This is a genomic window from Candidatus Delongbacteria bacterium, from assembly GCA_020634015.1.
Lineage (GTDB): Bacteria > CAIWAD01 > CAIWAD01 > CAIWAD01 > CAIWAD01 > JACKCN01.
The window spans coordinates 115,344-173,014 of sequence record JACKCN010000002.1; the positions used below are offsets into that span (position 1 = coordinate 115,344).

Genomic DNA, 57,671 nt, shown 5'->3' on the forward strand with positions numbered 1-57,671 from the left:
CTGGCGTTCGTGTTCTGGGTTGGCCAGCACTGGCGTCAGCGCTGGCTGAGCCTGAGCAGTGCCGCCATTCTGCTGATGCTGCTGGGCTATCTGTCCTACGTGCTGATTCTGGTGCGCAGCGGGCTGAATCCGCCTCTGGACGAGAACGATCCCCAGACCATCCAGGGCCTCATCGCCTACCTCAGCCGCGAGCAGTATGGCAGCCAGAGCATCACCGACCAGCTGCTCAACCGTGCGGCACCGTTCTGGAGCTACCAGATCCAGCACATGTACAACCGATATCTGGGCTGGAACTTCCTGGGCCAGGCCGCCGATGGCAGCGTGAACATCTTCCGTTACCTGGCGCTGCCGGCGCTGCTGGCGATCTGGGGCATGGCCACTCACTGGATGCGGGACCGCCACCGTGCGATCACGATTTCGGCCCTGTTCTTCCTGACCGGTTACGCAATCGTGATCTACCTGAATCAGACCGATCCCCAGCCGCGCGAGCGGGACTACTCCTACGTGGGCAGTTTCTTCGCGATCGCCCTCTGGGTGGGCATCGGAGCCGCCGATGTACTGGAACGCCTGCGCGAATGGCTGCGCAAGCCCGGCGCGGGTCTGGCTGCCGGTGTTCTGATGCTGCTGGTGGTCCCGGGACTGATGACCGCACGCGGGTATCACGAACACGACCGCACGGGCAACTACGTGGCCTGGGACTATGCCTGGAACGCACTGAACATGCTGGAACCCGACGCGATCCTGTTCACCAACGGGGACAATGACACCTTCCCGCTCTGGTATCTCCAGGAAGTGGAAGGCATCCGCCGCGATGTGCGCGTGGTGAACCTGAGCCTGCTCAACACGGGCTGGTATATCCGCCAGTTGCGAGACATCGAACCGAAGGTGCCGCTGTCACCGGAATTCACCGACGAATTCATCACCTCGCGCATCGACGGCGGAGGACGCGAAGCCATCTTCTGGCGTTACTGGGGGCCGTCGGTCTGGGTGGACAACACGGGCAAGCCGCTGCCCCGGGAACTGTGGTACAGGGTGCCGATGAGCCTGGAGAACGGCGAGCGCTTCAGCGTGCGCCTGGAACCCAGCATCCGACTGGAAGTGGGCGACGGGTTCGATGGCCCCAATTTCATCCGTGTCCAGGACCGGATGATCCTCGAGATCCTGCGCGCGGCCAACTGGAAGCGCCCGGTGTACATGGCGATCACGGTGCCCAGCTACAACTTCGCCGGCACCTACCCGTTGTACCGCATGGACGGGCTGGCATTCAAGATGCTGGGGGAAGTCGGCCCGCACGACTCCGACCCCGCGATCCTCGAAGCCACCCTGGCCAAGTTCGAGACACACTTCCGTGGCCTGAACGATCCGGATGTGTTCTTCGATTCCCAGATCGAGCGCCTGGTGCAGAACTATCGCAGTACCTACCTCGAGCTGGCCCGGGCCTACGAAGGCACCAACGATGTGGAACGCATCCTGGCGACCGTGGATCGCATGGAGAAATTCATGCCGCCCTCGGTGATTCCCGTGGCCGTGGGCGAACACCGACGCACGATCGAGATGTACAAGAGTCTGCGACGAATCGATCCGGTTCCAACCGAGCAACCCTGACCGGCTCCTGCGCTTCAGCCTGCACCAATCAGCCCCCGCCCACCGGCGGGGGCTTTCTCTTGCCTTGCCGGATAACGGCGATTGGATTGATACCGGAAGTTCACGGGGGCGGCCAAGGGCCGGAGACTCGGGGGCGAGCCGGGTGCCGGGATTGCAGAAAATCCGGCATTGCCGCACAAATGGGTTGGCGCATTCAGTGCAATTCGAAGGTGGCCTGATTGAATTCGAACTGGAACAAAGTTTGCCATGGGTTTCAGGTACTGCCATCGAATCCTGCGACAGTTCGTCTTGTGTCGCAAGAATAACATGGATTGCATTGTGCGACCGGGACCACGGCCTTGAGGGTGCCGGTCGCGGATCACCACCCGATTCCTCGTGGGGAATCCAGAGCGGGAGGACGAACGATGAACCAGTTGAAAACCTTCGGATCCGGCCTGATGCTGCTGAGCCTGCTGCTTTCCCTGAGCACCCCGGCCACCGCGCGGAGCGTGCAGTCACCCTTGTACAAGTGGCAGACGGGGCAGACACGGGCGCGCATGGATGCGGGCGTGGTCCCCGTGACACGCCAGCAGGCTCCAGCCGCGATCGTGGTGCACAAGAGCAATGGGGATTCGCGCATCATCGATGCACCCACGGATCCCAACTACTACCCCGTGTGCTCCATCGAGTTCACCAATCCGACGATCCATCCGTTCTGCGGATTCAGCCAGACCAATCCATTCTTCATCCCGACCTGCCAGGTGACCGACCCGACGTGGTTGCCCCAGTGCGGCGTACCCACCGATCCACAGTTCTTCCAGGACTGCCAGACCAATCCGGCTTTCGATCCTTTCTGCGAGGATCTGACCAACCCCAACATCCATCCGATGTGTGCCACCAATCCGCAGTACGACCCACTCTGCGTGCCAACGGATCCAACGCACGACCCACTGTGCGTTCCCACCGATCCCAGCTGGGACTCCAGCTGCATTCCTGCCGACGCGCTGGACGTGCCGGGGACCTTCGAACTGGGTCAGAACTATCCCAATCCCTTCAATCCGGTCACCCGCATCGACTTCACGCTGAGCGAGACCAGCATGGTGACACTTGCCGTGTTCGATCTGTCCGGTGCCCATGTCAGCACCCTGGTGCATGGCATGACCGGCAGCGGGCAGCATTCCGTCGAACTGGATGCCAGCCGACTGGCCAGTGGGGTGTACGTCTACACACTCCAGGCCAACGACCGCACCCTGAGTCGCAAGATGGTGCTGCTCAAGTAAGGCCAATCCCCCTTGCGTTCGTTCGAACACCCCCGTCCGGGTTTCCCGGCGGGGGTGTTCGCGCTCTCCCGGGATTGGGCGTGGCGGTCGAGGTAGCGGTCGAGGTAGCGGTCGAGGTGGCGGTCGAGGTGGCGGACGAGGTAGTGGACGAGGTAGTGGACGAGGTAGTGGACGAGGTAGTGGACGAGGTGGCGGACTAGGTGGCGGTCGAGGTAGCGGTCGACGTGGCGGTCGAGGTAGTGGTAGAGGTAGCGGTCGAGGTAGTGGACAAGGTGGCGGTCGAGGTGGCGGTTGATGGAACCGTCCCCTTGGTCAGCGTGGACTGGACCACCATGACCGTCAGCATGACCCTCGAAACGACCGACTCCTCACATCCCCACCGACCACTCCCTGAACAGTCGATTCTTCAGGTCCTGCTTCTGGCTTTTCAGCAGGAAACTGTGATCCGCGGCCGCCAGCTGCAGATCCAGCAGGGCGTTGGCGTCCAGCGACCATTCACGGGCCGCGTCGGCCAGTTCCGTCTTCAGGGAGGTGCCAAAGAAACCGGGGTCATCGCTGTTGAGGGTCAGGGCCAGGCCTGCCTGTCTGAACAGGGGAAAGGGATGCGATTCCTGCGGTGCGAGTGAGCCCGTGTGCCGGTTGCTGCCGGGGCAGAGATCCAGGCAGACACGCTTCTCGCGCAACAGGTCCAGCAGCGCAGGATCACTGGCGGCGCGGGTGCCGTGTCCAATGCGGCTCACTCCCAGCACGTCCACGGCGGCACGCACGCTGGCGGCATCGGCCCATTCGCCCGCGTGGGCGGTCAGGCCATAACCCGCTGCGCCCGCAAGCGCGAACAGTTCCGCGAACTGTGCCGCCGGCGCGACCGTCTCGGCTCCACCAATTCCAATGGCTTTCACGCGGCTCCAGCGTCGGGGATGCAGGTGCGCGTGCCAGAAGCGCAGCGCGTGATCGGGACCCAGGTTGCGCACGAAGTCGCAGATCAGGTTCACGTGCACGCCCCGCCGCTGAAGAACTTCTTCGATGGCCTGGTCGATCAGGTCCAGGCGGAAGCCGCGACCCAGTACGTAGGAGTCCGGCGAGTAGAAGACCTCGGCATAGAGCAGCTGCTGCCGTTCCATGTAGTCACACAGCGACTCGGCGAACACGGCAAAGTCGGTTTCATGGCGCACCAGGCGAGTCATGCGCAGCCAGCCCTGCAGGAAGCCATCCATGTCACGGCCGGAGAAGACCTGGTCTTCCGACTCGGGCCAGCGGTGTTCGGGCACGCCGTTGCGGCGCAGCAGTTCCTGCAGACCCCGGCGATCCAGGCATCCTTCCAGGTGCAGGTGCAGTTCCACTCCGGGCAGAGCGTGAAGGTCCGGCAGTGGCGGCACACTCATTCCGAGCTGCCGTCGCCTTCCACGGGCGCTACGTCCGCCGTGGGTACGGTGTAGCCAGCATTGGTGATCGCGGCCGCCAGCAGGTCCCGTTCGTCGGCGGGGGCATCGGCCACCACCACGGTCGCCGTTTCCTGATCCAGACTGACCACCACCGACTGCACGGCGGGCACCTTCTTCAGGGCCATGCTGACCGTCTGGACACAGCCATCGCAGGTCATGCCGTTCACGGCAAGCACGAGCGTGTCCAGCCTGGCCGCCTGGACCACTGCCGCACCCATGTCTGCTTTCTCGGAACTCTTGCCGCAGCTGGTCAGCAGGCATGCGGCCAGCAACAGCAGTGCGGAATGGGTCATCATCCTCTTCATGCGTCCGTCTCCTCCCCGTGGAAATCGTACCTTGGCCGGCGTCCGTCAGCACATTCCGCCGCTCATCGGCCAGCTGACAGGCCATTCGGCCAGCCTTCGGCGGGCCTGAATGTACGAAGGACCGTTCCTGACTTCCGCATCCGCATGCAACCCTCCGGCTCGACGGCTCGCTCGATCGTCCTGCCCAACGGGAATGGGTCCCGTCCCAGAGTCACTCTTCCTGCCGGATGCGGACAGGAATTCATCCCGGAAGGACTTCCATGCTCGACTCATCCATGCATCGCATGTCCACAGGATTCCTGCATCTCGCCTTGCTGATCCTGCTGGCATCGGGAACACGCGGAATCGCGCGGGCCGACACGGGCTTCCGGACACCGTCGCCGGAACTGGTCGCGATTGCCGACATGCCCCGCAGCAGCCAGGTCCGCATCTCGCCCGACGGGACGCATTTCCTGCTGCTCGAGCGTTCCTCGGCCGAAGCGCTGGCCGAACTGGACCGGCCCGAACGGCCGCTGGCCGGTCTGCGTCTGGATCCGGGACGCAGTGGCCCCAGCCGTTTCACGGCCTATGTGGGATTCCGTCTGGTGGAGCTGGCCACCGGCGACACATTGCACTGCGATACCCTGCCCGAAGGCCTGATTCTCGGCTACAGCGCCTGGGCACCCGACGGGTCCCGTGTGGCGCTGGGCGTCGTCGGCAGCGAGGGCTGGCGGCTCTGGATCCTTGAATGTGACACGGGAAAGTTGGTGTCCCTGCAGGAACCGCGCCTGAATGCCTGCTTCGGTACTCCCTTCCACTGGATGCCCGACAGCCGCGGTCTGGCGATGCGCACCGTGATCCCCGGCAGCGACTCCGTGCCGCCGCCACTTCCATTGGCGCCGCGTGTCGAGGAGAACACGGGCCAGAAAGCCCCCGCCCGCACCTGGCAGGACCTGCTGGAAACGGCCGAGGACGACGCGCTGTTCTCACGACTCTGCCGCTCGCGCGTGGCTCTGCTGGAATGGGATGACACGGGCCGCAGCTCGCTGCGCGAACTGCGCGAGCTGGAAGGAGTCTTCACCGACCTGACACCTTCTCCCGATGGACGGATGCTGCTCGTCGAGGAACTGCGTGAACCCTGGAGTCGTCTGCTGCCCTGGTATCGCTTCCCGACCCGGATTTCGGTGCATGATCTGCAGGGAAAGCTGCTGTACACGGTCGTCGATCGCCCGCTGGCCGACCGGATTCCCATCACGCGCGGCTCCTGCGTCACGGGTCCACGCGATGTGAGCTGGCGCGCCGACAGCGATGCCAGTCTGGTCTGGTTCGAAACACTGGATGGCGGTGATCCGGGCCAGGCGGCGACACCCCGTGATCAGGCATTCATGCAGGCGGCTCCGTTCAAGGACTCGCCCGTGCTGTTGCACACCAGCGAGCTGAGACTGAGTTCCATTCAGTGGGCTCACGACGACCTGGCCCTGGTCTGGAGCTGGTGGTGGCCCACGCGCACCCTGCGTTGCGAGCGCATCGCCCCGGCCAAGCCTGACACACGCGCGGCCCTGGTGAGCGAACGCAACTGGCAGGACCGCTATTCCGATCCGGGTCGTCCGATCTCGCGCATCGATTCCAGAGGTCAGAGCGTGCTGCAGCTGGATGCCAGCGGGGATTCGCTGTACTACACGGGCAGCGGAGCATCGGCCGAGGGCGAGCATCCCTTCCTGGATGCTGTGGCCATCGCGGACGGCGGCAGCCGTCGCCTGTTCCAGAGCGCACCCGGTGGGTACGATTCCGTCGTGGACTATGAACCGGACACGGGGCGTCTGCTGCTCAGTCGCGAGGACCGACGCACTCCGTCCAATCTGTGGACCCGCGACCTGATCACCGGTGCCGAACACCAGTTGACCAGGGCCCCGAACCCACACCCCTGGCTGAACGAGGCCAGCAGTGAGGTGATCCATTACACGCGCGCCGATGGTGTGGCCCTGCACGGCACACTCTGGCTGCCTCCGGGCTGGACCCCCGATCAAGGCCCCTTGCCGACCCTGCTCTGGGCCTACCCTGGCGAGTTCCGCAGCGCCGACGCCGCCGGTCAGGTCAGCGGTTCCGGTGACCGTTTCGAACGCCTGAGCTGGGCTTCCGCCGTGATCTGGCTGCTCAAGGGCTACGCCGTGCTGGACGACCCGGCCATGCCGATCATCGGCGAAGATGACGAGAGCCCCAACGATACTTTCGTGAGCCAGCTGGTGGCCGATGCCCAGGCTGCGGTGGACGCACTCGTTGCACGCGGTGTCTGCGACCCGGCCCGCGTGGCCGTGGGTGGGCACAGTTACGGTGCCTTCATGACGGCCAACCTGCTGGCGCACAGCCGGATCTTCGCGGCGGGGCTTGCGCGCAGCGGAGCCTACAACCGCACCCTGACCCCCTTCGGCTTCCAGTCGGAAGACCGCAATTTCTGGGAGGCGCCCGAGGTCTACATGGCGATGTCGCCGTTGGCACACGCCGACACCATCCTCGACCCCCTGCTGCTGGTGCACGGCGAACGGGACAGCAATCCGGGCACCCATCTGCTGCAGAGCGAGCGCATGTTCGAAGCGATCAAGGGGCTGGGTGGCACGGCGCGCCTCTGCGTGCTGCCCTGGGAAAGCCACAGCTACCGGGCGCGCGAAAACATTCTGCACCTGCTCTGGGAAACGGAGACCTGGCTGGATCGCCATGTGACCCGGGCCCCGGAGCCGGTGGAGGACACGTCCGGAAAGTGACGGTCCGTGTGCACGAGGCTCGAATGATCACAAGGAGGAGGACCCATGGCCGGCACGATCTTTTCGCGCATCATCGCGGGCGAGATTCCCGCGGACATCGTCTATCAGGATGAGCGGGTGACCGCCTTCCGTGACATCCAGCCCCAGGCGCCGACCCATATCCTGGTGATTCCCAACCGCGAGATCGCCACCGCCGATGATGTGAGCGACGCGGACGAGGCCCTGCTGGGACACCTCTTCGTGGTGGCCAGCCGCATTGCCCGGGAACAGGGCATTGCCAAGGACGGGTATCGTCTGATCGTCAATTGCCGCGACCACGGCGGGCAGGAAGTGTTTCACCTGCACATGCACCTGCTGGGCGGACGTCCGCTGGGCCCCATGCTGGCCCGCTGACCGGATACGCACCCAATCTGAAACGGATCGGATACATCATGCAGATCACACCGTACGGAGCCGCCCGGGAAGTCACCGGCTCGATGCACCTGCTGACGACGGACAAGGACCGAGTGCTGCTGGATTGCGGCCTGCATCAGGGCCGTCGCCAGGAAGCCACCGAAAAGAACCGGGTGATGCCCCTGGATCCCGCGCTGGTCACCAGCGTGGTGCTCTCCCACGCCCACATCGATCACAGCGGGCGTCTGCCCCTGCTGGGCGTCCAGGGATTCAGCGGCCGCATTCTCTGCACCCGGGCCACCGCGGGAGCCTGCGAGTACCTGCTGCCGGATGCCGGACACATCCAGGAATCGGATGCCGAATACCTCAACTACAAATCCGTGCGCAACGCACTGGCCGAACGGGCGCGCTCCCCACGCGCCAAAGCGCTGAGCAGCCGCCGGATGAAGGAAATCAAGGGCAGTCTGAAACTGGGGCCGCACAAGATCAACAAGGAAGCCCTTGGCACCTATGGCCGCGAACTGAACGTGCCACGCGTCGAGCCGCTCTATACCCAGCAGGACGCCGAGCGCATCCTGCGCCAGTTCGAAGGCATCCCCTACGGCCAGGAGACCGAAGTGGGCAAGGGCATCTTCTGCCGCTTCGAGGAGGCCGGTCACATTCTGGGGTCCGCCCAGTGCCTGCTGCGCATCCAGGAGGGAGGCCGTACCCGGCGCGTGATCTATTCGGGTGACATGGGCCGCTTCGGCATGCCCATTCTGCGTGACCCCTTCCTGCAGTTCAGCCCCGAAGAGCGCGAGCCGGATCTGCTGCTGATGGAATCCACCTACGGCGACCGCGAACACGGCCCGCGCGCCGAACTGAAACCCCTGCTGCGCTCGATGGTGGAAGCGGTCACCCGCAGCCGCGGCACGCTGTTGATTCCGGCCTTCGCCTTCGGACGCACCCAGCTGCTGCTCTATTTCCTGCATGAGCTGTACAAGGAAGGCGCGGTCAAGCGCTTGCCGGTCACCGTGGACAGCCCGCTGGCCACTCGCCTGACACGGGTATTCGGCGAGCATCCCGAAGTGTACGACAAGGACGCCCGTCTGGACTTCCTCTCCCGGGGTCTGAACCCCTTTGACTTTCCCGAACTGCGCTTCGTCGAGTCGGTGGAGGAATCCATGGAGCTCAGCCAGCGCAAGGGAGCCCAGATCGTGATCGCGGCCAGCGGCATGTGCGAAGCGGGGCGCATTCTGCATCACCTGCGCTATCGCATCCACGACTCGCGCACTCTGTTGCTGCTGGTGGGCTACATGGCCGAGCACACCCTGGGCCGCCGCCTGGAGGATCTGGCCGACCACCACAACGGCGAGGGCCGGGGCCTGGTGAAGATTCTGGGCAAGGAATATCCTGTCAGGGCCCGCATCGAGAAGATCGATGGCTTCAGCGCCCACGGAGATCGCAATGATCTGCTGCGCTATCTCAAGGAAGGTGGTCTGCGACCGAAGCGGATCGCGCTCGTGCATGGCGAGGAGGCCCAGTCACAGGCCTTCGCCGACACGCTGCGAGGGCTTGGACACACGGTGGTGGTACCCCGTCGTGGCGAAAGTCTGAATCTGGATTGACCGCGACCCGGTGACTCGTCGGCCCGTCGCGGGCCCTTCGCCGGACGCCGTACACGAAGCTGGAGAATCGATGCATCCTGAATCCCGGCAGGCCCTGGCGGCCCGCATACATGGTCTGTCGCACATTCGCGGCGATTTTCTGCTGCGCAGCGGTGTGCGTTCCACGGAGTACTTCGACAAGTACCTCTTCGAGTCCGATCCGGCCTGCCTGAGCCAGATCGCTGCGGAAATGGCCGACTTGCTTCCCCCGCCTCCCCCATCCGGGGAACGGCTGCTGGCCGGGCTGGAGCTGGGCGGAGTCCCGCTGGCCACCCTGCTGGGCCAGCGCAGCGGGCTGCCCGTGCTCTTCGTGCGCAAGCAGGCCAAGGAGTACGGTACCTGCAAGCTGGCCGAAGGGCCGCCCTTCGCCGGTCGCGAGCTGGTGCTGGTGGAGGATGTAATCACCTCCGGCGGAGCCGTGCTGGATGCCACCCGTGCCCTGCGCGAGGCGGGGGCCGTGGTCAACACCGTGCTGGCCGTGATCGATCGCGACTCCGGCGGGCGGGCCAATCTGGCCGCCGCGGGGCTGGATCTGCGAGTGCTGTACACCATTCACGAACTGAAGCAGGCGGCAGCCGCCGCCACAGAGTCACCGGAGTCCTGAATGAAATTCGAGACACTGCTGCTGGAACGCAGCGATGCCATCGCCCGGGTCACGATCAATCGCCCCGAGAAACTGAACGCTTTGTCACACCAGGTCTTTGCCGATCTGGATGCCTGCTTTCATGAGCTGGCTGCCGACGACGACCTGCGCGCCGTGATCCTCACCGGTGCCGGCGACAAGGCCTTCGTGGCCGGAGCCGACATTGCCGAACTGGCCGAGCAGGACCCGCCCGGCGGTCACCGCACCTCGCGCTACGGCCAGGCGGTCATGAACCGCATCGAGGCGATGTCCGTGCCCGTGATCGCCGCGGTCCATGGTTTCGCCCTGGGAGGCGGCTGCGAACTGGCCCTGAGTTGCCATGTGCGACTGGCTCACGCCAATGCGCGATTCGGTCAGCCAGAAGTGAATCTGGGCCTGATCCCGGGCTACGGAGGAACCCAGCGCCTGACCCGCCTGATCGGAATGGGCCGGGCCACCGAACTCTGCATCAGCGCTCGGATGGTGGATGCCCAGGAAGCCCTCGCCATCGGTCTGGTCAGCCGGGTGCACGAATGCTGGCAGCGCAACGAAGCGGGCGAACCGCTCAGCGATGCCAAAGGCCGCCCGCTGCCCGATCTGACGGCATTCCTCGATCAAGTGGAGAACTGGGCCCGCGGCCTGCTGGACAAGGCTCCGCTGGCGATCGCCGGATGCATCGAAGCAGTCCGCCGGGGAGCCAGCCTGCCATTGGGTGCAGCGCTGGAGCTGGAACAGGATCTTTTCTCCGCGTGTTTCAGTACGGCCGACATGCGCGAAGGCACGGCAGCATTTCTGGAAAAGCGCAAAGCTGCCTTTCGCGGGCGATGAGGCGGGAAGGCAATTGGAACTTGACAAGCCAACTGCCCGGTCGTAAACTTGCGGCTTCGCGATTTCGGAATTCCTGCCGATAAGGCATCCGGAAGCCGCTCAACTCGGAGACCCTATCGACGCTGGTTAGAGATTGTTGTTTCAGGCACCTCACCCGCCGCTTCACGCAGGCGGGATGAACTGGAAACCCTGCCCGGAAAGCCATTTACGGTCTTCGGGCACTGATTCCAGCAAACCCTCGAGACGATAATTTCCAACGGAGCGTTCGAACATGCCGGACGCGGATCCGGCATTTTTTTTGCGGTTTTCCGGGGCCATTCCAACGCGCGAGCGGACCCTGCGGAAGCGCACAACAGCAGACCGAAGAAGGAGGATTCCTTGATGAATCGCACTACCCTGGCCATCGCGGCCGGAATCACTGCCGTGGCCCTGGCCTGGCCCGCTGGAGTGGCGGTGGCGCAGGTGTCCGAAGCGGCCGTGCTTTGGCTGCTGATCAGCCCGGGCTCGCGTCCCTCCGGCATGGGTGAAAGTTTCGTGGCCCTGGCCGATGACGCCACCGCCACCTGGTGGAATCCCGGCGGACTGGCCTTCCAGCGTGGCCGCGACATTCGCCTGATGCACGCCAACTGGCTGCCTGCCTTCAACCTGAACGACATCTACTTCGATTTCGTTGCGGGCTCGTTCTACATGCCCAACCTGGGTGGCACGGTGGGCGTGAACGTGATCTACATGAACGAAGGCGACCAGACCTGGACCAACGAAGCCGGCGACCAGCTGGGCGTCATCACCAGCCGTGAATACGCACTGGGCGTGAACTATGGCACCACGATCAACCCCGACCTGGGTGTGGGCATGGGCCTCAAGTTCATCGTGAGCGATCTGGCCGATGGTGTGGACGTGGGCAACCAGAAGGCCGGCGTGGGCTACAGCTTCGCGCTGGATCTGGGCACCCTGTACAAGACCCGGCTGCCCTTCACCGAGCGCCCGCTGAACCTGGGTGCCAGCCTGTCCAACTTCGGCCCCGAAATCTCCTACGCCGACGAAGCCCAGGCCGATCCGCTGCCCACCAACCTGAAGCTGGGCATGGCGCTCAACGTCTGGAACGACCCCCACAACGAAGTCAACTTCGTCTTCGACGTGAACAAGCAGCTGGTGCGCAAGAGCCTGGCCAGCGTGGATGTGAACGGCGTGCGTGACACCAACCTGGGCAACCCGGACGATCCCTTCGATCCACTGAACCCCACCGGATTCACCCGTCTGAGTCTGGAAGAGCGTCAGGACGAACGTGCGGACTCCCCGGATATCTATACCTATGAGACCGATCCTGCCTACAAGGCCCTCTTCACCTCCTGGTTCGACGAGGGCATGAAGCAGGAGTTCCGCAACTACGTATACAACATCGGTTGCGAGTACTGGTACCGTGCCGAAGCTTCCAACCTGGGCCAGGCGGCCTTCGGAGTGCGCGCCGGTTACCTGAACGACATCGCCGGCTCGATCAAGTCCTACACTCTGGGCTCCTCGATCCAGGTGAATCTGGTCGAATTCGACTTCAGCTACGAGCTGAGCGTGGACCCCGAGGTCTACTCAACCCCTCGTGACAAGACCATGCGCTTCTCGCTGGGCTTCAACTTCTGACAGGATGCCCGATGCGCATTCCCGCCGGCGCCTTGCGCGCCAGTCTGCCGGGAGCCTGTCTGACAGCCGGAATCTGCCTTGCCCTGGGGCCCTTCTGGGCCCCGGGTGCTGTCTGCAGTGCCGAGACTCGTCAGGTTCTGGCCATTCGGGTGGACTTCCAGCCCGATACCCTGGAAACCACCACCGGCGACGGCCGCTTCGGCAGCGCCTTCCAGTTCGACTCCAGCTGGGCCATTGACCGGCTGCCTCACGACGCGGCCTATTTCCTTGACCATCTGTCCTTTCTGGATTTCTACTGGAACAAGGCTTCCGACGGGCAGTTGCGCGTCCAGGGTGAGGTGTGGCCCCAGCACCCCGATTCGGCCTACCATCTGCCCAAACAGATGTGGCAGTACAACTGGAACATGAGCCGCGAGAAGACTGACGAGCAGCTGATCCAGCTCTTCCGCGATGCCTGGGCGGTCGCCGACGACGATCCGGCACTCGACTTCAGTCGCTTCGACAGTTTCATCGTGTTCCACGCGGGTGTAGGACAGGATTTCGGCGACGACCAGACTCCCCACGACATTCCTTCGGCCTGGGTCTCGCCCCGGGATCTGGGCCAACCCATCGCCTGCAGCGACGGGGTCGCCGGTGCGCTGACCCTGATCGACAATGGGCTGCTGCTGCCCGAGAGCGAGAATCACGAGAACTTCCAGCAGGGGCTGGCGGGCACCATGGTGCTCCAGTTCGCCCACGTGCTGGGGCTGCCCAACCTCTACAACAGCCAGGATGGCAGCAGCGTGATCGGCAAGTGGGGTCTCATGGACCAGGGCAGCGCCAACTTCCGGGGCCTGGTGCCCGCGCTGCCCTCGGCCTTCTCGCGCACCCTGATGGGCTGGGAGCAGCCCGTGGTGCTGGCACACGACACCACCGGCGTGCTGATCACGCCCGCCGGACTGGATGGAGCCCATCCCCGCGTCTACAAGGTTCCCCTCAGCGAGACTGAGCACTTGCTGCTGGAGTACCGCCTGCGCGATGCCGATGGCGACAGTCTGGTGCTGGGCCAGGACCGCGCCGGCAATGTGGTGCGCATGGATGAGCGCTACGAACTGAGTTTTCCCGGCGACAGCGCGGGCGTGATCGTGAGCGTGAACGATCTGGACTACGACCTGCCCGGCAGCGGTCTGCTGATCTGGCATGTGGACGAGCGGCGCACCACGGCCGACTACGTCAGCGGCAACCGCGTGAACGACGATCCGGACCCGCTGAACGGTTACGGTTTTCCCGGTGTCGACCTGGAAGAGGGCGACGGCATCCAGGACATCGGTCAGCCCTACGGCCTGCTGGATTCGCGCCGCGGAGTGGAACTGGGCAGCTCGCGTGATTCATGGTACTCCAACAACCGCGACTGGCGGCGGGTCAACCCGGATCTGGGCGAGGTTGAGTACAGCTGGCAGAGCGAACCCTCCAGTCAGACCAACGATGGCCGGATCAGCGGGGTGCGCATCCACGGATTCAGCGCACGCGACGGCAGCGAGAATTCCGACTCGCTGCAGTTCAGTCTGAGCTTCGATTACCGGCCGGCCATCCACGGGCTCGCGCTGTGTCCGCCCTCGGATTCGTCCAGCGTGACCCTGTTGGATCTGGACGGTCTGGCGAGCGTGTTCTGCGCGCTCCAGCCGGACGGCATGCTCTACTCCCGCCTGCTGGATGGAGCGTTGACCCAGTACAGCACCGCCAACGGATACGAAAGCCTGTTGCCCGCCTCGGGCAGTGGGCCGTTTCGCGGAATCTGGCTCGGGCCACCCACAAGTGGCGACTGGCCCGCTCTCTGGGCACTGCGCGGCGATGTGTTCCACAGGTACGAGGTGGAAGTCAGCAGTCTGCCCGAGGCCCGCTATGTCCAGGTGGATTTCCACGATCCCTTCACCCAGGTGGATCGAGTACTGCTCGTCTCCCGCAGCCAGCCGCTGATCTGGTATCAGAGTGGACGCCAGCTCTACATGGGCAACACGGAAACAGGCGATCGCACCCTGATCTTCAATGATCTCGACCCCGACGCTCCCGTGGTACGAAGCGACGATGCCAGCACGGAGCTCCATTGGATAAGCGGAGGTCTGTTTCAGGACTGGAATGCTCCCGCGGGTGCGGGACTCTGGGGTCTGGGCCAGGCCGGACGCATTCTGTATCACGACCGCGCCGGGTTCCGGATCGTTCAGGACCGGGAGAGCCAACTGCTTGTGGAGCAGCCCAATCAAGGGGTCTGGCCGTTGCAGGCGGGGCAGGATGAAACTCTGGAAGTGCTGCTGCTGGATCTTGACGGCCGACTGCGCACCTACAACGCCAATGGCGCCGAGATCGCACGCAGCCCGGTGCTGGAATCGGCAGGTGCTCGCGTGCTGCCCGCAAGCTGGCTGAATACGGGCCTTGCCGCGGCGGTCACCCTGTTCGGCGATGGCAGGCTGCAGCGCCTGAATCCCGATGGAGCAGCCGATCCCGACTGGCCGCGCGTGATGGCGCCCCTCGTGGGGGATCTTTGCGCCAGCCCGCGTCTGGGGTTGTATCTGGGAGTGCGCGCCGATGGCCGCATCGAGGCCTGGGAAGGTGCTCCCGACAACCTGCTGCTCAGCAGCACGGGGGGCCCACGGGTCGTCGAGAGTCTGGGACAGCCCGAAAGCACGCCGTCGGTCGCCCAGGTCGAGAATCCGGTATACATCTGGCCCAGTCCTGCCGGCACCCGGGCCAACCTGCGCGTGGATTCTCCCGGTGCCGCCGATCTGGTGATGCGCGTCTACGATCTGGCCGGCGACCTGCGCCAGACCGTGACCGCCCGGATCGGTCAGGCGGGATACACCGACATCCTCTGGGATACCCGTGGCCTGGCCAATGGTCCCTACCTCTGTGCCGTGGAACTGACACCCGACCAGGGCAACGCGGTGCACACACTGCTGAAATGCGCGGTGCTGCGATGAAGGGACATGCCGTGATTCTGGCCTTGCTGCTCAGCCTGCTGACCCTGGGTGCCCAGGCCCAGCCCGTTCCCTACAACCATCCGGAACTGGAATGGCGCACCATCGAGATGGAACACGTGGACGTGCACTTCCATCAGGGCGAGGAAGAGCTGGCGCTGGTGGTCTGCGACGTGATGGAAGACATCTGGGGCCCCGTGACCGAGCTCTACGACTATGTGCCCGATACCAAGGTGCACATCGTCTTTCACGACACGGACGACTACTCCAATGGTGGGGCGTACTACTACAACAACAAGATCATGATCTGGGCCACCAGCCTGGACTTCGATCTGCGCGGCGAGCACAACTGGCTGCGCAACGTGCTGACCCACGAATTCACCCACATCATCCAGCTGGGGGCATCGCGCAAGTTCTCGCGCCGGATGCCGGCCGCCTACGTGCAGGTGATGGATTACGAGGAAGAAAAGCGCGAGGACGTGCTCTACGGCTTTCCCAATGTGGTGGCCAGTTATCCCTTCCCGGGCACTCTGGTGCCGCTCTGGTTCGCCGAAGGCACGGCCCAGAACATGGTGCAGGGCCTGAACTACGACTGGTGGGACAGCAACCGTGACATGGTGCTGCGCGACAGGGTCAGCCACAACACACTGTACGCCTGGCACGAGATGGAAGCCTTCGACAAGAACACGGTGGGCGGCGAAAGCGTCTACAACATGGGCTTCAACTTCGTGCACTGGCTGCGCGAGCGCTTTGGGTCCGAATCACTGAAGGCAATCTCGAACGCCATGGCCAAACCCACGCGAGTCTCGATGGACCGGGCGATGGAGGAGGCTCTGGGTGTGCCGGGCAAGCAGCTCTATCAGGAGTGGCGGGACGGACTGGTCAGCCACTATGACAGTCTGCTGACCGTGATCCGGGCCAACGAAGTCAACGGTCGCCGGATCTCCGACTCCGAAGCGGTCGAGCAGGGCAAGGACCACGGCCCCGACGGCAGCTGGGAACTGATCGGCGCTCCCACTGGATTCACGGGCGCCGGACATTCACATGGTCCGGCCGGCGGCGCTCCCTTCTGCTGCAATTTCCTCAACCCGGACGTGGACACGCCCGCCGACCATCTGGGCCCCACCAACAATCTCTACCCGCGGGTCGCGCCGGACGGCAAGTACGTGTATTACCTGTCCAATGGCGATGCGGAGTACCTGGGCATCACGGCCCTCTGGCGCTACGACCGCCAGACCGGTGAGCGCAAGAAGCTCCTGGGCGGCGTGCGGGGCGGATTCACCATCGATCCGGAAGGGCGTTTCGCGGTGGTCTGCAAGCGCGGCAAGCCCGACGCCGAAGGCAGCCACTTCAACGACCTGTTCATCTATTGGTTCGAGGAAGAGCTGGAACGCCCGCTGACCGAGCACCAGCGTCTGAGCCAGCCTGACCTTTCCCCCGATGGCAGGACCCTGGTGGCCGTGCGCAATTCGGGCGGACACACCACCCTGATGACCCTGGCCCTGGACAGCAGCCTCACCGACGGGGCGGCGTACAAGAAGCTGCGCAAGGGCAAGCGCAAGCGCCTGCCGACTCTGGTGCCCACAGCCCTGGGCGAACTCCCTTACGGCACACAGGTCTACCAGCCCCGCTTCGCACCCGATGGCCAGACGATCTGGGTGGCCCGTTCGCGCTATGCCAACCGCGATCTCTGGACAGTGGACCTTGCCAGTGGCCAATGGACCGAGCGGCTGGCCACGGTCTTTGACGAACGCTATCCCAGTCCATCGCCCGACGGGCGCTGGTTGTACTACAGCCAGGATCGCACGGGCATCTTCAATGTCTACCGCATGGACCTGCAGGACGGGCACACCGAACTGCTGACCAACACCATCGGCTGCGGCTTCATGCCGGTGGCCAGTGGCGACACGCTGTATTTCGCCTCCTACCAGGACCGAGGTTTCCGCCTGCAGGAACTGGCCGGATTCAAGGCCCTGCCCGAGGAGACAGCGCGCTACTTCGATGATTACGCCAGCATCATCCCCCGGGTGAACATCGACGACGATCAGCCCACACTGCGGGAGTCGCGCAAGCAACCGCTGATCTTCGAGAAGAGCTTCATCGTGCCGCGCCTGATGATCGACGGGGGAGAACTCAAGCCCGGCGTGTTCCTGCTGAACACGGACCTGATGGAGCGGATCCAGCTCACCGCGGGTGTGGCAGCTGCCAGGATCAACAACCTGGATCTGTTCGCCTCGGTGGAGAAGAGCTGGCAGCGCAACTGGCTGTTCCTGCAGCTCTACGTGATCAATCGTGACGAGTCACGGCGCTTCGACGACCCCAGCGTGATCATCGGTGAAAACGAGAATGGCGGCCCGATCTTCGACCAGAGTTCCGTGGATTATCGTTTCAATCTGCTGGAGCTGGACACGGGCATCCGGCGCCGCCTGAATGATGTGACCACCGTGGAACTGGCCGGCGTGCTGTCGCGCTACAACACGCATCTGGACCTGGGCAATGCGTCCACCTTCACCTACGATTACTTCGTGGGACGCTCGCTGCGCGCCAGCGTCGATCTGGAAGTGGATGCCGGCCGCACGGTGGATCAGTACATCAACCCGCGCAACAAGACCTGGCTGAAGCTGGATGCCAGCTACAATGGGCACAAGTTCATCCGCGATTTCGAAATCACGCCCGCGGGGCAGCTGGACGAAGTCTACGACCTGTATCACTTCGTGGAGCTGGGGGCCGACTTCGGCCGCCTCTGGACCCTGCCCTGGACACGCAGGATCGCCTGGGGCATCGAAGGCGAAGCCGGCTGGCTGAGCGACAACGGCGTGGATGATTTCTTCTACACCTATGCCGGCGGCCTGGCGGGCATGCGCGGCTATTCGTACTACAGCATGGGCGGCACCCGCCGCCTGGCCGCCCGCGGAGTGCTGGGCTTTCCCATCGTGGAACGCGCAGGTCTGCGGGTGGGGCACCTGTATCTCAAGCGGCTCTACGGCAGACTCTTCGCCGGAGCCGGTGATGCCTGGACCGGGTCGCTGGACCAGGTGGAACTGAAACGGGAAGTGGGCCTGGAACTGCGGCTGGCAATGGACAGCTGGAACGTGTTCCCCACGGCGCTCACCATGACCTCGGCCTATGGACTGGACGAGTTCCCCGTGCCCCAGCTGGACCCGGGAGCCGAGCCGAAACTCTACGGCAAGGAATGGCGCTGGTACCTGACCCTGCTCTTCGGCTTCGACGCGTTCTGAGCCAGTACCCGACAACCGTGAATCACGAGGAACGAGCCATGCGCAAGACCACGCTGATCATGATGCTGCCCACCCTGCTTGCCGGCAGTGTGTGCGCCGCAACCTTGCCCGGCTTGTCCGGTACTCCCCTGGAACGCCTGGATGCACTGGCCCCGCGGGACGCCGTGCGCCCACTGGCCTGGCGCTTCTCGGACCCCGAAGCGTCCACGGCCCCCACGGCTTTGCTGGAAGCGGCTCTGGTGCCGGGCCTCAATCAGGCTCGGCGCGGAGAATGGGTCAAAGCCGGCATCTTTCTGGGAGTGGAAGTGCTGGGCCTGGCGATGCAGAGTTCCCTGAACAAGGAAGGCGACCGTCTGGACCGGGAGTTCAGGACCTACGCCGACAGCCACTGGGACATGTCACGCTACCTGAACGAACGCAGCGCGCGGGGCGAATTCGCCCATGAAGAATTCTGGTACGATGGTGCCAGCCAGACCTGGGTGGAAGGACACGGCAGTCATGTCCTGCCCGTGGCCTTCAGCAGTGGTGGCAACTTCGCCACTCACAATTGGTGGCAAGACCCCGCGATCCAGTGGGAGCTGATTCCCACCCAGCAGTTCTACGAGATGATCGGCAAGTACGCCCAGTTCCAGCGCGGCTGGGATGATTACGGTGCCGACCGGGGCTGGACCGTGACCTATTTTTCACCCAACAGCGACACCTACCAGGACATGCGCACCGCCAGCAACGACAAGCTCAAGGCCGCCGACGCCTGGGTGGGGCTGGTGGTGGCCAACCATGCCGTGTCACTGCTGGAAACCGTGATGGTGCGCGGAGCGGCCAAGCGCCGCCTGGACTTTTCGGTGCGTCCGCTGATCGTGCACGATTCACCGGTGAACACCCTGCAGCTCGGCTGGAGGTTGTGATGCGTGCCAGGATCCTCGGCCCGATCATTCTGCTGCTGCTGGCCTGTGCCGTCACCGGACTGAGTCGCTCCTTCGACCGGACTCCCCCGGCCGAGCGCACACAGGATGTGCTGAAAGCGGACTCGACTCGGCACACGGGCGCCCTGGGTGCCTTTGCCCGTTCGGTGGTCGTGCCGGGCTGGGGCCAGAGCTGGCTCAAGCAACCGGAGAAGGGGCGCTTCCAGTTCTATCTGGATCTGGGCCTGGCCACGCTCACCGTCGGATTGGTGCACTTCGCCGGGGCCAAGGAAGATGAATACATGAGCTACGCCCAGCAGGTCGCGGGTGCCGATCGCAAGGGGCGCAACAGCGATTACTGGGTGAACGTGAGCAAGTACGACAGCCGGGCCGCCTACAACGAGGCCATGCTGCGCGCCAATCGCCCCGACCGACGCTATCTGGATCCCGCCGACGACTGGAACTGGCCGGGCCGCGACCAGCGAGGGCAGTTCCGCAACACACGCGCCCTTTCGGAGGATGCCTACTCCCAGGCTCTGGCCGCCGGTGGAGCGATCCTGCTGAATCACCTGATCTCCGGCGTGCATGCGCTCAAACTGGCTGGAGACCCCGCACATTCGCGGCTGAGTGCCTTCCAGCAGAACGGGCGCCTTGGGCTGGCGCTGGCCCTGGACTAGGCATGGACCTGCTGATCACGGGCGCCGGTGGCCTGCTTGGAGGACGGCTGGCGCAGCACCTGGCCGAGCGGCACCGTGTGACCCTGCTGACCCACCTCTCCGATCCTGGACTCGAGCTGGAATCCCGACCCTGTGATCTGCGCGCTGGTGGCGACCGGCTGGAAGTCCTGCTGGACGAGCTGGCCCCGGAAGTCGTGATCCACTGTGCCGCCGAGTCCCGTCCGGCCGTGTTCGCCGAGGATCCGCGCAGCGCACGTCTGCTGAATGTGGACGCGCCCGTGCGCATTGCCGCCTGGTGCCGCCGACGGGATCGCCGATTGATTCATTTCAGCAGTGACACGGTGTATCCGGGCGAAGGTCCGGCACGCCACGAAGGGGGACCCACGGGCCCCGAGAACGCCTACGGTCACTCCAAGCTGGAATCGGAACGCGGCGTGCTGAAGCATCTGCCTCACGCCACCGTGATGCGCATGAGCCTGCTCTACGGAAAGCCCCTGGCCCGGGGCAACAGTTTTTCCGGCTGGTTGCTCGAGCGGGCCGCCGCGGGAGGACCGGTGCCCGTGTTTCGCGACAATCTGCGCCGGATGCTGGCCGTGTCCCAGGTCTGCGACGTGGTCGAGGCCCTGCTGGAGAACCCGCATCAGGGCATCATGAATCTGGGAGGCGGCGAGCTGCTCAGCCGCGAGCAATTCGCGCGCCGACTGTTCCAGCATCTGGGCCTGGATCAAGGGCTGCTGGACGTCAGGTCCCAGCGGGAGGTCCATCTGGCCGTGCCCCTGCCCCGTGATCTGGAGATGAACCTGGAATGCTTGCAGGCCTGGTGGGGCCACCCCCTGCCGAGCGTGAGCGATGGACTGATCCGGGAGTATCCGCTGTCCTGAAACCTGCCCTTGCGGACCGACCATCGCGGGCCCGCCTTGTGAGGTAGTGCTTGGTTCCTCATTTTGGGCCGTTCCCGGAGGCCCGCCTCGTTCCGGGTGCACGTCCATGCATCGCACCGCTTTCCGGAGGATCCGATCCTGCTTGCCACCCTGCACTGGAACCTGTCTCCCGAACTGTTCCGCCTTGGCCCGCTTGCCGTACGCTGGTACGGTCTGCTGTTCATGGGGGCTTTCATGCTGGGCTTCTGGCTGATGAACCGGGTCTATCTGCGCGAACAGCGCAAGCAGGAGGATCTGGATCGGCTGCTGATCGTGACCATGGCCGGCACGGTCATCGGCGCCCGGCTGGGGCATTGCCTGTTCTACGATCCGGCCTGGTACCTCGCCAATCCTCTGCAGATCCTCAAGGTCTGGCAGGGTGGGCTGGCCAGCCATGGGGCAGCAGTGGGCATCGTGCTCAGCACCTGGATCTTCTCGCGTTCCCGCCCCGATCAGACTCTGCTCTGGCTGCTCGATCGGCTGGTGGTCGTGATCGCGCTGGCCGGCATGTTGATCCGGATGGGCAACTTCTTCAACTCCGAGATCGTCGGGATACCCACCACGGTGCCCTGGGCCGTGGTGTTCGAACGGGTGGACGCGCTGCCCCGCCATCCGGTCCAGCTGTATGAATCCATCTGTTATGGCCTGATTTTCGTGCTGTTGTACGGGCTGCTAGAGCGGCACTGGAAGCGCATGGTTCCAGGCCAGCTGCTGGGCCTGTTCCTGGTGCTGGTCTTCGGAGTCCGCTTCGTGCTGGAGTTCTTCAAGACCAGTCAGACCGATTTCTCAATGCCCGGCCCTTTGTCCATGGGGCAGTGGCTGTCGATTCCGGCCGTGGCCATCGGGCTGTGGCTGATCCAGCGGGCGCGCCGTGCTGCGGGCGTCATTCAACCCAATTCCTGAAAGACAGATCATGAACATCTCCCGTCTTCTGCAGGCCTCTTTCGGCCTGGCCTTCCTGCTTGGCACCGCCGGACAGTCCCTCGCGGACACCAAGCCCATTTCGCTCTTCCTGTTCTCCCCCGTACAGACCTCGAAGCCCGCGGATTCGATCACCGGGCTTCGCCTGGGCCTGATCTATGGCGACAATGCCTCGGTCACCGGTTTCGACTGGGGTCTGGTCAATCACCTGAGCGGCGACCTGACCGGTCTGCAGAACTCGGCCTGGGGCCATATCGAAGGCAACCTGACCGGCATCCAGTGGAATTTCCTGGCCAGCATCGCCAAGGGCAATGTGACCGGCATCCAGGGGGCGATCTACAATCAGGCCGGCAACATCGAGGGAATCCAGATGGGCTGGGTCAACCGGGCCAACAAGGTCAAGGGGCTCCAGCTGGGCGTGCTGAACATGACCCAGTCGATGAACGGCCTGCAGATCGGTCTGGTCAACGTGATCAAGCAGGATGGTGCCTTCCCGGTATTTCCCATCGTCAACTGGTCCTTCTGACCGGAATCGACGTGAGCTCACACCCCGCTCCCGAGTTTCCCGAAGAGTCGGCACCCGCGCGTCTGCTGGTGGCGGCTCGCGCCTGCCTCGTGGAGCGCGGGCATGCGGCCTGCTCGGTCAAGCTGATCGCCACCCAGGCGGGAGTGAACCATGGGCTGGTCCACCATTACTTCGGCTCCAAGGAAGGGCTGTTCGCGGCCATGCTGGACCAGCTGGACCAGGAAATGGACCAGCAGTCGGTGGACGCGGACACTCCCCTGGACCTGCAGGAGTTCCTGCTGGACATCGTCTTCGTCCGGGCTCCACTTCTGAACGAGATCCATGGCCTGGCCCGGCAGCATCCCCAGATCCGCGAGCGCTTCGCGCGTTTTCTCGAGCGTCGTCGCAATCAGATCGGGGAGCTGCTGGGCCTGGAAGACCCCCAGCGACTGCGCCTCTTCACCGCCATGGTGCAGGGACTGGCCATGCAAAGCCAGGTCGAGCGCAACCTTCCTCTCTATTCCCTCGTAGAAAGCATGGTCCGGCTCTTCGGCCGACAGGGGGGGGCGACTCCCGGACCGGTGCCACCCAGCGTGCCGACACCGGAAACACCCCGATCCTGAGCCTGCGGAAGCTGTCCAAAGGGGCAGCTTGCCGGACAAATCATTAGGTTGGGCCGGTCCGGAATCTCCGGCATCGCCCGATCCTGCCCATGGTTCGACAACCACCAAATCCGGAAGGCATCCAATGACCCTCCCAGCCAGAAGATCTTCCAGCGGGCTGTGCATGCTGCTGCTGGCGCTTGCCTGCCTGGTGTCCCGCCCCGCGCAGGCCGAGGATCCGGCGACCCTGATCAAGTTCGCCACGGTGGCGCCCCGCAATTCCACCTGGATGAACATCATGGAAGAGCTGGATACCGAAGTCCGCAGCGCCACCGCCAATCGGGTGGGATTCAAATTCTACCCGGGCGGAGTCCAGGGCGACGAGCTGGACGTGATCCGCAAGATCAAGATCAACCAGATCCAGGCCGCTGGTTTCACGGGGGTCGGGCTGGGCGCCATTCAACCGGCCGCCCGGATCCTTGACCTGCCCTTCCTGTTCACCACGGCCGAACAGGTCGATGCGGTGCGCGAAGGCATGTTCGACCGTTTCGCCTCGCTGTTCCGCGAGAAGAATTTCGAACTGCTGGGTTGGGCCGAAGTGGGCTTCGTGCACTTCTTCAGCCAGCAGCCGATCCGCACTCTGGATGATCTGCGTCAGCAGAAGATGTGGCTCTGGGAAGGTGATCCGCTTGCCAGCGCCTACTTCAAGGAACTGGGTCTCAAACCCGTGCCCCTGGCCCTGCCCGATGTGCTGACCAGTTTCCAGACCGGATTGATCAATGCGGCCTATGCCTCGCCCTATGGCGCCAGTGTGCTGCAGTGGCAGAGCCGTGTGAATCACGTGAGCGATCTGGCCATGGCCAACGCCAGTGGTGCCGTCCTGGTGAGCGACAAGGCCTGGAACAAGCTCAGCGCCGCCGATCAGGCCACCGTGCGCCAGATCGCCCGCAAGCACCTGCGCCGCCTGACCCTGGAAAGTCGCCGCGAGAACCAGGAAGCCATGGATGCCTTCCTCAAGGCGGGCATCACCCAGATCAACAGCAGCGAAAGCGAGCACGCCCGCTTCGAGGAAATCGGTACACGAGTCCAGAATGCTCTGGCCGGCGACCTCTACAGTCGGGAACTGCTCAACGACGTGCGCCAGGCCCTTGCCGGCGCGGCCGGGAACTGAGTTGCTGAAGCTGATCCTGAGCTTCAGGCGTGGCCTGGAATGGGTCGAGGTCATGGTGCTCTGCCTCTTGGTGGCGGGTCTGGCCGGTCTCTCCTTCCTGCAGGTCGTGTTGCGCCTGGCACATGGCGGTCTGCTCTGGGCCGACCCGCTGATTCGCCATGGGGTACTCTGGATCGCCTTCGTGGGTGGGGCGCTGGCCACCAGCCGCACACGGCACATTTCCATTGACGCGCTGGGACGGCTTGTCACGGGCACGGGGCGGCGCTGGCTGCATGTGGGCATCTCCGCGGTGGGGCTCTGGATCACATTGCGACTCTGCGCGGCCGCACTGACCTTCCTCGAGATCGAGCAGGGCGCCGGTGAGTCCGTGGCCGGCATTCCCCACGACGTGATCATTCTGATCATTCCCGTTGGCTTCGCCCTGATCGCCCTGCACTTCGTGCTCGAGATCCTGCTGGGCCTGCTGGGGCACCTGCCCGTCCGGGAGGAAACCCCATGATCCAGGGGCTCCTGATCGCCTTGATGGCCCTGCTGGGCGTCCCGCTGTTCGTGATCATCGGCTGGATCGCCCTGCTGGCCTTCACCAGCGCCGAGATCGACACGGCCGCGCTGATCATCGAACTGTACCGCATGGCCAGCCAGCCCGTGCTGGTGGCGATTCCGCTCTTCACGGTGGCCGGGTTCCTGCTGGCCGAATCCGGCTCTCCGGCGCGCATCATCCGTCTCAGCCGGGCCGCGCTCTCCTGGCTGCCAGGTGGACTGGCGGTGGTCAGCCTGATCGCCTGTGCCGTGTTCACCGCCTTCACCGGAGCCAGTGGTGTCACGATCATCGCCATGGGCGGCCTGCTCTTTCCGATCCTGATCAAGGAAGGCTACCCGGAACGCTTCACCCTGGGTCTGATGACCACCAGCGGCAGTCTGGGGCTGCTGTTTCCTCCCAGCCTGCCGATCATTCTGTACGGCCTTGTGTCCGGTGTGTCCATTGACGGACTGTTTCGCGCGGGGCTGCTGCCCGGACTGCTGATGCTGCTGATCCTGGGGGGCTGGGCGATTCACGTGTCGCGTGGAGCCAACATTCCCCGCCCGGCCTTCAGGCTCAGTGAACTGCTGGCGGCGTTGCGTGAAGCGATCTGGGAGCTGCCGCTGCCCTTCCTGGTGCTCTGGCTGATCTACGGGGGCATCGTCACTCCCGCCGAGGCCGCCGCGGTCACCGCGTGTTACGTGCTGCTGGTGGAAGTGCTGGTCTATCGCGACATCCCCGTGCGCAAGTTGCCCGGCATCGTCGGTGAAAGCATGACCCTGGTGGGGGCCGTGCTGCTGATTCTGGGTGTGGCGCTGGGCTTCACCAACTACCTGGTGGATGCGGAAGTGCCCCAGAGCCTGCTGGCCTGGATGCAGGGCTGGATCACCTCGCCCGTGATGTTCCTGATGGTGCTGAACGTCTTCCTGCTGCTGGTCGGTTGTCTGATGGACATCTTCAGCGCGATCATCGTGGTGGTGCCCCTGATCCTGCCGGTGGCCGAATCCTACGGAGTGGATCCGCTGCACCTTGGGGTCATCTTCCTGGCCAACCTGGAAATCGGCTACATGACTCCGCCCGTGGGACTGAACCTCTTCATCGCCAGTTTCCGATTCAAGCGCCCCGTGCTGGAGTTGTACCGGGCCAGTTTCGTCTACCTGCTGCTGCTGCTGGTGGCCCTGATGATCATCACCTGGGTTCCCTGGCTGTCACTCTGGCTTGGATACTGGGGGGCTTGAGATGAGTCACATTCCCGTCCGTCCATTGCGCTCCTGGGCCACTCTGCTGCTGGTGCTGGGGCTGTGCTCGCTGCTGGCGGCCGATCACGGCCCCCGTCAGCACGCCCTGGATCTCTGGATGACGTACAGGGACGCCGACGCCGCGGCGGCCTTCGAGAAGCTGGGCGGAGATCCGATCGCCCGGCTCAATTCCCTCCAGATTCGCGCGATGGCCCTGATTCGCGAGCTGGAAGCCGGGCCCGACAATGCGCGGGCCATGGCCATTCGCCAGGAGCTGCGCACCATGGGCCGCCAGTGCCAGACAGTGGGCAGCAACGATCGCACGATCCGGTTCCTGGCCAGCCATCATGGCGGGCGCCTGCTGTTGGCCGCCGGTGACACACTGGCCGCACTGGGCGCTCTGAAGTCCGCGCGCTCGCTGGATCCGGGCAACCAGCAGAATGGGCGTCTGCTGCTGGTGGCCACGGAAAAGCTGGGCAGCCCGACCGACCTGGAAACCGCGGCTCGGCAGCAGCTCAAGGACCGGCCGGACAATCCCTGGTGCTGGTGGTTTCTGGGCAAGGCGCTCCAGCGTCAGGGCCGACAGGCCGAGGCACTGGATCAGTGGCGCCAGGGCCTGGAGGTGTTTCCCCTGCGGCCGATGCTGGAAGCCGCGATCCGCGAAGCGGGCCCGCGTGACCCGGCCCGCAGTCGCGCCTGGCTGGAAACGCTGGCACGACGCTATACCCATGTCTACGACGACAGTCTGTTGCACGGATTCGCCCGGGCCCAGGGCGTGGAACACCTGCTGGCCGGCCTGCCCAGCGTCACCTCATTGCGCGAGCGCGAAAACAGGGGATTCCCGCAGTTCTTTCCGGTGGGGCGCGAGTGGGAGTACGCCGTGTCCTTCGGCATCATTCCGCTGGGCAGTCTGATCGTGGGTGTGCGTGGCGAGGAAACGATTCCCGACAGCGGGGGCCGCAAGGCGATGCGCGTGTACTACAAGATCGACAGCAATCCGATCTACACCTGGCTGATCGACCTGCACGACGAGTACGAGTCGTTGATTCCCCTGCATTGCCTGCACAGCCTGGAGTTCAACCAGTTCAGCACCGAAGGCAACGACCGCTACGAGAACAAGTACCGCAGCGATTTCCAGCGGGGCGAGATGTCCATTCGTGGATATCACAAGGCCGGGGATGTGCACATCGAGACCCTGCCCCTGGCCCAGGAGGTCTTTGACGGCCTGTCGCTGCTCTATGCGGCACGGCGCCAGGTGCGCGAGAACACCTACGGGCCCGTGCTGACGGTCGTGGATGAGGAAATGCACCGCACCCTGATCGAGCCCGACGGACGCGACGAGATCAAATTGGGCAATCGCCGCCAACCGGTGATCATGGTCCACGGACTGGCCGACTACCAGGGCATCGCGGGCCTGACGGGTGAATTCTGGGGCAGCTTCACCGATGATGCCAAGGCTCTGCCCGTGGAGGCCAAGTTCCAGATCAAGGTCGGGCGCATCTCCTTGAAGCTGAAGGATACGCGTGATCGCTGAATGACCGGCTCCGGAAGGCGGACACGTCACAGGATCGACTCAGGAAAGACCCATGCACAACAAGATCGTCAGCTTGAGCGAGGCCGTGGCCTGGCGCCTTGACCGCCTGCAGCGCCAGGAACGGGTGGTGTTCACCAACGGGGTATTCGACCTGCTGCATGCGGGCCATGTGGAGTACCTCACCCGGGCTCGTCAACTGGGCGATGTGCTGATGGTGGGCCTGAATTCCGATTCCAGCGTCCGGCGCCTGAAGGGCATCTCACGCCCGCTGTCCAATGAGGAAGACCGGGCTCTCGTGCTCTCGGCCCTCGAGATGGTCGACCGCGTGGTGCTGTTCTCCCAGGACACCCCACGCGAGCTGATTCTGGAGTTGCGCCCGGACATTCTGGTCAAGGGGGCCGACTACAGCATTGACACCATCGTGGGTGCCAGCGACGTGATCGCCGCCGGAGGAAAGGTCGAAACCGTGGCCCTGCGGGAGGGACGCAGCAGCAGCGGGCTGATCGAACGCATTCTCAGCGGCCAAGGCATCCGATTGCCCGACGATCCAGCCGTCAATCTCCCTTGAAATGCTAGCTTGGCGGGCGTTCAATGTTGCCCGCCTTGCCGCCACCCGGCCAGCTCGCGCCCGGGCACACTCCGGTCCCCATCCGGCTGGCCCTCTCACACCGAGACCCAAGGGCCGAGCCCAGCCCCGAGGTGTTCCATGCTTCAAGCCTATGCCGTCCCGGTTCCCGTGAATGAAGCCGTGCGCTCGTATGCGCCCGGCAGTCCCGAACGCCGCGCGATCCGACTCAAGCTGGCCGAGTTGCGCACCAGCACCCCGGACATCCCCCTGTTGATCAATGGAGTCGAAAGGCATACGGACACGCGGCGCAAGGCCGTGATGCCCCACAATCATGCCCATGTGCTGGCCAATTGCAGCCTGGCCTCGCCGGCCGAGGCCAGCGAAGCCATCGCGGGTGCCATGGCCGCCCTTCCCGCCTGGGCCGCCATGTCCTTCGAAGACCGGGCCGCCATTTTCCTGCGGGCCGCCGATCTGCTCAGCGGGCCATACCGCGACGAGATCAACGCCGCCACCATGCTCTGCCAGAGCAAGACCGTGTTCCAGGCCGAAATCGATGCCGCCTGCGAGCTGGCCGATTTCCTGCGTTTCAATGTGTTCTTCGCCCGCCGCATGATGGACGAGCAGCCGATCAGCCCGGAAGGCATGTGGAATCGCCTTGAGTACCGTGGGCTCGAAGGCTTCGTCTTCGCGATCAGTCCCTTCAACTTCACCTCCATCGGCGGCAACCTGCCCACCAGCCCGGTGCTGATGGGCTCGGTGGCCATCTGGAAGCCGGCCACCACGGCCATCTACAGCAACTGGGTCTTCATGCGCCTGATGCGCGAGGCGGGACTGCCCGCCGGTGTGATCCAGTTTCTGCCCTTCGCGGGCGGCACCTGCAGCGATGTGATCCTGGCCCACCCCGACCTGGCCGGCATTCATTTCACCGGTTCCACGGGCGTGTTCAACAGTTTCTGGAAGACCGTGGGTGCCAACATGGACACCTACCGCAACTATCCTCGCATCGTGGGGGAAACCGGCGGCAAGGACTTCATCTTCGCCCATTCCAGCAGCCCCGTGAAAGCGCTGGCAACGGCCATGGTACGCGGGGCCTTCGAGTACCAGGGGCAGAAGTGCTCGGCGGCCAGCCGGGCCTACATTCCCAGCAGCCTCTGGCCCGCGGTCCGTGACGAGGTGGGTCGCCAGCTCAAGGAAATCCGGATGGGCGACCCCGAAGACTTCGGCAATTTCGTGGCGGCCGTGATCGACGCCAATGCGTACTCCAGCATCAAGGGCTACATCGATCATGCACGTGACTCCAGTGATGCCGAGATCATCTTCGGAGGACACTGCGACGACACGGTGGGCTGGTTCATCGAGCCCACCTTGATCCAGGCTCACACTCCGGACTACCTGAGCATGCGTGAAGAGATCTTCGGGCCGGTCCTCAGTGTGTACGTCTACGAAGACGCGGCTTACGAAGAGACGCTGGCGATCGCCGACCGCACCAGCCCCTACGCCCTGACGGGTGCGGTCTTCGGACAGGATCGGCAGGCCGTGGCACTGGCCGCGCGTGTGCTGCGCAACGCGGCGGGCAACTTCTACATCAACGACAAGCCCACGGGCGCGGTGGTCGGCCAGCAACCCTTCGGCGGAGCGCGCAAGTCGGGCACCAATGACAAAGCTGGCAGTGCTTACAACCTGATGCGCTGGACCAGCATCCGCACGATCAAGGAAACCTTCTGCGCCGCCGAGCATTTCGCCTATCCGTTCCTGTCAAGCGAAGAGTAGACTCTTCGGGGACGCGAACTCAGTTGTGATACCAGAAGAGGGGAGCCCGGCTCCCCTCTTTTTTTGATTGCGCTGTTCAATTCCGAAGGATACTGACCGATGATGAACAGTCGGATATTCCGTGGTGTTCGGAATTGGATTCCACACCTAAATCGAAGTTTTGCAATACGCGGAAGTTTGGACATTGGCAGCTGTTGACGGCTGGGCATGAATTTTGCCTTGACGTCACCGGCGATCGACGGATGTTCGAATCGCCCCTGTCCGATTCGCTGTCCGGCGGACCGGGCGGACCCCGTTCCCAACCTGCTCTTCCCGGATGAGTGCAAACCTGACTGCGCAAGCGGTCCGGGATCTGGCTGTGCTGCGTGGCAAAGAAGCAGGGTCGACTTGCCGCATTCAATCTGGCTGCTCTGGTTGATCCATCATCTCGGATCTGGCCGGAACGGCCGAAAGAACTGGAGACGCTTCCGCATCGGATTGGCCTCGGCCCCAGCGGCACTCCTGCGGAGAACTCATCACCACCATTCACCGAATCTGTTTCTGAATCTGATGTGCGGGACTGCCAAAGCAGCTCCCGGGGGTACAAAACGACTTGGAGGAATTGCATGAAGAAGAGTTTAGTGTTGGGGCTGTGTACCGTTCTGGTCGCGGGCTTCGCCCAGGCTGACCAGTATGACGACATGGTCACCAAGGGACTGATCACGCCCGAAATTGCCGTGGCAAAGCGTCTTGCGGTCCAGGAAGCCGCTGTCAAGGCACCTGAAGTGATTGTCACGTCCAAGGCCCTTACCGGCACGGCGACTCCCGTCAAGTCTGCGGATCAGCGCGTTCGTCCTGAAACCACCCGGTCCACCCCTCGGGTTGTGGGACCCCTGATTGCGCCTGAGCTGATCAGCAATCGTGCGCCCGGCAATCTGAGTGCGGCCGAACTGGAAATCCAGGCACTGAAGTCGATCGGTGCCGAGGTTCCGGCCTACCTGTACGAGACCGTCAACGCCGAACATGGCATCGTGCCGCAGCGCGACCCTGAAGTCGATCCCTCCCGTCAGGGTGGCGACGACATCGCTGCCGCAGTGGTCATTCCGTCGTTGCCTTACAGCAACTCCGGCACCACCGTCGGATATACCAACGACTATGATTCCGAATGCCCCTACACGGGCAGCACCTCTCCGGACGTGGTGTATTCCTTCACCCCCGGCGCGAATGTGACGGTGGATCTGACTCTCTGCGCCGGAGCCACCAATTACGATTCGAAACTGTACGTCTTCGCTGATTCGCCGGCCACCGTGGTGGCGTGCAACGACGACGCATGTTCGTCTCCTGCATTCGCCAGCTACGTGAGCCAGCTGGTCGGGGTCAACCTGACCGCGGGAACCACCTATTACATCGTGGTCGACGGCTATGGCGGACAGTCGGGCAGCTACTTCCTGGACATCACTGAAGGCGCTCCGCCCTGTGTCGATCCCGGTTGCCCTGCCGGGTACACCGTCGCCGAGCTGGAAGGTGCCTGCGATGACACCAACGGCGGTTGCAATGCCGCCGTGCCGGCCTACGAGTCGCTGGGCTTCGGCGATGCCGTCTGCGGCACCACCTGGGCCGATGTCAACCGTGACACCGACTGGTACGAAGTATTGCTGCCCGAGGATGGCATCATCGATATCACCTTGGCTGCGGGTTGCGTGCCGATGAACGCCTATGTTCTCAACACGGACTGCGATGCCCTGACGGTTCTTGGTTCCGCCGTGGCCCTTCCGAATGGCACGGGAACCGGTGTGAGCGAGTGCCTGCCTGCCGGCCAGTACTATGTGTTCGCCGGCCCCGGCGACGCCGTTGGCGGCATCTTCACCGGCTTCCCCTGTGATGCCATGAACCCCTGGCACTATGGTATCGAAGTCAATTACACGCCCTGCGAGTATGCTCCTCCCTGTGATACCTTCGTGAACAGCCCGATCGACCCCTTCACGGGCGTGAGCCTGACGGGCGTGAGCACTGTGGGTGCCCCCGACATTCTGGACCTGGGCAACGGCCAGGTCGGCTACAACTTCACCGCCGCCGACTGGTTCACCCTGGACGTGAACACCTGCCTGGCTGGTACCGCTTTCGACACCGATTCCTACCTGTTCTACGGCGACCCCTGCACCGACGGTGTGGCTGTGCTGTACAATGACGGTTCCTGCGAGCTGACCGCCTTCGCCACCAACTTCGTGAGCGAGTGCCTGCCCGGTGGAAACTACACCCTGGTGATCGGTGGTTTCAGTTCGGGCGACGAAGGACTCTTCGACATCGACATCAACGCCGCCCTGTGCAGCTGCGCTCCCGTGGAATGCGTGGGAACCAGCGAGATGGAGCCCAACGACGGCTGTCCTGATGTCAACGGTGCCGAGTGCGGGACCACCTATTGTGGAACGGTCAGCGCCACCTATGATGTCAACGAGACCCTTGTCTACGACGTCGACTTCTATGAACTGATTCTGGGCACCTCGTCGATCCTTGACATCACGGCCAACGCCGATGGCGCCGACCTGCTGCTGTCCTTCCTGAGTGGCGACTGCACCACCATCACGGACCAGGCCAATGTTACCGGCTACTGTGGCAGCGAGAGCCTGACCACCGATTGCCTGCCCGCTGGCGTGTACTACGTGGCTGTCAGTGCTCTGGGTTATTGGGTGGATACCACGGGCAACTACAGCCTGAACGTGACCTGCACTCCCTGCGAGATCATCGATCCCTGCACCAACGTCACCGACCTGACCCTGCCGGTGGTCGATCTGCTGGGCAGCACCGTGGACTCGGGGAACCTCTTCGGCAACGCCGCCAATGATGTGATCTACAGCTTCACGGCCGACACCGACTGCGATGTGATCGTGTCCCTGTGCGGCAGCTCCTATGACACCTATCTGCGTGCCTACGACACCACCAGCCCCTGTGACGGCGGAGTCGAGTTCACCTGCAACGACGACGCCTGCGGTCTGCAGTCCGAGCTGACCTTCCCGGTCGTCAGCGGTACCACCTACTTCGTGCTGGTGGAAGGCTTCAGCAGCAACAACGGCGACTACATCCTGAACATCGCCTGCGCGGCCCCGCCCGTGGATCCCTGCGATCCCATCCTGGGCCTGAGCATTCCCGCGGTGGATGTGATGGGCAGCACCTCGAACACGGCCGACATCTATGGTGGTCTGGCCAATGAGGTGGTGTACGAGTTCGTGGCTCCCTACAGCTGCGACCTGAACGTCAGCCTGTGCGGCAGCAGCTTCGACACCTACCTGTACGTGTTCGAAGGTACCAGCCCCTGCGATGGTGGCACGGACTTCGCCTTCAACGACGATTTCTGCGGCCTGCAGTCCGAGCTCACCTTCCCGATGGTGGGCGGCACGACCTATTACATCGTCGTTTCCGGTTTCAGCTCGAACAATGGCGATTTCATCCTGAACGCCTCCTGCCCGGTTCTGCCCTGCGACCCGGTCACCGACCTGTCGGTGATCAAGCAGGGTGGCAACGTGATCCTGAACTGGACGCCGGTCGCCGGTGCCACCGAGTACAAGATCTACGAGTCGGCTGACGCCTACACTCTGGGAACCCTGATTGACACCATTCCCGGCACGAGCGCCGGTTATGTGATCAGCGGCCCCAAGAAGTTCTACACCGTGGTCGTGGTCTGTCCCTAGTCCCGACCTGATGGTCGAACCGGATTCGGTTCCGGTCCGATTCTGATTGCGACCCCCCGTTCTCTCCGGAGAGCGGGGGGTCCGTTTTGTTGTACACACCGCGCAGGTCGGATCTGATCTGTCCAGTATGCCTGACAGCCACCGGGAAAACTGCGGGATCCTGGTGATCACCTGCTGCGTGTTGGGCCGAGAGTGCGGATCTTGGCGTCATGGATGTCTCACTTTCCACTCCCGGTCTGCCGGATCCGCTGGAACTGGCGGTGCGCATGGCCATTCGCCTGCCACGCAGGATCAAGCGCTTCCTGTTGTCGCGCCTGCCTGCCCAGTCCCTGGACACACTTCTTGACGGAGTTCCGCTGGGTCGCAATGCGCGCGTCGAACTCGAGCGCATTCTGAGTGGCCCGGAACTTCCACGAACGATCGGCGCTCTGGAGCGTGGTGAGATGCACCTCCTGCTGCCCGGGTCGCCGAACTGGCCAGCATTGCTGGAGGAGATGCCAGATCCCCCGATGGCGCTGTTCGCCCGGGGAAGGCCCGACCTGCTGGCCAGGGATTCGGTGGCCGTGGTCGGCACCCGTCGCCCCCTTCCACAGGCCGGAAAGCTGGCGGAGCAGCTGGGCGAGCTCCTGGGTGGCCTGGGGTTGCTCTGTGTGAGCGGGGGCGCAATGGGTGTTGACAGCCGCGCACACGCTGGTGCGGGACCAGCCCGGACATGTGCTGTACTGGGCTGCGGGCTGGACTGGATCTGGCCCAGGGAAAATCGGGCTCTTCTGGAAGCGATCGGCCGCGAGGGAGTGCTGCTCAGTGAGTACCCGCCCTGGTTCCAGGCCCAGACCTGGAGTTTTCCCCGGCGCAACAGACTGATCTCCGGCCTGTCGCGCGCGGTGATCGTGGTGCAGGCTCCGGCACGCAGCGGGGCGCTGATCACCGCCGCAACGGCCCTCGATCAGAACCGGGAACTCTGGGTCTGTGCGGGCCCCTGGGAAGACGCCGCCTGGGAGGGGTCACACCGCCTGATCCGTGAGGGTGCCCGTCTGCTGGGCAAACGGGACCATGTGCTCGAGGAGCTGGCCACACTCCCGCTCAAGGCGCGCTTGCGGCCGCCGGAGACGGAGCGGCGGTCGGACCATGCATCCAGCATGCGGGACCCGGAACAAGGTCGGCTGCTGGGGCAGGAGTGGGCAAGGACCCTGTTGCGGCATCTGGACCCTCCGCCCACGCTGGACCTGCTGGCGCAACGGCTGGGCATGCGAGCGGGCGAATTGACCGGCAAGCTGCTCGAACTGGAATTGGCGGGGCTGGTCAGTCATCAGCCAGGAGATCGCTGGATCCGGTTGGAGCCGGGGCACTGAATCGTCAATGTCCGGGCATGGCGGAACCCCGGTGCCCTTTGCCCCGTCTACGCTACATTGGCGCGGCCAAAGCGGATTTCAACGGGAGGCCCAACGCCCGCTTTTGCCTGAGCTGCACTGCTGCAGCCCACCTGTTCGATCGCGGCCGCCCCTTCCCAGTTCAGGACCGCGAATGCATCCCACGTCGAAAGGACTTTCCATGCGCAAGCTGCTGCTGTGGGTAGGTATTCCCCTGCTGCTGATAACAACCGTCTTCATCTTTCGCGACAACGGCGAAGGCCAGGCCTCCGGGGGCAACATTCTGGCCAGCCTGGACAAGATCCGCACGATCCTGAGCATCGTGCGCGAATATTATGTGGAAGAGCCCGATCTGGACAAGCTCGTCGATGCGGGCATCAGCGGCATGCTGCAGGAACTGGATCCTCACAGCACCTACATCCCGGCCTCCGAACTTCAGCAGGTCAATGAGGAGTTCCGTGGCGACTTTGACGGAATCGGCATCTACTTCGAGATCCGCAACAAGCTGATCACCGTGGTCAGCGCCATCCCGGGGACGCCCAGTGATCGACTGGGGCTCTCGCCGGGCGACATGATCGTGGAGATCGAGGGCGAGAGTGCCTACGGATTCACCAATGACCAGGTCCAGAAGAAGCTCAAAGGGCCACGTGGCTCGGTGGTCAACATCACCGTGAGACGCCCGGGTCTCGACGAAACTCTCGACTTCAGCATTACCCGCGAGAAGATTCCGATCTACAGCGTGGACTCCGCCTTCATGCTGGACGACAGGACCGGCTATATCCGCCTGACCCGTTTTTCGGCCACGTCCGAAGAGGAAGTGGTGGCGGCACTTGATTCGCTGGAGGCTCAGGGCATGACCCAGTTGCTGTTCGATCTGCGCGGCAACACGGGCGGATTCCTCCAGCAGGCCTTCAAGCTGGCCGACCTCTTTCTGCCCGGCGGACAGACCATCGTCTCCACACGCGGGCGCCTGAAGCAGTTCGATGAATCGCTGGTGTCCACGGACGAGACCACCCGTCCACGCTGGCCCGTGGTGATGATGATCAACCAGGGCAGCGCCTCGGCCAGCGAGATCCTCAGCGGTGCGATCCAGGACCTGGACCGCGGGCTGGTGGTGGGCGAGACCAGTTTCGGCAAGGGCCTGGTCCAGCGGCAGTTCGACTTCAACGACACCAGCGCCGTGCGTGTGACCATCGCGCGGTACTACACGCCCAGCGGGCGGTTGATCCAGCGGCCCTACGACGGCGGCCTGATGGACTATTACCGCGAAGGCTACGACGATGTGGACAACAATCTGGATGAAGATTCGACGGCGGTCAAGCCCGTGTACTACACGCGTGCCGGGCGCAAGGTCTACGGCGGGGGTGGCATCACTCCCGATGTCCGCATCCGTGGCGGACGTCTCACTCCGTACCTGAGCCGCCTGCGCACCAACCGGGTCTTCTTCGACTGGGCCAACGAGCGCTGGACCGAACCCGGACCCGAGCGCAACCGCCTGCAAGCTGCGGGCTTCGAATCTTTCCTGACCGGCTGGCAGCCCGATGAGGCGCTGATCGAAGAAGTGCGTCTGCTGGCCGATGCCAAGGTGCCCTTCGTGGCCGAGGACTGGGAGAAGGACATTCACTGGGTGAAGGCTTACATCAAGCGCGAGATGGCCCGGGTGATCTGGGGCCGTGATGAATCGAGGCGCGTGGATTCGGCCGACGATCCGGTGATCGTCGAATCGCTGCTGCTCTTCGATGAAGCGGCGAGAATCGCCCGGCTCAAATGATGTGACACGCCGGAATGACCGCGCGGAGGCCGGTCCGTGCAGGCCGATTCCAAAGCTGGAGCGGGGAAGGCCGGGCGGTGTCCAGATTGACTCCGGAAGGGTCAAGTAGTACTTTCGCGCTTCCTTCTGCTTCCGGGTTCGCCCGGGGGCCCGACCGAGATCCGGCAGACCTGACTCCAGCGATTTCCGGGAAGCGGGCAACCTTGTCAGGGATGCTCTTTCCGGGACCACGAAACCGACACCTTAAGCACACGGGGGCGTGCGCCGGTTCACCGGCCGTCCGTCATCCGTCGATCAATCCTGCATTCCATCGGGAGGCGCATCAACATGCTGAAGTATTTCGAACAGGGTGGCGGCTTCATGTGGCCCATTCTGATCATCCTCTGCCTGGGCATCATGATCATCGTGGTCAAGAGCATCACCCTGACCATGCAGTCCACCAACGCCAAGGCCTTCACGCGCAAGATCCATGACGCGCTGCGCAGTGGCGGAGTCGACGCGGCCACGGAGATCTGCGCCTCCACCCGCGGCCCGGTGGCCTCCATCGTACACGCCGGTCTGCTGCGTTACGACCGTGGTCTGGACCATGTGGAGAAAGCCATCGTGAACGCCGCCTCCATCGAGATGGCCTTCCTCGAGCGCGGGCTGATCTGGCTGTCCACCTGCACGGCTCTCGCCCCCATGTTCGGCTTCCTCGGAACGGTGTGGGGCATGGTGCGCGCCTTCGACGAAATCGAGAAGGCCAACGACATCAGCCCGGCCATTGTGGCGGGCGGTATCAAGGTCGCCCTGCTGACCACCGTGTTCGGTCTGATCGCCGCCATGGTGACCCAGTTCTTCTTCAATGCCTTCAACGCCAAGATCAACAGCCTGGTGCTTGACATGGAAGAAAGCTCCGTGGAGCTGATCGAGTCCCTGATGGAAGTGGCTTCCACGAAGAAGTAATCGAGCCCTTCCGGGTTCAGAACCGAAGGCAGGACCATGCTTCTTGAAAAACGCCGCAAGATTGAATCCGAGATTCCTGCCGCGTCCATGGCCGACATCGCCTTCCTGCTGCTGGTGTTCTTTCTGGTGACCACCACCATCGATCAGGACAAGGGTGTACCCCTGACCCTGCCCGAGATTTCGGAAGAACCACCGAAAGTGCTGAACAAGGACAAGGTCCTGAACATCCTCGTCTCGAATGCGGGCGAGATCATGATCAACGATGCCGTCCTTGACCAACGTGGCCAGCTGCGCAGTGAAGTCAAGAACTCCCTGGAAGAACTGGGGCGGGACGCTGAAGGCAAGTATGAGAAGATCGTCTCGATCAAGACCCAGGCCGAAACTCTCTACGACGATTACATCTTCGTGCTCGACCAGGTGAAAATGGCCGGTGCCACCAAGATCTCCATCGCAGAGCCGGAGGAGTAGGCGTGAAAATCAAAAAGAAGACCCAGACCAAGGCGGAAATCTCGACGGCATCCATGCCCGACATCGTGTTCATGCTGCTGATTTTCTTCATGGTGGTCACCACGTTCAAGCAGTTCGATGGTCTGCCCGTGCGCATCCCCTCGGCCGAGTCCACCCAGAAGATCGAAGTGGGCAAGCGCGACCTGGCCTACATCTGGGTCGACAAGACCAACCGCCGCATGCTGGACGACCAGTTCGTGGCCATCGAAGACCTCTCCGGTCTGATCTACACCAAGCGCGTGGCGAACCCCAAGCTGGTGATCGCCCTCAAGGCGGATCAGAAGTCCCACATGAAGAGTGTCACCGATGTGCAGCAGGAACTGCGCAAGGCCTATGCCCTGCGTGTCAACTACACCACGCTGACCAAGTAGGGGGCTCCATGGAATACCACAAGAGACCCGAAGCCAACGTCAAGCTCAAGTACCAGGTCTTCTCGGAGCTGGGACTGGCGTTTGCGCTGGCCCTGTTCTGCGTGCTGTTCATCGTGTCCAAGCAGGTGCATGTGCAGGTGAAGCTGAAGGATTATGTGCCCGACGAGATCGAGGTCGAGCAGATCGACCAGACCGTCCAGCAGAAATCCGAACCTCGCCCGGCCCGTCCCTCCTTCACGGTGGCGGCCGCCGATGAAGATGTGGTGGAAGACGAGGAGATCGACTTCAACGAAGACGAGGACTGGACCGCCGCTCCGCCGCCCCCGCCGCCCATGGACAATTCCGACGACGAGGTGGTCGATTTCTTCGCCATCGAGCAGCAGCCAGAACTGGTGGGCGGGAACGAAGCCCTGTACAAATTGGTGCGCTACCCGGAAATGGCCCAGAAGGCGGGTGTGGAAGGTGTGGCCCAGATCGGCTTCATCGTGGGTGCCGATGGCATCCCCCGCGAATTCACCGTGCTGGGCGAGCGCCCCAAGAACCTGGGCTTTGGCCAGGCCGCCATCGACGCCCTCTCCAAGATGACCTTCAAGCCCGGTCGTCAGCGAGATCGTTTCGTCAGCGTGCGCATGCAGCAGACGATCCGCTTCCAGCTGAACAACTGAGCCGCAGCAGACTCACTGACATTCACGGGGCCGTCCATTGGACGGCCCTTTTTTCATGCCGGACCGGATGTTTCCGGCACAGCCTTTGCTTCTATCGGGACCGTATACGAATCCACCAGGATTCATCATGGTTCTGGCGCAATTCGGCCCCGACTGCAGCAAATCGTCCTTCGAGCGCAGACGGGCGGCAGATTCAGGCGACTGCTGTCAAGGATTCTGACACTCGTCCGCTGGCGCTTCGGCACCGTGTGACGGCAGCCGGGCAATTGCCGGGCAAGTGGTTCCCCATTGCACGGGTCGTGCCGATGAGCACGGCGTGCAACCCAGCTTCCAGACCCGGGAGGCCCCATGAGAGTACGACACGCCCTGAATGCCGACCTGCACGAGCGCTACCTGATCCTGTGCGAACTGGGCCTCGCTCTGGCGCTGGCCATGGTCTGCCTCGTGTTCCAGCTGTCGCGCGAGCCCGCTTCCTCAGACTCGCTGGCCCACCATTGCGGGCTTGTCGACCCGACCTGGGTCGTGCCTGTGGCCACGCCCGCGGTCGAGCGCCCCAATCCACGGCCGGCGCGCCCCACCTTCGTCGTGTCCGCCCTCAGCGATGACCCCGAGCTCGAGCAGACCATCGACTATGCGGATCTGGGGGAGTGGCAGCCTGCCACTCTGCCGCCTCCTCCTTTCGAAGCCGAGGAGGAAGTGGTCGAGATCTTTCTGGTCGAGCGCATGCCCGTGCTGCTGGGCGGACTGGAATCGTTGCACCGTTCGGTGATCTACCCCGATCTGGCCCTGCGGGCCGGCATCGAAGGCCGAGCACTGATCGGTTTCGTGGTCGGCGTGGACGGCATTCCCCGTGACCTGCAGATCCTGCAGGAAGATCCTCCGCGATTCGGCTTCGGTGACTCCGCCATGAAAGCCCTGGCCTCCGCGCGTTTCATTCCCGGAAAACAGCGGGATCGGGACGTCGCGGTGCACATGCAGCAGGTGGTACGCTTCACTCTGCATTGACATGACAACGACCTGCTTGCCGGTTCAGAATGACCAGGGAACACGCTCTGGCTGCCGGCGGTAAGCATCGGGTCTTTCCATGAACCGTCCGGCCCTTGGCCGGTGCCTGGGGGGGGCCGCCCGACCCTGCGCTTCCTGACTGACCTCGGGTGGTCCCCCGCTTTCCTGCCCGCCTTTTTGATGCTGCGCCCCCCCACTTTCCCGGCGGAAAGCCCTATATTTTTCGCTTCATCCGATGCTGTGGAGCGGTCCGTCGTGCCGTGTCCACGGTTCCTTGTGCCACTCCTGACCGCAGGCCGGCTGCCGGCAGGTTGCTGGCACACCCGCCATTCACCAATCGTGCGAGGCCCCGGTGCTTCACAATCCCAACGTCATTTCGCTGCTCGTGCTGTTTCTCGTGGCTGGTTCCGTGTGTGCGGTCATGTTGCTGGCGGCCCGCCTGCTGGGCCCCAAGCGCATGAACAAAGTCAAGAGCCAGGCCTTCGAGTGCGGCATGGATCCCATCGGCTCGGCCCGTGAAGGTGGACTGCGTACCCGGTTCTACCTGGTGGCGATCTCCTTCATCGTCTTCGACATCGAGGCGATCTTCCTCTATCCCTGGGCGGTCAGTTTCAAGTCTCTGGGCGGTGCCGCGCTGGTGGCCGTCCTGATCTTCGTGCTGGCCCTGTTCGCCGGCTTGTTCTACGAAATCCGCAAGGGGGTGTTCACATGGAGGTAAGCCATGGCATGCCCGAGCCCTTCGTCACCACCAAGCTTGACAAAGTGATCGGCTGGGGGCGCAAGTACTCGATCTTCAACTATCCCTTCGTGACCGCCTGCTGCGGCATGGAATTCATGTCGGCCGCCTGCAGCCGCTACGACATGGACCGCTTCGGTGCGGGCCTGCCACGCTTCAGCCCGCGCCAGAGCGACGTGCTGCTGGTGGTGGGCACCATCAACCAGAAGATGGCTCCCGTGTTGCGTCAGATCTACGACCAGATGTGCGACCCCAAGTGGGTGGTGGCCTTCGGTGCCTGCACCGTGAGCGGTGGCCCCTACAACAACTACGCCGTGCTTCAGGGGATTGACCAGATCCTGCCCGTGGACATCTACATCCCCGGTTGCCCGCCGCACCCCGAGACGGTGCTGGACGGGCTGATCAAACTGCAGGCCAAGATCCAGAACCAGAAACAAGAGGTCTGAGATGAGCGAAGCCGTGGGCAACGACGCGGTCGCCCCGACCCCGCCGGACAATTCGCCGCCCCCCGTGATCGCCTCGCTCCAGCAAGCCTTCGCCAAGGATCTCGTCGAATGGCGCCAGGCCAAGGACATGCTGGAAATCCAGGTGCGCACGTCGGCCCTCGACGCGGTGGCGCGTCACCTGCGTGACACACCGGGTCTCGATTTCAATTTCCTGATTGACCAGACCGCCGTCGACTGGCTGGGGCAGCGCGAGGTGCGCTTCGAGCTGGTCTACCACTTCTGGAGCCTGGCACACCACCGCTACCTGCGCCTGCTGGCGCCCGTGGCCGAAGAGCGCTGCGAAGCCCCGTCGCTCTATGGCCTCTGGAAGGCCGCGGACTGGTACGAACGCGAGATCCACGAGATGTACGGCATCCGGTTCTCCGGGCACCCCGACATGCGCAAGCTGTTGATGTATCCCGAGTTCAAGGGCTGGCCGCTGCGCAAGGACTACAGCATGAAGGGCCGACAGCCACTGATCGGACCCGGGAGCAGGCAGGAGTAGATGAAACAGACCTCCGGCACCGCCACCGCTGCGGACATGCTGGCACCCGGCCAGCAATTGGAACACAAGTCGATGACCCTCAACGTCGGGCCCAGCCACCCGACGACACACGGCATCGTGCGCCTGCTGCTGCAGGTCGAAGGCGAAGAGATCATCTCCGCCGACGTGGAAATCGGCTACCTGCACCGCGGTTTCGAGAAGATGTGTGAAAACCATCCCTGGAACCAGTGCGTGGTATACGTCGACCGGCTGAACTACGTCTCGCCCATCATCAACGACATCGGCTATCACATGGCCGTGGAGAAGCTGATGGACATCGAGGTGCCCATCCGCGGTCAGTGGGTGCGTGTCCTCACCAGCGAGCTGATGCGCATCTGCGACCACCAGACCTGTCTGGCCGCCACCTGCATGGAACTGGGCGCCTTCACCGCGTTCCTGTATCTCATCAAGGGACGCGAACTGCTCTGGGAAATCCTCGAGCGGCTCTGCGGTGCGCGCGTCACCACCTCCTACAGCCGCATCGGGGGTCTCACCGACGACCTCTATCCCGACTTCGAGGCCCAGGTGCGCCAGGCGATCAAGGATTGTCGCGACATCAACGCCGAAGTCAACACGCTGATGACCGGCAACCGCATCTTCATCGACCGCACACGCGGCATCGGCGCCCTCAGCCGCGAAGACTGCATCAGCTACGGCTTCACCGGCCCGATGGCCCGGGCGGCGGGCATTGAAGTGGACGTACGCGCCCATTCGCCCTACCTGACCTATGGCCAGCTCGACTTCGAAATCCCGCTGTGCTCCAACGGCGACTGTTACGACCGCTATCTGGTGCGCTTCCATGAAATGGAGCAAAGCCTGCGCATCATCGAGCAGTGCTTCCAGAAGATGCCCAGCAGCGGCCCGGTAAGCGTGCAGGACTACCGCATCACCCCGCCGGCCAAGGAGCTGGTGTACTCGCGCATCGAAGAGCTGATGGCCCACTTCAAGCATCACATGTGGGGCCACATGATCGCCCCGCCTCCGGGCCAGCTGTATCACGCGGTCGAAGGCGGCAATGGCGAACTGGGGTTCTACCTGGTGTCCACGGGCGAAGAGCGGCCCTGGAAGGTGCGCTGCCGGCCACCGTGTTTCGGCATCACCCAGGCCATGCGCGAAATGATCGTCGGGCGCACCATTGGCGATATCGTTCCCATTTTCGGCTCCATCAACATGATCGGCGGCGAGCTGGACCGCTAGGTTCCGGTCCGGATTCTTGCAAGGAACAGGCATGATCACACTGGAAATCAACGGGAAATCCGTGCAGGTGGAACCGGGCACCCGAGTCATCGAGGCCTGCAAGCAGGCGGGTGTGCTGGTCCCCCATTTCTGCTATCACCCGGGCCTGCCCGTGGCCGGCAATTGCCGGATGTGCATGGTGCACATCGAGGAGCGTGGCCGCGGTCGCGTGGATGTGGCCTGCGTGGCTCCGGCATCCGAGGGCATGAAGGTCACCACCGAGACCGAGGCGGTGCTTGACGCTCGCAAGGGCGTGATGGAGTTCCTGCTGCTCAACCACCCCATCGATTGTCCCTATTGCGACTGCGCGGGCGAGTGCAAACTGCAGGATTACTTCGTGGAGTGGGGCGCTACCGAAGAAGGCAGCCGCCGCCTGACCATGCCCGTGCACAAGCCCAAGCGCCAGCCGATTGGCCCCACGGTCATGCTGGACTCCGAGCGCTGCGTGCTCTGCACCCGCTGCGTGCGTTTCTGCAAGGACATCACGGGCACCGCCGAGCTGGGCATCACCGAACGCGGCAGCCACAACACGCTGCATCTGGAAGAGGGCAAGGTTCTGGACAATGCCTATTCGGGCAATGTGGTCGACATCTGCCCTGTGGGTGCGCTCACCGACCGCGACTTCCGCTTCAACCGGCGTGTCTGGTTCCTCAAGAAGCAGGACAGCATCTGCCCGGGCTGCAGCCGTGGATGCAACACGGAAATTCACTTCGACCTCAAGCGCGACTACAAGCGCCACGAGGAGAGCAAGCGCGTCCATCGTCTGAAGCCCCGTTACAATGGGGCGGTCAACCAGTGGTGGCTGTGTGACGAAGGCCGCTACGGCTATCCTGAAATCGACCGCAACCGCCTGTTGACCCCGTTGCTCAAGGGCCCTGCCGGGCTGGTGGAGAGCGACTGGGAATCGGCACTGACGGCCGTGTGTGCCGAACTGGAGCAACACCGCAAGCATCCTGAATCGCTGGGTGTGCTGCTGAGCCCCCGGATGAGCAACGAAGCCCTGCTGGCGGCCGGCGCCCTCTTCGGCGACGGACTGAAGGCGGGTCTGATGGATTACAGCCTGGTCCAGGAAGTCCACGGTCAGGACGATGCGCTGCTCAAGCGGGCCGACCGGACCCCGAACCGGCGCGGAGCCGAGCTGCTGAAACTGAAGCGCGGCAATCTGCCCGCCGGTGAGCTGCTCAGCGGTCTGGCGCTGGACCGGCTGCGGGCGCTGGTCGTGTTCCGCTGGGATCTGGCCACTCTGCTCGAAGACCCTGCGCTGGCCGAATTCGCTCGGCTGCGCACCCTGATCGTGATCGATACGCATGTGCACGACTGGTTGCCCCAGACCGCCGTGGTGCTGCCCGCCGCCATGTACGCCGAGCAGGAAGGCAGCTTCACCAACTTCGAAGGCCGCGTGCAGCATTTCGGCAAGGCCTTCGAGCCCACGGGCGAGGCTCGTGACGAGGTGAGCCTGCTGCTGGAACTGGCCCGTCGGCTGGGTGTGCGCCCGGGTTTCAACAGCCTGAGCGGCATTCGCGAGCGTCTGGCCGGCCTGCTGCCCGGATACGCGGAAGCCAGACCGGTCACCCAGCGCAGCTCGATTCACGTGAGCAAGGAAGCCGCGCCCCGCTAGGCGCACACAGGGAGATTCCGCATGCACCCGATGCTCTTCGCCACTCTGGTGGCTTTGGCAAAAATCGTGCTGATCCTGTTCATGTTCATCATGGCCATCGCCACGTTGCTGACCTGGGCCGAGCGCAAGCAGAGCGCCGTGCTCCAGGATCGCATCGGGGCCAACCGGGCGGATTTCATGGGCTTCCGGCTCTGGGGCCTGCTGAACATCGCCGCCGACGGCATCAAGTCCTTCACCAAGGAAGACTGGGTTCCGCCCACGGGCAACCCCATCATCCACAATCTGGCGCCCTTCATCGGCCTCTTCGGAGCGATGGTCAGTTTTGCGGTGATCCCTTTCGGGCCGCCCCTGCAGCTCTTCGGACAGACCTTCACCCTGCAATTGGTCGATCTCAACATCGGCCTGCTGTACATCCTGGCCTTCGGCTCCATGGGCATCTATTCGGTGGTGCTGGCGGGCTGGAGTTCCAACAACAAGTTCGCCCAGCTGGGTGCCCTGCGCGGCATCTGCCAGATGATCAGCTACGAAGTGGTGCTGGGGCTGTCGCTGATTGGCGTGATACTGGTCACCGGCAGCGTGCGCCTGCCCGAGATCATCGCCTATCAGGGCCAGTACTGGCTGGGCGGCTGGATCCCCAAGTGGGGCATCTTCACCCAGCCTCTGGCCTTCCTGCTCTTCCTGCCCGCGGCCATCGCCGAAACCAAGCGTGTGCCATTTGACGTGCCCGAGGGCGAGAGCGAGATCATCGGCTACTTCGTCGAGTATTCAGGCTTGAAGTTCGGCCTGTTCCTGCTGGGTGAGTTCATCGAGATCGTGGTGCTTGCCGCCTTCATCTCGGTGCTGTTCTTCGGCGGCTGGCAGGTGCCCTGGCTGACGGATGCGGGTTTCCAGTTCGGCAGCGCGCTCAGCATTCCCCTGTCCGAGTGGCTGGTGGCCACCCTGCGCATCCTGGGCTTCATCGCCAAGGTGATCTTCTTCTGCATGCTGCAGTTGCAGATCCGCTGGACCCTGCCGCGCTTCCGTTTCGATCACCTGCTGCGGCTGGGCTGGAAGGAAATGATGCCCCTGGCCCTGCTGAATGTGTTCATCACCGCCATCGTGATGTACGTCCTGTCCTGATCCGTCGGGACAGGTTTCGCAACCTGGAGAGACACATGGCTGCCCGCTTCGTGAACATCGACATCAAGAATCCCCCGCTCACGGCGCTCTACTATCCGGCCGTCGTGGGTGGCCTGATGGTGACCACTCGTCATTTCGTGCACAACATGATCAAGCACACGCTGGGCTTTTTCGGCAATCGCCAGGCTGCCAGTGATGCGTCCTTCACCCTGCAGTATCCCGAGGTGATGCGTCCGCTGCCACGTCGTTTGCGCACCAAGCACCGCATCAAGGTGCACGAGGACGGACGCCCCAAGTGCACGGCCTGCATGCTGTGCGAGACGGCATGCCCCGACTTCTGCATTTCCATCACCTCCGCCGAACACGGGGACAGCCCCGAAGAGAAGGCTCCGCTGGAATTCCGGATTGACCTGGATCGCTGCTGTTTCTGCGGATTCTGCGTGGAAGCCTGCCCCAAGGATGCGATCCACATGGATACCCAGATCATGGAAACCGCCAGCGACCGGCGCGAGAACTTCGTGATGCGACTGACCGACCTGCTGGATCCCAAGCCCGTGATCTGCAGCGGGCAGGAATTCGCCGGAAAGGACCTCAACAAGGTGTTGCCCCATCTGGCGATGCGCGGGCTGGAACACATCAAGCCGGCGCGCATCGATCTGAGTTACCGTGACGCCTGGGTGGCCTCGCGCAAGGCCGCTGCCCAGGGACGGGATGCCCAGTGATCAGGACTCTGGCGTGATACAGAAACTCCACACATCTGGGCGACTTGCGGGTCGCCCAGTTCTGCTTCTGGCCCTGCTGGGCTGGCTCTGCCTTGCGGGGCTGAGTCCGGCGGCCCGTCCGCCGGAACCCGCGCGCGAGTATCTGTTGACCGTGGTGGATGCGTCGGGGGACAGCCTGCCCGAGATCCTGCCGACCTGGGCGCGCGATGGCCGACGCCTGATCTGTGTGGAAGACCTGGCGCGCCTGCTGCGTCTGCAGTTGGAAATCACGGGGGCCCGGCGCGAATTGAGCAGCGAGGGTGGCATGCTGCGCGCCGAAGGCGGAAACCGTTTCGTGATGCTCAATGGAGTGGAACGCGTGCTGCCCGGCCCGGCCTTCGAAGATGCCGACGGCCTGTTGCTGGATCACCAGCTGTTGGCGGTCCTGCTCGAATCCGGGCTGCTGGTGGGCAGTCTGGACAGCCTGAATGAAGAGCTTGTCCTGCACGCCTCGCGCGCGGGTCTGCTCAGCGAAGCACTTCAGGGCGGACACCTGCTGCGCCTGCGCCTGGGCGAACTGCCGACCTTTGACAGCGACGCCTCGGGCCGCACGGTGGTGCTGGACTTCAGTCCTTCGGGTGTGCTCGAAGGCAGCGCGCTGGATCACATCTGGCGAGGCGAGCAGGATGGCCTGCTCGAGAAGCTGCAAGTGCGCGGAGATCGGCTGGAACTGACACTGGGCGCGCAGGCCGAACTGGTGGACGTGATCGAAGCGGAATCCCTGGGTGAGATCCAGGTACTGCTGCGCCGTCGGGGTGCGAAGCTGAGCGAGGAATTCCAGCCTCCGCCGGCACCCGAACTGGTGATGCCCCAGGGCCAGCCCATCGATCTGGATGTGATCGTGATCGACGCCGGTCACGGCGGCAAGGATCCTGGGGCCGTCTCGCCCCGGGGCAGCCGCGAGAAGGACGTGACTCTGGCGGTGGCCCGGCGTCTGCGCGACGAGCTGCGCGAGCGCCTGCCCGACACGCGCATCGTGATGACCCGCGAGGACGACCGCTTCCTTGAACTGGCCGAGCGCACCCAGTTGGCCAACAAGGCGGGCGGCAAGCTCTTCATCTCGATCCATGCCAACGCCGCTCGCAACCGCAGCGCGCGAGGCTGGGAAGTCTACTTTCTGCGCCCGGGCAAGAACCAGCATGCCCGGGAAGTCGCCCTGCGCGAGAACTCGGTGCTGCGCTTCGAGGAGAACGCGGGAGCCGAGACTCCCGGCGGCATCGGCAACTGGATCCTGGCCAGCATGGCCCAGTCTGCCTATGTGGAGGAGAGCCAGAACCTGGCCGCGCTGATCTACCGCAGCATGCGCGGAGTGGGACACCAGCGTCCGCGGCCCGTGCTCCAGCAGGGATTCTATGTGCTGGTGGGAGCTTCCATGCCCGCGGTGCTCTTCGAGACAGGCTTCATCACGAATCCCGAGGACGAGAAGCAGCTCACCAGCGCCCACGGGCAGGCTGAACTGGCCCGCGCACTGGCCACCAGCGTGGTCGAGTTCAAGGAACTCTATGGTGCCGCGGGAACTCCACGGTGAGCGCGCCTCGATTGACGGACAGCCCACTGGGCATTCAGCGGATCTGGAAGCGCATCGACGAGCGCGTGCGCTTCGGGATCAAGCCCGGCCTGCAGCGCATGGAACGCCTGCTGGAGCTGCTGAACCACCCCGAGCGACAGTTCCGTGTGATCCATGTGGCGGGCACCAATGGCAAGGGCACGCTCTGTACGTTCGTCGAACAGGGTCTGCGTCAGGCCGGATTGCGCACCGGGCTGTATACCTCGCCCCATCTGCTGAGTCCCCTCGAGCGGATTCTGGTGGACGGCCAGCCGCTTGACGAGCTTGCGCTGGCTGTCGCCTGGCACCGGCTTGAGCCGCTCATCGATCAGGTGCAGCCCAGTTACTTCGAATTGCTGACCGCGCTGGCGCTGCTGGCCTTCCGCAATGCGGGCGTCGAGCTGGCGGTCGTGGAGTGTGGTCTTGGCGGGCGTTGGGACGCCACCAACGTGCTCAACAGTGAGCTGGCGGTGCTCACCAGCGTGGGGTTGGATCACACGGCCATCCTGGGCGACAGTCTGGCAGCCATCGCACGGGACAAAGCGGGCATCGCGCGCCCTGCCTGCCCCTTTCTGCTGGGAGAACTGGAAGCCGAGGCCCGCGACGCCGCGCTTGAGGTGGCGGACAGCCGCGGGGCGGTGGCCGTCACCCCCGAAGAGGATCACCCTCTGCTCAGGTACCAGCCCGCAGACGGCGAGGGGCGTGTATGCATCACGGATGGCGACCTGGCCATGGAGCTGGACCATCCCTCCCGTGGCGCTCTGTTCGCCGCCGGGATGGCGCTGCGCATCCTGCGGCGCCTGCCCGAAGCCCGCTTTCTGCGCGAGGGCATTCACTTGCGACCGGCGCCCCTTCCGGGACGCTTCCAGGTTCTGCACAACGCGCCACCCCTGGTGCTGGACGTGGCACACAATCCAGCCGCCATCACGCTGCTGGCCAAGGATCTGGACCAGCACTGGCCGAACACGCGCTGGACCCTGATCTTCGCGGCCATGGCCGACAAGGATTATCGAACCATCCTGAGGATTCTGGCTCCCCGCGTCGCCAGCATGCGCCCGCTGGTCCTGTCGCACGCCCGATTGGCCTCGCCCGAGGATCTGCTGGAGGCGGGCCGTGCGGCGGGCATTCGCTGCGGACGTCCATTGGGCAGGGCGGGTCTTGCGGCACGGAGATTGGACACACCGCACGAGCCCACTCTTGTCTGCGGAAGTTTCCTCACGGTGGCTGCCTGGCTGGGTGCCAACGACAGAAACCTGCCCCCCGGCCTGTGAACGGTCGAGAACGTGTGTCCCACACTCTGCATTCCCAACAGTCTGGAAGACGAGGAACCGATGGAACTGCATCGCACGAGCGGCCGCTGGAAGCTGGGCCTGGCACTCAGCCTGTGTACCGTGCTGCTCTGGGGCATGCTGCCGATCGCGCTCAAGGCCCTCTTGCGCGGCCTGGATGCCCTGACCATATCCTGGTTCCGTTTCCTGCTGGCCTGCCTGCTGCTGGTGGCGTGGTATGCGCGCAGTGGTGAGCTGGTCCGTCTGCTGCGGGCTCCGGGAAGGGGGCGCCTGCTGCTGCTGGTGGCCGCGCTCGGCCTGTGCGGCAATTATGTGTTCTATCTGTTCGGCCTGCGGCTGATCACCCCGGCCGCGGCCCAGGTGCTGATTCAACTGGCTCCCCTGAGCATGCTGCTGGGCGGCATGGTGATCTTCGGCGAGCGCTTCATCCTGCAGCAATGGCTGGGGCTGGCGCTGCTGCTGCTGGGGCAGGGACTGTTCTTCCTGCCCGGACTTGCCGGTGGCGGCGGAACGGCACACTCGCCCCTGGGTCTGGCCCTGATGGTGGTGGCCGCCCTGTCCTGGGGGGCCTATGCGCTGGCCCAGAAACAGCTTCAGGCACGGTGGCCTTCGCAGCTCGTGTTGTGTGTGGTGTACGGGCTGTGTGCGCTGTTGCTCAGTCCTTTTGCCCATCCCGGGCATCTGCCGGGGCTGGGGCTGGTCAATCTCAGCCTGCTGCTTTTCACCGTGTTCAATACCCTGGTGGCCTACGGCACCTTCAGTGAGGCATTGAATCACCTCGAGGCCTCGCGCGTGGGCGTGATCTTGTCCACTACACCGCTCTTCACCATCACCTTCGTGCATCTGGGGGCCCACATGTTCCCGGGTCTCGTGGATGCCGATCCTCTGCCGCCCAGTGCCCTGGCCGGGGCCGCGCTGGTGGTGGCCGGTTCGGCGCTCAGCGCCCTGCGTCGCCGCCGCGTGCCCGCGAGCGCCACCATCGTCGGGGGCGCCGTGGCCGTGGTGGCCGATGCGAACCCAACGGAACCCTGAGCGGGCTCATGAACTTCCACATCCAGGGGCGTCTGGCCCCGATTTGCCAAACTGGGGCGCAGCACGATTCACCACCACAGACTTGCACAAGGAGATCCTCATGACGGAGTTGATCCAACAACTGGTTTCCCAGCTGGGTGTCCAGCCGGATCAGGCCCGGGGCGGAGCCGGTCTGCTGTTCAAGCTGGCCCAGGACAGACTGGGTGGTGACTTCGGCACGCTCAGTGCGGCTCTGCCCGGAATGGGCGAATTGCTCAAGGCGGCGCCCGCCGGTGGCGGCGGAGCCCTGGGGGCACTGGGCGGCCTGGCCTCCTCCTTTGGCGGCGGCAAGGCTGCCGGGCTGGCCTCGCTGGCCCTTGGATTCGCCCAGTTGAAACTGGATCCGGCCATGGTGGGCAAATTCCTGCCGATCGTGCTGGAATTCGTGAAGGGCAAGGCGGGCGGGGACGTGGCCAGCATGTTGGCTGGAGTTCTCAAGTAATCTGACGGGCGACACGGGCGGCCGGCAAATGGGTCGCGAGGTGGGATGAGCAACCAGGACATCGACAAACGCGAGCTGTTGCGCGAACTGGGATATGCAGGGCAGCACGAGCTTCTGCTGCAGTTCCTCGCTGAGCAGGGACTCACGCGTGAGGGCAAACAGCGCATCAGTCTGGCCAAGCGCACGGATGTGACGCAGGCTCTGGCTGCGCGCTACTTCCTGGTTTGCGCGCGTGGGGACTGCCAGGCCGAAGCCGAGCACGGTTCGGGCGAGCGCATTCCCGTCCTGGCCACCGGTCAGACAGCCTGCGAGATCTGCGGCGGCTCCATTCTCAACGTGCATCTCCAGCGCATGCACGAGGCCTGCCGCGAGGCGGGCTGGCGCAAGCTTGTGGTCGTGGGTGGCTCACCCAACTCCCACCAGGAGATCCAGTCCCAGCCAACCGCCCCACTCGAGATCCGGCTGGTGGATGGCACGAAGGCACGGCCCAGGAAGCAGGCCGACGCGGACCTGCGCTGGGCCGACCATGTGGTGATCTGGGGTGGCACCCAGCTGGATCACAAGGTCAGCAACCAGTACTCAGCGGCCGCGATCTGTTCCACGTTCGCCAAGCGCAGCGTCCAGGAGTTGTGGGCGCACATCACCGAAGCCGCGCGCCGTCGGGCGCCCCGAGCCTGAACCTGCCTCCGGGAACCCGCAGACCCGGACTCGCGTCCTCAGGTCCCGGGCCGTCATGACCCGTTTCTGACCCCGGCGCGGTTCATGAGCCACAAACCGTGTCGCCCACTCACCAAAATGGAGAACACACAGGATGCGCATACATCAACTGGGACATTCTGATCTGCAGGTCTCCGTACTGGGCCTGGGCTGCATGGGCATGTCGGACTTCTATGGCGCCAGTGAGGAGAGCCAGTCGATCCGCGTGATCCACCGGGCCCTCGAGCTGGGCCTGAACTTCTTTGACACGGCGGACATGTATGGGCCCTTCCACAATGAACGGCTGCTGGGCCGGGCCATTGCCGGGAAGCGTGAGCGGGTGATCCTGGCCACCAAATTCGGAGTCCAGCGCTCACCCGAGGGGGCGATGCTGGGCCTGAACGGTTCGCCCGCCTATGTCCAGCAGGCCTGCGACGCCAGCCTTGAGCGTCTGGGCGTGGATACCATTGATCTGTATTACCTGCACCGGGTGGATCCCGGCACACCCATCGAAGACACGGTGGGCGCCATGTCGCGCCTGGTGGAACAGGGCAAGGTGCGCTGTCTGGGTCTGTCGGAAGCCGCACCCGAGACTCTGCGGCGTGCCATGGCCGTGCATCCCATCACGGCTCTCCAGACCGAATATTCACTCTGGTCGCGTGATCCGGAAGATGCCCTGCTGGCTACCTGTCAGGAACTGGGCATCGGTTTCGTGGCCTACAGCCCACTGGGCCGGGGCTTCCTGAGCGGCCAGTACCGCAGCCTGGATGATCTGGACGCCAACGACTGGCGGCGCAGCAATCCCCGTTTCATGGGCGAGAACTTCCAGAAGAACCTGGCACTGGTCGACCGCGTCCACGCACTGGCCAGCGCGCGAGGCTGCAGCGCATCGCAACTGGCGCTGGCCTGGTTGCTGTCCCGTCCGGGTGTGACACCCATTCCGGGAACCCGAAGGCTCGAGAGGCTCGAAGAGAACCTCGCCGCGGCGGAAATCGCCCTGACTGCCGACGAACTGGCGGCCATCGAGGCGGTGGTCCCGCGGAACTGGGCGACAGGCACACGCTATCCCGAGGCCGGGATGGCGGCCCTCAATCGCTGAGCGAACAATGGCGGAGCAGAAACGAATGGCGAGCATAGGCAAGAGCGGCCAGCGGGTCGTGGTGAATGACCGCATGCAGCAAGGGTATGTCTACTGGCGCAGCGAGCCGATGGGCCAGAACTTTCACCCAGAGTTCAAACCCCAGCTGACCCCGGCCGAGATGCTGGCTCTGGGCATCTTCGGCGGCCGCTACATGACCGATTGCCGCGAGGAGTTTCCCGCCGACTGGTTCAGCAAGGCACGCCTGTGCTCCACGTATCACGACCCGGCCCTCAATTGCTTTGGCGTGAACGCCTCCCAGCCTCTGGCCGAATGGCGACGCAAGCGCTGGATTCACGAGGACGATCCGCGCGGGTGGTTCCAGTGGTACTGCCGCTATTTCATGGGACGTCGCGGCCCGGATGACGAGCGCCAGATCAAGCGCTGGAAGGCCATGACGCGCCATTTGGCCCAGGTGCGTGCCGGCTGCAGCCCGGGAGATTTGGACTGTCGCAGGCGCCAGCGCCAGGCCCTGCTGCACTGGGCCTACGACTCACGCCGGATCTGATGACGGACGGACCGAATCCATGCCGATGATTCGTCGCGCGACACAGTCTGACCGGCCTGCACTGGGGCAGCTCTTCGTGCGCTCGGTACATGGTCTGGCAAACGGGGCGTACGCTCCCGCCCAGCTGGAAGCCTGGGCCCCGGTCGCGGAGGACCCCCCGGACTGGATCACGCGGCTTGAGTCACTTGAGTGCTGGCTACTGGAGCTGGAGGGTCGACTCGCGGGGTTCATCGCCTGGAACTCCGAGGGCATGCTGGATCTGCTGTACACACATCCGGACCTTGCCCGCCGGGGCGTCGCCAGCCGTCTGCTGGCTCACATGGAACAGGCAGCACGGCGTGTGGGCTGGACTCACATCGTCACCGATGCCAGTCTGGTCGCCCGCCCATTCTTCGAAGCCCGCGGATTCCGCCAGGTCCGGGCGGAGCGGGTGAAGCGGCGGGGACAGTGGCTGGATAGATTCCGGATGGAGAAGACCCTGTTGGGTGGACAGGAGGAGCATGAAGCCGTCACCAGCTGCTGATGTGCGAAAAATGTACGACGAGATCGCGGATTCGTACAATCAAATGATGGATGCTGAGATTGGATTGCCCGTGTATGCGGATGTTCTGACGCGCTTGCATCGACGTATCACGGGCATCGGCGGTCCGGTGCTCGATACAGCGTGCGGGTCTGGCCACATGCTCTCCATGTATCGTGATCGCTGCGATGCGCGGCGGCAACTCCTGGGTGTCGACCTTTCCACAAGGATGGTCGCCATTTCCAACGGCAAGTTCGAGTCCAACGCACGATTGTTTGTCGCCGACATGCGGTATCTGACCAGCATTGAGACAGCTACATGTGCCGCGGTGCTGAACTTCTTTGCCCTTCATCATATCGATGCGGCGGAAGCAGCACAGGCCTTTGGTGAATGGTATCGAGTCCTGACTCCAGGTGGCCAGCTTGTTGTGGCTGCATGGGAGGGCAGTGGACTGGTCGACTACGGCAGTGAGTCGGGAATCGTGGCGTTCAGGTACACCCGTGCTGAGTTGGAATCCTGGGCCAGGAACGCGGGTTTTGATGTGACCCGTTGCCTTGTACAGCCGGTGGAGGACTTTCCGATGGACGCTGTTCATCTTGAAGCAGGAAAACCAACCAGCTGACAACTGCTTGCATCCCTTTGGGAATGGAAGCAGACGCATGAGGACACAAGCGCCGCGCCATGCGCACGCGGCTGACACGGACGATCGATGGCAGCGCAGGAACCGGACAGGAGAATTCGTGATGCAGGTCTGGATCGACGCGGACGCCTGTCCCGTGAAGCAGGAAGTCTACAAGGTGGCCGGCCGCTACGAGCTGCCGGTGACTCTGGTGGCCAATTCCTGGATGCGGATTCCCGACTCCCCGCGGCTGCACCTGGAGGTGGTCGGCGATGGCTTCGACGAGGCCGACGACTGGATCGTGGAGCGCGTGCAGGCGGAGGATATCGTGATCACCGCTGACATATTGCTGGCGGATCGCTGCCTGAAACAGGGTGCACGCGTGCTGGGCAACACCGGCCATGCCTACACGGCCGAAAACATCGGGCAGGCTCTGGCCACCCGGGAACTGATGGCCGAGTTGCGCGGCGCGGGAACCATCGCCGGCGGACCGGCACCCATGCAGAAGAGCGATCGCTCGCGCTTTCTGCAGGAGCTGGATGCGATGATCCAGTCCATCCGGCGCCAGGCACCTCCGACGCGGAGCACGTGACCGCGACGGGGCAAGCCAGGACACCCCACTGGGGGAAGAGGGTCGCCCGCATCACAGGGGATCATCGCAGCTGCCACACGGCATCGGCCACAGAGGAGGCACACATGTATTCCGGACGAGCTTTCCCCGCGATCCTGATGCTGACTCTGGCGGGAATCGCCAGTGCACAATCCCTGGAAGTCGGTGTGATGGTGGGTGAGCCCACGGGCCTGAACGGAAAGATCTGGCTGGACGCCCGGCACGCCGTGGATGCCGGGCTGGCCTGGTCTCTGCAATCGCAGCGCAGCCTGCACGCCCACGCGGACTGGCTGATTCACGACCCGGAAATTCTGGCCGGCAGCCAGATTCCCGGAGAGCCCAGTCTGTATTACGGTGTGGGCGGACGCCTGAGCGCCCGGGACCATGGGCGCGATCATCTGGGTGTCCGCATTCCTCTGGGTCTGGCCTGGCGGTTGCCCGGCGCCCCACTGGCGGTGTTCTTCGAACTGGCTCCGGTGGTGGATCTGGTGCCGGACACGGGCCTCGATGTCGAAGGTGGTCTTGGCCTGCGCTATTGCTTCCCGGAGTGAATTCCATCTTCGCGCCCCGACGACCTTGATTCTTGGTGATTTGACTCCAGACCCGTTGTGGATATATCTGCAACCGGGTCCTTGGCTCGCTGGTACTTTCTTTTTCAACCTCTGTGAATACATGACTGTACGAATTCTGTGGTCATGGCATGATGCTTGCCTTTGCATAGGGAAACAGAGGATCCCATGCACCCGACAGTCCCGCGCAGGCATACCGTCACCCCCAATGCCCCCTTGGCCACCACAGGCCTGAGACGCACCCTGCTGGCCCGGGTCCTGTTGGTTCTCGGCGTGGCGCTGGCAGTGCCGAAGGTTGTCCGGGCAGCTGGGCAGGATTCGCTGGTCATCGGTCCCGCACCCAGCATTGAGACCCTCGTGGAGCGTGCACTTCTGGTTGCTCCCGAACTGGACATTGCCCAGCAGGCGCTTGAAGCAGCCCGCGAACGTGTGCGCCCCGCCGCGGCTCTGGCCGATCCCCAACTGGAACTGAGCGGCCAGGCCATGGACGTGCCTCCCGGCAAGGCCTCCACCGTGGCCGTGATACTCAGTCAGCCGCTGCCCTTCCCCGGAAAGCGTGCCGCCCGCCGTGAACTGGCACGGACCTGGGTGACACAACAGGAAATCCGACTGGAACTGGCCCGGGCAAAGGTCGTGCGTGACGTGCGCATCCAGGCGGCCCGGCTCTATTCCCTGGATCAGCAGGCACAGGTACTCGAGCTGTCCGGGCAACTGCTGCAGACAGCCGTACGTGTTGCTGAAACAAGAGCCTCCACGGGGGCGGGCGAACAGGAAACCCTGTTGCAGCTCACGATCCAGGAGGCCCGGATCCGCCAGCAGCAGGCACGCATCCAGGCCGAACGCTCGGGTGAGCTGGCCGCGCTCAATCGGCTGCTGGGCTGGCCCGTCGAACGACGGTTGGCTCCGCTGGAAAGCCTTCCTGCCGCCGTGATGCAGGATCCGGACAGCCTGCTGACGGGGCTGGAGCTGGCCCCCGAGCTGCGCCTGCGCGGTGCCGAACTCGAGAGCGCCCATCGCAACTGGCAGGCGACCCGCCTGGAACAGAAACCGGATTTCATGGTCGGCGCAGGCGTGGGCACCAACGGCATGCCCGAGCCGATGCTGATGCTGAAGCTGGGCATCACGTTGCCGCTCTGGAGCGCGGGCAAACAGCAGGCGCTGACCCGGGCCGCGGCACACGAGGAGAGTGGGGCACAGGCCCAGCTTGAAACTGAACGCAGCAGGCAGGAAGCCACGCTGCAGCAGGAACTGGCCGAATGGCAACGCTGGCGGATCTGGATCATAGAGTACCGCGAGGTCATTCTGCCAAGCAGCCGCCTGGCCCTGGATGCGGCGCTGTCCGCCTGGGCGGCCGGCCGCGGGGATTTCACCCGAGTGATCGAAGACTTGAATCTGGTGCTGGACACGGGCGTGCAGGCCGCCGAGGCCGAAGCCCAGGCCCTGTCCAGCTGGGCACGCATCGAATACATGGGCCCCCGGGCAACCGGACCCACAACCCTGGAGTAGACTCATGACTCACACGATCCGAACCATCGCCGGCAGCCTGCTGGTCCTGTTGTTGTCGCTGGGCAGTGCCCAGGCCCTGACGCCCGTCGTGTCCGCTGGCACGGGCGTGACACAGTATGTCTGTCCAATGCATGCCACCGTCACCAGCGACAAGCCGGGCGATTGCACCGAATGCGGGATGGCCCTGGCAGCGGTCAAGGCGGCACCAGCACCCATGATGGTCACCGAGTACACCTGCCCGATGCACGCGACAGTCCATTCGAAAACTTCCGGTCAGTGTCCTGAATGCGGGATGGATCTGGAAGCCGTGCAGGTTGCAGCAATGCCCGCCCCGGTCAGCAGCTGGATCTGCCCGATGTGCAGTGATG

The 57,671-nt window shown here is 63.9% G+C and carries 52 protein-coding genes (2 of these 52 cut by a window edge); 50 read left to right on the forward strand and 2 right to left on the reverse strand.

What is annotated here, in order from left to right:
- Both H6678_04645 and H6678_04650 read left to right on the forward strand, forming a co-directional pair.
- Nucleotides 1-1,605 carry the 3' portion of a DUF2723 domain-containing protein gene (locus H6678_04645; protein MCB9473080.1) on the forward strand. Its footprint begins 759 nt before the window's first position, so only the last 1,605 of its 2,364 coding nucleotides appear in the window; the start codon falls outside the window, past its left edge; it ends in the stop codon at nt 1,603-1,605.
- 404 nt (nt 1,606-2,009) lie between these two features.
- The gene (locus H6678_04650; protein ID MCB9473081.1) at nt 2,010-2,864 is read left to right on the forward strand and encodes a T9SS type A sorting domain-containing protein; all 855 of its coding nucleotides are present in this window, start codon (nt 2,010-2,012) and stop codon (nt 2,862-2,864) included.
- A 368-nt stretch (nt 2,865-3,232) separates the two neighbouring features.
- Here H6678_04650 and H6678_04655 read toward each other — a convergent pair whose 3' ends face one another.
- Both H6678_04655 and H6678_04660 read right to left on the reverse strand, forming a co-directional pair.
- Nucleotides 3,233-4,246, reverse strand: coding sequence for a hypothetical protein (locus H6678_04655; protein MCB9473082.1), 1,014 nt, complete (start codon nt 4,244-4,246; stop codon nt 3,233-3,235).
- A complete protein-coding gene (locus tag H6678_04660; GenBank protein ID MCB9473083.1) occupies nt 4,243-4,611 on the reverse strand; it encodes a heavy-metal-associated domain-containing protein in 369 nt (122 codons plus the stop codon). The genes H6678_04655 and H6678_04660 overlap by 4 nt, the downstream gene beginning before the upstream one ends.
- Before the next feature lie 260 nt (nt 4,612-4,871).
- On the opposite strand from H6678_04660, the gene H6678_04665 reads away from it, so the two are divergent.
- From H6678_04665 to H6678_04900, 48 genes are all read left to right on the forward strand, one after another.
- A complete protein-coding gene (locus H6678_04665) occupies nt 4,872-7,349 on the forward strand; it encodes a S9 family peptidase (protein MCB9473084.1) in 2,478 nt (825 codons plus the stop codon).
- A 45-nt stretch (nt 7,350-7,394) separates the two neighbouring features.
- A complete protein-coding gene (locus H6678_04670; GenBank protein MCB9473085.1) occupies nt 7,395-7,742 on the forward strand; it encodes a histidine triad nucleotide-binding protein in 348 nt (115 codons plus the stop codon).
- Nucleotides 7,743-7,780: 38 nt separating this feature from the next.
- Entirely contained in the window at nt 7,781-9,349 is a 1,569-nt protein-coding gene (locus H6678_04675) for an MBL fold metallo-hydrolase (protein ID MCB9473086.1), read from the forward strand.
- A 70-nt stretch (nt 9,350-9,419) separates the two neighbouring features.
- Entirely contained in the window at nt 9,420-9,992 is a 573-nt protein-coding gene (gene pyrE, locus H6678_04680) for an orotate phosphoribosyltransferase (protein ID MCB9473087.1), read from the forward strand.
- Nucleotides 9,993-10,838: an enoyl-CoA hydratase/isomerase family protein gene (locus H6678_04685; GenBank protein ID MCB9473088.1), complete on the forward strand. Its 846-nt coding sequence runs from the start codon at nt 9,993-9,995 to the stop codon at nt 10,836-10,838.
- 381 nt (nt 10,839-11,219) lie between these two features.
- Entirely contained in the window at nt 11,220-12,473 is a 1,254-nt protein-coding gene (locus H6678_04690) for a PorV/PorQ family protein (GenBank protein MCB9473089.1), read from the forward strand.
- An 11-nt stretch (nt 12,474-12,484) separates the two neighbouring features.
- Nucleotides 12,485-15,427, forward strand: a complete 2,943-nt coding sequence (locus tag H6678_04695) for a hypothetical protein (protein MCB9473090.1) — start codon at nt 12,485-12,487, stop codon at nt 15,425-15,427.
- The gene (locus H6678_04700; protein MCB9473091.1) at nt 15,424-18,663 is read left to right on the forward strand and encodes a PD40 domain-containing protein; all 3,240 of its coding nucleotides are present in this window, start codon (nt 15,424-15,426) and stop codon (nt 18,661-18,663) included. Before H6678_04695 ends, H6678_04700 begins: the two co-directional genes overlap by 4 nt.
- A gap of 38 nt (nt 18,664-18,701) precedes the next feature.
- Entirely contained in the window at nt 18,702-19,568 is an 867-nt protein-coding gene (locus H6678_04705; protein MCB9473092.1) for a hypothetical protein, read from the forward strand.
- The gene (locus H6678_04710; GenBank protein ID MCB9473093.1) at nt 19,568-20,242 is read left to right on the forward strand and encodes a hypothetical protein; all 675 of its coding nucleotides are present in this window, start codon (nt 19,568-19,570) and stop codon (nt 20,240-20,242) included. Before H6678_04705 ends, H6678_04710 begins: the two co-directional genes overlap by 1 nt.
- Nucleotides 20,243-20,244: 2 nt before the next feature.
- Nucleotides 20,245-21,123, forward strand: coding sequence for a sugar nucleotide-binding protein (locus H6678_04715; protein MCB9473094.1), 879 nt, complete (start codon nt 20,245-20,247; stop codon nt 21,121-21,123).
- 138 nt (nt 21,124-21,261) lie between these two features.
- Nucleotides 21,262-22,065 (forward strand): prolipoprotein diacylglyceryl transferase, encoded by an 804-nt coding sequence (gene lgt / locus H6678_04720; protein MCB9473095.1) that lies wholly within the window; start codon nt 21,262-21,264, stop codon nt 22,063-22,065.
- Between the two features lie 10 nt (nt 22,066-22,075).
- On the forward strand, nt 22,076-22,609 hold the full coding sequence (locus H6678_04725; protein MCB9473096.1) for a hypothetical protein: 534 nt from the start codon (nt 22,076-22,078) through the stop codon (nt 22,607-22,609).
- A gap of 11 nt (nt 22,610-22,620) precedes the next feature.
- Complete coding sequence (locus tag H6678_04730) at nt 22,621-23,211, forward strand: TetR/AcrR family transcriptional regulator (GenBank protein ID MCB9473097.1); 591 nt, start codon at nt 22,621-22,623, stop codon at nt 23,209-23,211.
- 124 nt (nt 23,212-23,335) lie between these two features.
- Nucleotides 23,336-24,361 (forward strand): TRAP transporter substrate-binding protein DctP, encoded by a 1,026-nt coding sequence (dctP, locus tag H6678_04735; protein ID MCB9473098.1) that lies wholly within the window; start codon nt 23,336-23,338, stop codon nt 24,359-24,361.
- Nucleotide 24,362: 1 nt separating this feature from the next.
- Complete coding sequence (locus H6678_04740; GenBank protein ID MCB9473099.1) at nt 24,363-24,860, forward strand: TRAP transporter small permease subunit; 498 nt, start codon at nt 24,363-24,365, stop codon at nt 24,858-24,860.
- Nucleotides 24,857-26,119: a TRAP transporter large permease subunit gene (locus H6678_04745; protein ID MCB9473100.1), complete on the forward strand. Its 1,263-nt coding sequence runs from the start codon at nt 24,857-24,859 to the stop codon at nt 26,117-26,119. The genes H6678_04740 and H6678_04745 overlap by 4 nt, the downstream gene beginning before the upstream one ends.
- Before the next feature lies 1 nt (nt 26,120).
- On the forward strand, nt 26,121-27,653 hold the full coding sequence (locus tag H6678_04750; protein MCB9473101.1) for a DUF3108 domain-containing protein: 1,533 nt from the start codon (nt 26,121-26,123) through the stop codon (nt 27,651-27,653).
- Nucleotides 27,654-27,705: 52 nt separating this feature from the next.
- Nucleotides 27,706-28,221: a D-glycero-beta-D-manno-heptose 1-phosphate adenylyltransferase gene (gene rfaE2, locus H6678_04755; protein ID MCB9473102.1), complete on the forward strand. Its 516-nt coding sequence runs from the start codon at nt 27,706-27,708 to the stop codon at nt 28,219-28,221.
- Between the two features lie 138 nt (nt 28,222-28,359).
- The gene (gene pruA, locus H6678_04760) at nt 28,360-29,991 is read left to right on the forward strand and encodes an L-glutamate gamma-semialdehyde dehydrogenase (protein ID MCB9473103.1); all 1,632 of its coding nucleotides are present in this window, start codon (nt 28,360-28,362) and stop codon (nt 29,989-29,991) included.
- Nucleotides 29,992-30,596: 605 nt separating this feature from the next.
- A complete protein-coding gene (locus H6678_04765; GenBank protein ID MCB9473104.1) occupies nt 30,597-33,656 on the forward strand; it encodes a hypothetical protein in 3,060 nt (1,019 codons plus the stop codon).
- Nucleotides 33,657-33,865: 209 nt separating this feature from the next.
- A complete protein-coding gene (dprA, locus tag H6678_04770) occupies nt 33,866-35,008 on the forward strand; it encodes a DNA-protecting protein DprA (protein ID MCB9473105.1) in 1,143 nt (380 codons plus the stop codon).
- 199 nt (nt 35,009-35,207) lie between these two features.
- Nucleotides 35,208-36,797: a S41 family peptidase gene (locus H6678_04775; GenBank protein MCB9473106.1), complete on the forward strand. Its 1,590-nt coding sequence runs from the start codon at nt 35,208-35,210 to the stop codon at nt 36,795-36,797.
- 327 nt (nt 36,798-37,124) lie between these two features.
- The gene (locus tag H6678_04780; protein ID MCB9473107.1) at nt 37,125-37,742 is read left to right on the forward strand and encodes a MotA/TolQ/ExbB proton channel family protein; all 618 of its coding nucleotides are present in this window, start codon (nt 37,125-37,127) and stop codon (nt 37,740-37,742) included.
- Between the two features lie 36 nt (nt 37,743-37,778).
- On the forward strand, nt 37,779-38,210 hold the full coding sequence (locus H6678_04785) for a biopolymer transporter ExbD (GenBank protein ID MCB9473108.1): 432 nt from the start codon (nt 37,779-37,781) through the stop codon (nt 38,208-38,210).
- Between the two features lie 2 nt (nt 38,211-38,212).
- Nucleotides 38,213-38,620, forward strand: a complete 408-nt coding sequence (locus H6678_04790; protein ID MCB9473109.1) for a biopolymer transporter ExbD — start codon at nt 38,213-38,215, stop codon at nt 38,618-38,620.
- An 8-nt stretch (nt 38,621-38,628) separates the two neighbouring features.
- Complete coding sequence (locus H6678_04795) at nt 38,629-39,285, forward strand: TonB family protein (protein MCB9473110.1); 657 nt, start codon at nt 38,629-38,631, stop codon at nt 39,283-39,285.
- Between the two features lie 348 nt (nt 39,286-39,633).
- Entirely contained in the window at nt 39,634-40,290 is a 657-nt protein-coding gene (locus H6678_04800; protein ID MCB9473111.1) for an energy transducer TonB, read from the forward strand.
- A gap of 421 nt (nt 40,291-40,711) precedes the next feature.
- A complete protein-coding gene (locus tag H6678_04805; protein ID MCB9473112.1) occupies nt 40,712-41,008 on the forward strand; it encodes an NADH-quinone oxidoreductase subunit A in 297 nt (98 codons plus the stop codon).
- Nucleotides 40,999-41,472: an NADH-quinone oxidoreductase subunit NuoB gene (nuoB, locus tag H6678_04810; protein MCB9473113.1), complete on the forward strand. Its 474-nt coding sequence runs from the start codon at nt 40,999-41,001 to the stop codon at nt 41,470-41,472. Before H6678_04805 ends, nuoB begins: the two co-directional genes overlap by 10 nt.
- Before the next feature lies 1 nt (nt 41,473).
- Nucleotides 41,474-42,016 (forward strand): NADH-quinone oxidoreductase subunit C, encoded by a 543-nt coding sequence (locus tag H6678_04815; protein ID MCB9473114.1) that lies wholly within the window; start codon nt 41,474-41,476, stop codon nt 42,014-42,016.
- Between the two features lie 36 nt (nt 42,017-42,052).
- The gene (locus tag H6678_04820; GenBank protein MCB9473115.1) at nt 42,053-43,252 is read left to right on the forward strand and encodes an NADH-quinone oxidoreductase subunit D; all 1,200 of its coding nucleotides are present in this window, start codon (nt 42,053-42,055) and stop codon (nt 43,250-43,252) included.
- Nucleotides 43,253-43,283: 31 nt separating this feature from the next.
- The gene (locus H6678_04825) at nt 43,284-44,909 is read left to right on the forward strand and encodes a (2Fe-2S)-binding protein (protein ID MCB9473116.1); all 1,626 of its coding nucleotides are present in this window, start codon (nt 43,284-43,286) and stop codon (nt 44,907-44,909) included.
- A gap of 21 nt (nt 44,910-44,930) precedes the next feature.
- Nucleotides 44,931-46,028, forward strand: a complete 1,098-nt coding sequence (locus H6678_04830; GenBank protein MCB9473117.1) for an NADH-quinone oxidoreductase subunit H — start codon at nt 44,931-44,933, stop codon at nt 46,026-46,028.
- Between the two features lie 35 nt (nt 46,029-46,063).
- Nucleotides 46,064-46,750, forward strand: a complete 687-nt coding sequence (locus H6678_04835; GenBank protein ID MCB9473118.1) for an NADH-quinone oxidoreductase subunit I — start codon at nt 46,064-46,066, stop codon at nt 46,748-46,750.
- A 13-nt stretch (nt 46,751-46,763) separates the two neighbouring features.
- A complete protein-coding gene (locus H6678_04840; GenBank protein ID MCB9473119.1) occupies nt 46,764-48,317 on the forward strand; it encodes an N-acetylmuramoyl-L-alanine amidase in 1,554 nt (517 codons plus the stop codon).
- A complete protein-coding gene (locus H6678_04845; GenBank protein ID MCB9473120.1) occupies nt 48,314-49,606 on the forward strand; it encodes a hypothetical protein in 1,293 nt (430 codons plus the stop codon). Before H6678_04840 ends, H6678_04845 begins: the two co-directional genes overlap by 4 nt.
- Nucleotides 49,607-49,618: 12 nt before the next feature.
- On the forward strand, nt 49,619-50,656 hold the full coding sequence (locus tag H6678_04850; protein MCB9473121.1) for a DMT family transporter: 1,038 nt from the start codon (nt 49,619-49,621) through the stop codon (nt 50,654-50,656).
- A gap of 100 nt (nt 50,657-50,756) precedes the next feature.
- Entirely contained in the window at nt 50,757-51,137 is a 381-nt protein-coding gene (locus H6678_04855; protein ID MCB9473122.1) for a DUF2780 domain-containing protein, read from the forward strand.
- A 45-nt stretch (nt 51,138-51,182) separates the two neighbouring features.
- Nucleotides 51,183-51,815, forward strand: coding sequence for a hypothetical protein (locus tag H6678_04860; GenBank protein ID MCB9473123.1), 633 nt, complete (start codon nt 51,183-51,185; stop codon nt 51,813-51,815).
- A gap of 133 nt (nt 51,816-51,948) precedes the next feature.
- Nucleotides 51,949-52,932: an aldo/keto reductase gene (locus tag H6678_04865; protein MCB9473124.1), complete on the forward strand. Its 984-nt coding sequence runs from the start codon at nt 51,949-51,951 to the stop codon at nt 52,930-52,932.
- A gap of 25 nt (nt 52,933-52,957) precedes the next feature.
- On the forward strand, nt 52,958-53,479 hold the full coding sequence (locus H6678_04870) for a hypothetical protein (protein ID MCB9473125.1): 522 nt from the start codon (nt 52,958-52,960) through the stop codon (nt 53,477-53,479).
- 19 nt (nt 53,480-53,498) lie between these two features.
- Entirely contained in the window at nt 53,499-54,002 is a 504-nt protein-coding gene (locus H6678_04875; protein ID MCB9473126.1) for a GNAT family N-acetyltransferase, read from the forward strand.
- Nucleotides 53,980-54,621: a class I SAM-dependent methyltransferase gene (locus H6678_04880; GenBank protein ID MCB9473127.1), complete on the forward strand. Its 642-nt coding sequence runs from the start codon at nt 53,980-53,982 to the stop codon at nt 54,619-54,621. Before H6678_04875 ends, H6678_04880 begins: the two co-directional genes overlap by 23 nt.
- 118 nt (nt 54,622-54,739) lie before the next feature.
- Nucleotides 54,740-55,210 (forward strand): YaiI/YqxD family protein, encoded by a 471-nt coding sequence (locus tag H6678_04885; protein MCB9473128.1) that lies wholly within the window; start codon nt 54,740-54,742, stop codon nt 55,208-55,210.
- Between the two features lie 104 nt (nt 55,211-55,314).
- Nucleotides 55,315-55,779: a hypothetical protein gene (locus H6678_04890; protein ID MCB9473129.1), complete on the forward strand. Its 465-nt coding sequence runs from the start codon at nt 55,315-55,317 to the stop codon at nt 55,777-55,779.
- Nucleotides 55,780-55,965: 186 nt separating this feature from the next.
- Nucleotides 55,966-57,303 carry a TolC family protein gene (locus H6678_04895; GenBank protein ID MCB9473130.1) on the forward strand — a complete coding sequence of 446 codons (1,338 nt, stop codon included), beginning with the start codon at nt 55,966-55,968 and terminating at the stop codon, nt 57,301-57,303.
- A 4-nt stretch (nt 57,304-57,307) separates the two neighbouring features.
- Nucleotides 57,308-57,671, forward strand: partial view of a hypothetical protein gene (locus H6678_04900; GenBank protein MCB9473131.1) — the 5' portion only. The gene runs 188 nt beyond the window's last position; the window shows 364 of its 552 coding nt (coding positions 1-364); its start codon is at nt 57,308-57,310; the stop codon falls past the right edge of the window.

Bases quoted from the DNA above. Each gene is read 5' to 3' on its own strand.
- H6678_04650 (MCB9473081.1), top strand. From the start codon at position 2,010: ATGAACCAGTTGAAAACCTTCGGATCCGGCCTGATGCTGCTGAGCCTG.
- H6678_04655 (MCB9473082.1), bottom strand. From the start codon at position 4,246: ATGAGTGTGCCGCCACTGCCGGACCTTCACGCTCTGCCCGGAGTGGAA.
- H6678_04660 (MCB9473083.1), bottom strand. From the start codon at position 4,611: ATGAAGAGGATGATGACCCATTCCGCACTGCTGTTGCTGGCCGCATGC.
- H6678_04665 (MCB9473084.1), top strand. From the start codon at position 4,872: ATGCTCGACTCATCCATGCATCGCATGTCCACAGGATTCCTGCATCTC.
- H6678_04670 (MCB9473085.1), top strand. From the start codon at position 7,395: ATGGCCGGCACGATCTTTTCGCGCATCATCGCGGGCGAGATTCCCGCG.
- H6678_04675 (MCB9473086.1), top strand. From the start codon at position 7,781: ATGCAGATCACACCGTACGGAGCCGCCCGGGAAGTCACCGGCTCGATG.
- pyrE (MCB9473087.1), top strand. From the start codon at position 9,420: ATGCATCCTGAATCCCGGCAGGCCCTGGCGGCCCGCATACATGGTCTG.
- H6678_04685 (MCB9473088.1), top strand. From the start codon at position 9,993: ATGAAATTCGAGACACTGCTGCTGGAACGCAGCGATGCCATCGCCCGG.
- H6678_04690 (MCB9473089.1), top strand. From the start codon at position 11,220: ATGAATCGCACTACCCTGGCCATCGCGGCCGGAATCACTGCCGTGGCC.
- H6678_04695 (MCB9473090.1), top strand. From the start codon at position 12,485: ATGCGCATTCCCGCCGGCGCCTTGCGCGCCAGTCTGCCGGGAGCCTGT.
- H6678_04700 (MCB9473091.1), top strand. From the start codon at position 15,424: ATGAAGGGACATGCCGTGATTCTGGCCTTGCTGCTCAGCCTGCTGACC.
- H6678_04705 (MCB9473092.1), top strand. From the start codon at position 18,702: ATGCGCAAGACCACGCTGATCATGATGCTGCCCACCCTGCTTGCCGGC.
- H6678_04710 (MCB9473093.1), top strand. From the start codon at position 19,568: ATGCGTGCCAGGATCCTCGGCCCGATCATTCTGCTGCTGCTGGCCTGT.
- H6678_04715 (MCB9473094.1), top strand. From the start codon at position 20,245: ATGGACCTGCTGATCACGGGCGCCGGTGGCCTGCTTGGAGGACGGCTG.
- H6678_04725 (MCB9473096.1), top strand. From the start codon at position 22,076: ATGAACATCTCCCGTCTTCTGCAGGCCTCTTTCGGCCTGGCCTTCCTG.
- dctP (MCB9473098.1), top strand. From the start codon at position 23,336: ATGACCCTCCCAGCCAGAAGATCTTCCAGCGGGCTGTGCATGCTGCTG.
- H6678_04745 (MCB9473100.1), top strand. From the start codon at position 24,857: ATGATCCAGGGGCTCCTGATCGCCTTGATGGCCCTGCTGGGCGTCCCG.
- H6678_04750 (MCB9473101.1), top strand. From the start codon at position 26,121: ATGAGTCACATTCCCGTCCGTCCATTGCGCTCCTGGGCCACTCTGCTG.
- rfaE2 (MCB9473102.1), top strand. From the start codon at position 27,706: ATGCACAACAAGATCGTCAGCTTGAGCGAGGCCGTGGCCTGGCGCCTT.
- pruA (MCB9473103.1), top strand. From the start codon at position 28,360: ATGCTTCAAGCCTATGCCGTCCCGGTTCCCGTGAATGAAGCCGTGCGC.
- H6678_04765 (MCB9473104.1), top strand. From the start codon at position 30,597: ATGAAGAAGAGTTTAGTGTTGGGGCTGTGTACCGTTCTGGTCGCGGGC.
- dprA (MCB9473105.1), top strand. From the start codon at position 33,866: ATGGATGTCTCACTTTCCACTCCCGGTCTGCCGGATCCGCTGGAACTG.
- H6678_04775 (MCB9473106.1), top strand. From the start codon at position 35,208: ATGCGCAAGCTGCTGCTGTGGGTAGGTATTCCCCTGCTGCTGATAACA.
- H6678_04780 (MCB9473107.1), top strand. From the start codon at position 37,125: ATGCTGAAGTATTTCGAACAGGGTGGCGGCTTCATGTGGCCCATTCTG.
- H6678_04785 (MCB9473108.1), top strand. From the start codon at position 37,779: ATGCTTCTTGAAAAACGCCGCAAGATTGAATCCGAGATTCCTGCCGCG.
- H6678_04795 (MCB9473110.1), top strand. From the start codon at position 38,629: ATGGAATACCACAAGAGACCCGAAGCCAACGTCAAGCTCAAGTACCAG.
- H6678_04800 (MCB9473111.1), top strand. From the start codon at position 39,634: ATGAGAGTACGACACGCCCTGAATGCCGACCTGCACGAGCGCTACCTG.
- H6678_04805 (MCB9473112.1), top strand. From the start codon at position 40,712: ATGTTGCTGGCGGCCCGCCTGCTGGGCCCCAAGCGCATGAACAAAGTC.
- nuoB (MCB9473113.1), top strand. From the start codon at position 40,999: ATGGAGGTAAGCCATGGCATGCCCGAGCCCTTCGTCACCACCAAGCTT.
- H6678_04815 (MCB9473114.1), top strand. From the start codon at position 41,474: ATGAGCGAAGCCGTGGGCAACGACGCGGTCGCCCCGACCCCGCCGGAC.
- H6678_04820 (MCB9473115.1), top strand. From the start codon at position 42,053: ATGCTGGCACCCGGCCAGCAATTGGAACACAAGTCGATGACCCTCAAC.
- H6678_04825 (MCB9473116.1), top strand. From the start codon at position 43,284: ATGATCACACTGGAAATCAACGGGAAATCCGTGCAGGTGGAACCGGGC.
- H6678_04830 (MCB9473117.1), top strand. From the start codon at position 44,931: ATGCACCCGATGCTCTTCGCCACTCTGGTGGCTTTGGCAAAAATCGTG.
- H6678_04835 (MCB9473118.1), top strand. From the start codon at position 46,064: ATGGCTGCCCGCTTCGTGAACATCGACATCAAGAATCCCCCGCTCACG.
- H6678_04855 (MCB9473122.1), top strand. From the start codon at position 50,757: ATGACGGAGTTGATCCAACAACTGGTTTCCCAGCTGGGTGTCCAGCCG.
- H6678_04860 (MCB9473123.1), top strand. From the start codon at position 51,183: ATGAGCAACCAGGACATCGACAAACGCGAGCTGTTGCGCGAACTGGGA.
- H6678_04865 (MCB9473124.1), top strand. From the start codon at position 51,949: ATGCGCATACATCAACTGGGACATTCTGATCTGCAGGTCTCCGTACTG.
- H6678_04870 (MCB9473125.1), top strand. From the start codon at position 52,958: ATGGCGAGCATAGGCAAGAGCGGCCAGCGGGTCGTGGTGAATGACCGC.
- H6678_04875 (MCB9473126.1), top strand. From the start codon at position 53,499: ATGCCGATGATTCGTCGCGCGACACAGTCTGACCGGCCTGCACTGGGG.
- H6678_04880 (MCB9473127.1), top strand. From the start codon at position 53,980: ATGAAGCCGTCACCAGCTGCTGATGTGCGAAAAATGTACGACGAGATC.
- H6678_04890 (MCB9473129.1), top strand. From the start codon at position 55,315: ATGTATTCCGGACGAGCTTTCCCCGCGATCCTGATGCTGACTCTGGCG.
- H6678_04895 (MCB9473130.1), top strand. From the start codon at position 55,966: ATGCACCCGACAGTCCCGCGCAGGCATACCGTCACCCCCAATGCCCCC.